This window comes from Chitinophaga sp. 180180018-3, assembly GCF_037893185.1.
Classification (GTDB): domain Bacteria; phylum Bacteroidota; class Bacteroidia; order Chitinophagales; family Chitinophagaceae; genus Chitinophaga.
On record NZ_CP140772.1, the window covers coordinates 2,421,264 to 2,478,934 of the forward strand.

General features: G+C 45.5%; 41 protein-coding genes and 1 tRNA gene (2 of these 42 cut by a window edge). 29 read left to right on the forward strand and 13 right to left on the reverse strand.

Features of this window, described 5'->3' with window-relative positions:
• The 4 genes from UNH61_RS09745 to UNH61_RS09760 all read left to right on the forward strand — a co-directional run.
• On the forward strand, nucleotides 1-1,070 hold the end of the coding sequence (locus UNH61_RS09745; RefSeq protein WP_326991904.1) for a two-component regulator propeller domain-containing protein. The gene continues 2,971 nt to the left of window position 1, outside the view; only the last 1,070 of its 4,041 coding nucleotides appear in the window; the start codon falls outside the window, past its left edge; the stop codon is at nucleotides 1,068-1,070.
• A 145-nt stretch (nucleotides 1,071-1,215) separates the two neighbouring features.
• A complete protein-coding gene (locus tag UNH61_RS09750; RefSeq protein WP_326991905.1) occupies nucleotides 1,216-4,176 on the forward strand; it encodes a TonB-dependent receptor in 2,961 nt (986 codons plus the stop codon).
• Between the two features lie 29 nt (nucleotides 4,177-4,205).
• Nucleotides 4,206-5,717: a RagB/SusD family nutrient uptake outer membrane protein gene (locus UNH61_RS09755; protein ID WP_326991906.1), complete on the forward strand. Its 1,512-nt coding sequence runs from the start codon at nucleotides 4,206-4,208 to the stop codon at nucleotides 5,715-5,717.
• A gap of 30 nt (nucleotides 5,718-5,747) precedes the next feature.
• Nucleotides 5,748-7,070 carry an RICIN domain-containing protein gene (locus UNH61_RS09760; protein WP_326991907.1) on the forward strand — a complete coding sequence of 441 codons (1,323 nt, stop codon included), beginning with the start codon at nucleotides 5,748-5,750 and terminating at the stop codon, nucleotides 7,068-7,070.
• A 64-nt stretch (nucleotides 7,071-7,134) separates the two neighbouring features.
• Here the strand turns inward: UNH61_RS09760 and UNH61_RS09765 are convergent, their stop codons facing one another.
• From UNH61_RS09765 to UNH61_RS09800, 8 genes are all read right to left on the reverse strand, one after another.
• On the reverse strand, nucleotides 7,135-7,659 hold the full coding sequence (locus UNH61_RS09765; protein ID WP_326991908.1) for a dihydrofolate reductase family protein: 525 nt from the start codon (nucleotides 7,657-7,659) through the stop codon (nucleotides 7,135-7,137).
• A gap of 64 nt (nucleotides 7,660-7,723) precedes the next feature.
• Nucleotides 7,724-8,506 carry a helix-turn-helix domain-containing protein gene (locus UNH61_RS09770; RefSeq protein WP_326991909.1) on the reverse strand — a complete coding sequence of 261 codons (783 nt, stop codon included), beginning with the start codon at nucleotides 8,504-8,506 and terminating at the stop codon, nucleotides 7,724-7,726.
• A gap of 114 nt (nucleotides 8,507-8,620) precedes the next feature.
• Entirely contained in the window at nucleotides 8,621-9,577 is a 957-nt protein-coding gene (locus UNH61_RS09775; RefSeq protein ID WP_326991910.1) for a lipase family protein, read from the reverse strand.
• 150 nt (nucleotides 9,578-9,727) lie between these two features.
• Nucleotides 9,728-10,156, reverse strand: coding sequence for an L-rhamnose mutarotase (locus tag UNH61_RS09780; RefSeq protein ID WP_326991911.1), 429 nt, complete (start codon nucleotides 10,154-10,156; stop codon nucleotides 9,728-9,730).
• A 29-nt stretch (nucleotides 10,157-10,185) separates the two neighbouring features.
• Nucleotides 10,186-11,499, reverse strand: a complete 1,314-nt coding sequence (locus tag UNH61_RS09785; RefSeq protein ID WP_326991912.1) for an alpha-L-fucosidase — start codon at nucleotides 11,497-11,499, stop codon at nucleotides 10,186-10,188.
• A gap of 41 nt (nucleotides 11,500-11,540) precedes the next feature.
• Nucleotides 11,541-13,196, reverse strand: a complete 1,656-nt coding sequence (locus tag UNH61_RS09790) for a sodium:solute symporter (protein ID WP_326991913.1) — start codon at nucleotides 13,194-13,196, stop codon at nucleotides 11,541-11,543.
• Nucleotides 13,197-13,215: 19 nt separating this feature from the next.
• Nucleotides 13,216-14,442 (reverse strand): enolase C-terminal domain-like protein, encoded by a 1,227-nt coding sequence (locus UNH61_RS09795; RefSeq protein ID WP_326991914.1) that lies wholly within the window; start codon nucleotides 14,440-14,442, stop codon nucleotides 13,216-13,218.
• A gap of 15 nt (nucleotides 14,443-14,457) precedes the next feature.
• The gene (locus UNH61_RS09800) at nucleotides 14,458-15,219 is read right to left on the reverse strand and encodes an SDR family oxidoreductase (protein ID WP_326991915.1); all 762 of its coding nucleotides are present in this window, start codon (nucleotides 15,217-15,219) and stop codon (nucleotides 14,458-14,460) included.
• Nucleotides 15,220-15,339: 120 nt separating this feature from the next.
• Between UNH61_RS09800 and UNH61_RS09805 the strand changes: the two genes are divergently transcribed.
• From UNH61_RS09805 to UNH61_RS09820, 4 genes are all read left to right on the forward strand, one after another.
• Nucleotides 15,340-16,224, forward strand: coding sequence for an AraC family transcriptional regulator (locus tag UNH61_RS09805; RefSeq protein WP_326991916.1), 885 nt, complete (start codon nucleotides 15,340-15,342; stop codon nucleotides 16,222-16,224).
• Nucleotides 16,225-16,329: 105 nt separating this feature from the next.
• Nucleotides 16,330-16,755: a hypothetical protein gene (locus UNH61_RS09810; RefSeq protein WP_326991917.1), complete on the forward strand. Its 426-nt coding sequence runs from the start codon at nucleotides 16,330-16,332 to the stop codon at nucleotides 16,753-16,755.
• A gap of 176 nt (nucleotides 16,756-16,931) precedes the next feature.
• Nucleotides 16,932-17,005: transfer RNA gene (locus UNH61_RS09815), tRNA-Pro, on the forward strand.
• 138 nt (nucleotides 17,006-17,143) lie between these two features.
• Nucleotides 17,144-17,371: a UPF0175 family protein gene (locus UNH61_RS09820; protein WP_326991918.1), complete on the forward strand. Its 228-nt coding sequence runs from the start codon at nucleotides 17,144-17,146 to the stop codon at nucleotides 17,369-17,371.
• 323 nt (nucleotides 17,372-17,694) lie between these two features.
• Here the strand turns inward: UNH61_RS09820 and UNH61_RS09825 are convergent, their stop codons facing one another.
• Both UNH61_RS09825 and UNH61_RS09830 read right to left on the reverse strand, forming a co-directional pair.
• Entirely contained in the window at nucleotides 17,695-18,273 is a 579-nt protein-coding gene (locus UNH61_RS09825) for a hypothetical protein (protein WP_326991919.1), read from the reverse strand.
• A gap of 214 nt (nucleotides 18,274-18,487) precedes the next feature.
• Entirely contained in the window at nucleotides 18,488-20,203 is a 1,716-nt protein-coding gene (locus tag UNH61_RS09830) for a DUF262 domain-containing HNH endonuclease family protein (protein ID WP_326991920.1), read from the reverse strand.
• Between the two features lie 480 nt (nucleotides 20,204-20,683).
• Here UNH61_RS09830 and UNH61_RS09835 point away from each other — a divergent pair, with 480 nt between their 5' ends.
• From UNH61_RS09835 to UNH61_RS09865, 7 genes are all read left to right on the forward strand, one after another.
• Complete coding sequence (locus UNH61_RS09835) at nucleotides 20,684-23,287, forward strand: hypothetical protein (RefSeq protein ID WP_326991921.1); 2,604 nt, start codon at nucleotides 20,684-20,686, stop codon at nucleotides 23,285-23,287.
• Nucleotides 23,288-23,542: 255 nt separating this feature from the next.
• The gene (locus tag UNH61_RS09840) at nucleotides 23,543-23,995 is read left to right on the forward strand and encodes a VOC family protein (RefSeq protein WP_326991922.1); all 453 of its coding nucleotides are present in this window, start codon (nucleotides 23,543-23,545) and stop codon (nucleotides 23,993-23,995) included.
• Between the two features lie 79 nt (nucleotides 23,996-24,074).
• Entirely contained in the window at nucleotides 24,075-25,523 is a 1,449-nt protein-coding gene (locus tag UNH61_RS09845; protein ID WP_326991923.1) for a serine hydrolase, read from the forward strand.
• 146 nt (nucleotides 25,524-25,669) lie between these two features.
• Nucleotides 25,670-26,200, forward strand: a complete 531-nt coding sequence (locus tag UNH61_RS09850; RefSeq protein ID WP_326991924.1) for a Crp/Fnr family transcriptional regulator — start codon at nucleotides 25,670-25,672, stop codon at nucleotides 26,198-26,200.
• 58 nt (nucleotides 26,201-26,258) lie between these two features.
• Nucleotides 26,259-27,065: a DUF2306 domain-containing protein gene (locus tag UNH61_RS09855; RefSeq protein ID WP_326991925.1), complete on the forward strand. Its 807-nt coding sequence runs from the start codon at nucleotides 26,259-26,261 to the stop codon at nucleotides 27,063-27,065.
• A 188-nt stretch (nucleotides 27,066-27,253) separates the two neighbouring features.
• Nucleotides 27,254-27,505, forward strand: a complete 252-nt coding sequence (locus UNH61_RS09860) for a helix-turn-helix transcriptional regulator (RefSeq protein WP_326991926.1) — start codon at nucleotides 27,254-27,256, stop codon at nucleotides 27,503-27,505.
• Nucleotides 27,506-27,784: 279 nt separating this feature from the next.
• Nucleotides 27,785-28,513 (forward strand): alpha/beta hydrolase, encoded by a 729-nt coding sequence (locus UNH61_RS09865; RefSeq protein ID WP_326991927.1) that lies wholly within the window; start codon nucleotides 27,785-27,787, stop codon nucleotides 28,511-28,513.
• Nucleotides 28,514-28,890: 377 nt separating this feature from the next.
• On the opposite strand, the gene UNH61_RS09870 is transcribed toward UNH61_RS09865, so the two are convergent.
• Both UNH61_RS09870 and UNH61_RS09875 read right to left on the reverse strand, forming a co-directional pair.
• Nucleotides 28,891-30,078: a FecR domain-containing protein gene (locus UNH61_RS09870; RefSeq protein WP_326991928.1), complete on the reverse strand. Its 1,188-nt coding sequence runs from the start codon at nucleotides 30,076-30,078 to the stop codon at nucleotides 28,891-28,893.
• 20 nt (nucleotides 30,079-30,098) lie between these two features.
• Nucleotides 30,099-30,644, reverse strand: coding sequence for a sigma-70 family RNA polymerase sigma factor (locus UNH61_RS09875; protein WP_326991929.1), 546 nt, complete (start codon nucleotides 30,642-30,644; stop codon nucleotides 30,099-30,101).
• A 338-nt stretch (nucleotides 30,645-30,982) separates the two neighbouring features.
• On the opposite strand from UNH61_RS09875, the gene UNH61_RS09880 reads away from it, so the two are divergent.
• The 12 genes from UNH61_RS09880 to UNH61_RS09935 all read left to right on the forward strand — a co-directional run bounded on the left by UNH61_RS09880 (nucleotide 30,983) and on the right by UNH61_RS09935 (nucleotide 53,988).
• On the forward strand, nucleotides 30,983-34,381 hold the full coding sequence (locus tag UNH61_RS09880) for a TonB-dependent receptor (protein WP_326991930.1): 3,399 nt from the start codon (nucleotides 30,983-30,985) through the stop codon (nucleotides 34,379-34,381).
• An 11-nt stretch (nucleotides 34,382-34,392) separates the two neighbouring features.
• Nucleotides 34,393-36,204 carry a RagB/SusD family nutrient uptake outer membrane protein gene (locus UNH61_RS09885; RefSeq protein WP_326991931.1) on the forward strand — a complete coding sequence of 604 codons (1,812 nt, stop codon included), beginning with the start codon at nucleotides 34,393-34,395 and terminating at the stop codon, nucleotides 36,202-36,204.
• Nucleotides 36,205-36,226: 22 nt separating this feature from the next.
• Nucleotides 36,227-37,501, forward strand: a complete 1,275-nt coding sequence (locus UNH61_RS09890) for a hypothetical protein (protein ID WP_326991932.1) — start codon at nucleotides 36,227-36,229, stop codon at nucleotides 37,499-37,501.
• Between the two features lie 33 nt (nucleotides 37,502-37,534).
• Nucleotides 37,535-38,830 carry a hypothetical protein gene (locus tag UNH61_RS09895; protein ID WP_326991933.1) on the forward strand — a complete coding sequence of 432 codons (1,296 nt, stop codon included), beginning with the start codon at nucleotides 37,535-37,537 and terminating at the stop codon, nucleotides 38,828-38,830.
• 76 nt (nucleotides 38,831-38,906) lie between these two features.
• Complete coding sequence (locus UNH61_RS09900; protein WP_326991934.1) at nucleotides 38,907-40,220, forward strand: hypothetical protein; 1,314 nt, start codon at nucleotides 38,907-38,909, stop codon at nucleotides 40,218-40,220.
• A gap of 7 nt (nucleotides 40,221-40,227) precedes the next feature.
• A complete protein-coding gene (locus UNH61_RS09905) occupies nucleotides 40,228-42,741 on the forward strand; it encodes a family 78 glycoside hydrolase catalytic domain (protein ID WP_326991935.1) in 2,514 nt (837 codons plus the stop codon).
• Between the two features lie 119 nt (nucleotides 42,742-42,860).
• Nucleotides 42,861-44,063 carry an alpha/beta fold hydrolase gene (locus tag UNH61_RS09910; protein ID WP_326991936.1) on the forward strand — a complete coding sequence of 401 codons (1,203 nt, stop codon included), beginning with the start codon at nucleotides 42,861-42,863 and terminating at the stop codon, nucleotides 44,061-44,063.
• Nucleotides 44,064-44,143: 80 nt separating this feature from the next.
• Entirely contained in the window at nucleotides 44,144-44,542 is a 399-nt protein-coding gene (locus UNH61_RS09915) for a hypothetical protein (RefSeq protein WP_326991937.1), read from the forward strand.
• Nucleotides 44,543-44,875: 333 nt separating this feature from the next.
• Complete coding sequence (locus UNH61_RS09920; protein WP_326991938.1) at nucleotides 44,876-46,201, forward strand: TolC family protein; 1,326 nt, start codon at nucleotides 44,876-44,878, stop codon at nucleotides 46,199-46,201.
• Between the two features lie 31 nt (nucleotides 46,202-46,232).
• Complete coding sequence (locus UNH61_RS09925; RefSeq protein WP_326991939.1) at nucleotides 46,233-47,441, forward strand: efflux RND transporter periplasmic adaptor subunit; 1,209 nt, start codon at nucleotides 46,233-46,235, stop codon at nucleotides 47,439-47,441.
• A 20-nt stretch (nucleotides 47,442-47,461) separates the two neighbouring features.
• Nucleotides 47,462-50,722, forward strand: coding sequence for an efflux RND transporter permease subunit (locus tag UNH61_RS09930; RefSeq protein WP_326991940.1), 3,261 nt, complete (start codon nucleotides 47,462-47,464; stop codon nucleotides 50,720-50,722).
• Nucleotides 50,719-53,988 (forward strand): efflux RND transporter permease subunit, encoded by a 3,270-nt coding sequence (locus tag UNH61_RS09935; RefSeq protein WP_326991941.1) that lies wholly within the window; start codon nucleotides 50,719-50,721, stop codon nucleotides 53,986-53,988. Before UNH61_RS09930 ends, UNH61_RS09935 begins: the two co-directional genes overlap by 4 nt.
• A 46-nt stretch (nucleotides 53,989-54,034) precedes the next feature.
• Here UNH61_RS09935 and UNH61_RS09940 read toward each other — a convergent pair whose 3' ends face one another.
• Nucleotides 54,035-54,964 carry an NTF2 fold immunity protein gene (locus UNH61_RS09940; RefSeq protein WP_326991943.1) on the reverse strand — a complete coding sequence of 310 codons (930 nt, stop codon included), beginning with the start codon at nucleotides 54,962-54,964 and terminating at the stop codon, nucleotides 54,035-54,037.
• 306 nt (nucleotides 54,965-55,270) lie between these two features.
• On the opposite strand from UNH61_RS09940, the gene UNH61_RS09945 reads away from it, so the two are divergent.
• On the forward strand, nucleotides 55,271-56,434 hold the full coding sequence (locus UNH61_RS09945) for a helix-turn-helix domain-containing protein (protein ID WP_326991944.1): 1,164 nt from the start codon (nucleotides 55,271-55,273) through the stop codon (nucleotides 56,432-56,434).
• A 180-nt stretch (nucleotides 56,435-56,614) separates the two neighbouring features.
• Nucleotides 56,615-57,671: the start of a TonB-dependent receptor gene (locus tag UNH61_RS09950; RefSeq protein WP_326991945.1), read on the forward strand. The gene runs 1,742 nt beyond the window's last position; 1,057 of the gene's 2,799 nt are visible here — the first part of the coding sequence; it begins with the start codon at nucleotides 56,615-56,617; the stop codon falls past the right edge of the window.

Genomic DNA, 57,671 nt, shown 5'->3' on the forward strand with positions numbered 1-57,671 from the left:
AATATACCTCCTCGCAATCCGGCTTCGGGATTGGGTTATACCTGGTGAAGCAGTTCGTAGAAGCGCATAAAGGAAAGATCTCGTATAACAGCGAAATCAATAACGGTACGCAATTCATCCTGGTGTTGAAAAAAGGAAGCGGCCATTTCGCAGGTCAATATGTCCAGGATGAGATCATTGAAAAGCCCCAGTTCCTGCATGAGTTAATGGAGGATGCCGGGCCCACTGTTCCCGTGCCTTCCAAAGCAGAGCTGGAGGAAATAATTACCGATAAGAAAGTAATCTTAGTTGTCGATGACAATGCCGAAATCCGCGGATACCTTTCACAGATATTCAAAGAGCAGTTCATTGTACACGAAGCACCAGACGGCGAAACTGCGTTGCAGCTGGCCTTGCAGCATATCCCTGATCTTGTTATCAGCGATGTGGTCATGGGCGGGATGACAGGCGTAGAGCTTTGCCGGAAGATCAAAGAGGAGCCCTCGCTGGTACATACGCCTGTTATATTATTGACAGCTTCGCTGTCGTCCGAGGTGAAATTAACCGGACTTGAATGCGGCGCCGACGATTATATCACCAAGCCATTTGAGAAGGATTTACTGATTGCCAGGGTGAATAATATTCTCAGGAACCGGAATGTGCTGCAGCAATATTTCTTCGACCGCATTACTTTGAAAAGGAATTCCACCAAAATACCGGCGATATACAAAGAGTTTTTGGAGAAATGTATTACGGTGGTAGAAAAGAATATCGATAATGAGGAATTCTCTATAAAGATCCTGGTGAAGGAAATGAACATGAGTCATTCCAGTCTTTATAAAAAAGTAAAAGCCACCTCGGGGCAGTCTATCAGCTCCTTTATCCGCCTCATCCGGTTAAGAAAAGCAGCGGTGCTGCTCCTGAGCTCCAATATCAATGTCAGCGAAGCAGCCTTTCAGGTGGGCATTTCAGATGTCAGATATTTCAGAAGGCAGTTTGTAAAATTGTTCGGTATACCGCCTTCTGAATACGTAAAGAAATACAAGGGCTCCTTCGACGCTACTTATAATTTAAGTGAATGGCGGAGTTAAAAGCGCCTGATTTGTAAGGAGGTATTTTTACCAGTTATTTTATGGTAATCAAGTACTTAGTTTACCAATTTGTCCCCCTTTTGTATGAATTACACCCCCATGTATCGGCCAGCATCATCCTAATTTGAGAGCAAAACTGATACTAATGGTCATATCAAAAAAAGTCCTCCTACTCTTTGTAGGACTTGCCCTTTTTGTGACTTCCCTGGCTCAAACAAGGAAAATAACCGGAAAAGTCACAGGGCCTGACCAGCAACCGTTGGAAGGGGCAACGGTAGTTGTAAAAGGCCTCGGGCATGGGACCTCCACGTTGAAAGATGGTTCCTTCGTTATTAATGTACCGCAAGATGGTAAAGCACTGATTTTCTCTTTTACCGGGATGGAAATCCTGGAAGTACCCCTTACCGACAAAACCGCCATACAGGTTCAGCTGAAGGGGAAAGTATCTAAGCTGGATGATGTGGTAGTTATCGGGTATGGTACGCAGAAACGGCGTGACCTTACCGGCGCTGTTTCCACGCTCTCCTCAGCCGCCTACAAGGAGCAGCCTGTATTAAATGCTTCGTCTGCCATACAGGGCAGGGTAGCCGGCGTGTCCGTTACCAACAATTCCGGTGCACCCGGAGGATCGGTGAAGCTCCGTATCCGTGGTCCTAACTCCATCAATGGCGGCAACGACCCGCTTTATGTGGTAGACGGAGTAGCTTTGGGCAGCAACGGACTGGGTGATCTGAATGTGAACGACATTGCCTCTATGGAAGTACTCAAAGATGCTTCCGCTACTGCTGTTTACGGCTCAAGGGGCGCCAATGGGGTAGTGCTCATTACTACCAAAACAGGTTCCTCAGGAGTGCCCCGGATTGAATACAATGGCTTCCTCAGCTTCAACAGGCCCATGAAAAAATACAGCCTGATGGACCCTGTTACCTATGCGAAGATCGCTAATCTTACCTCCGGGGTGAATACCTTTCCCGATCCACAATCGTTTGCCGGCAAAGGAACGGATTGGCAGAGCATGATCTTTAGCAATTCCGTTACACAAAGCCACGAGCTGTCTGTAACCGGAGGCAAAGAAGGCGTGAAATACTATGTTTCCGGATTTTATATCGATCAGCAGGGGTTATTAGTGAACAGTAACCAGAAAAGATTTGGCTTCCGATCTAACCTGGATGTGAAGCTGACCAGCAGGCTCGACTTTGGGGTCAATGTTTATATGGCCAGGATCAATTCCCATAATAACGGAGACATGGGTAGCAAGGGCAACCCGGTAACGTCGGCACTGACCTGGGCCCCAACGGAACCGGTGTATAAAACTCCCGGGCAATACAACCGCTTCGGCATATCGCCTATCTGGCCAAATCCTTATATGACAATCAATGAAAGCAATAATGACAATTTTGCCAATGCAGGTGTTTTCAATGCCAGATTAAAATATGCGATCACCGACTGGCTGACTTTCACGACCAATGCCGCTTTGGATCTCAGAACAGCCAAGTCAGCTGCTCTTAGAAACGACTGGATCAGTCCGGGTAACCCGGGATCTTCCCAGGGCTCCACGGAAAGCTATACTTTCCAGAATAGTAATATCCTGACATTCCATAAAACCTTCGATAAGCACGATTTAACTGCTACCGCCCTGATGGAGGAATCTTCCAATAAATATAGTTACTTCAATGCTTCCGGCTCCGGACTGGCTTCCTTATCAAACGGATATTACAATCTCGGTTTGAATGCTTCCCAGTCTATTAATTCAGGCTATTCCAACTGGGCATTGCTGTCGTACATGGGGCGTGTTGCCTACAGTTACAACGATAAGTACCTGTTAACCGCCACCCTCAGGCGGGATGGATCTTCCAAGTTTCAGGGAAAAAACAAATGGAGCAATTTCCCTTCCTTTAGTGTAGGATGGAAGCTTTCCAATGAAAAATTTATAGAAGACCTGGGTGTGTTCTCCAATCTTAAACTGAGGGCAGGATGGGGTGTTACCGGTAACCAGGCTATTGATCCGTATAGTACGCTCGGCCTGTTGAACAGTGTGATCTATTCTTATGGTACCCCTAACGGATATCAGGGCTATACGCTGGGTAATCCGGCTACTCCGGACGTGAAATGGGAAACATCGAAACAGACAGATATAGGACTGGATATCGGGTTGTTGAATGGCAGGATCAATATTACAGCGGATTATTATAACAAGAATACCAGCGACCTGTTGCTTTTTACCAGGATCGCCAACTATGATGGTGGCGGATCTTACCTGAAAAATATAGGAAAGGTGAATAACAAAGGCTGGGAGTTTATGATAGAGGGCACGCCTTATAAAGGCGGGGCATTCACCTGGAACACCTCACTCAACCTTTCCTTCAACAAGAATAAAGTGATTAATCTTGGCAAAGACAGTTTGCTCGAAAGGAATGTTATTGGCTCCGGGTTCATCTCTGCGCCGATACAGGTGGTGAAAGTAGGAGAGCCAATGGGCGCATTCTACCTGATTCCGTGGGAAGGGGTGTACCAGTCGGATAATGGCATTTACAAAGCCGGTGATGCGAAGTACCGGGATGTAAGTGGCAACGGATCCATCGGGTTTGAAGACAGGGTGATTGCCGGATCAGCTACCCCCACGTTTATCTGGGGCTTTAATAACAGCTTCGCCTATAAGAATTTTGAGCTGAATATTTTTATCCAGGGTTCTCATGGCAATAAGATCTTCAATGCTACTTACGCATCTACTGCTATACCTACCAGTGATGTGAAATTCATTAACCTGGCAGATGCGGCCAATTACTGGACGCCTTCCAACTCAGGCTCTACCTGGGCTAATCCGGGAAGTAAGAATAAAAGCTGGGTAGAATCCACGCAATTTTTGCAGGACGGTGGTTATGTACGGTTAAAGAATATTAGTCTTTCTTATACGCTGCCCAAAGAGCTGCTCAAAGTGGTGGCTGCAAAGGTGTATGTGAGTGCGCAGAATATTGCCACCATCACAAAATACAAGGGATTTGATCCGGAAGCTACAACAGTAGGAGGTGATGTGGATGCGGGTATTGACCTGGGTGCTTACCCTTCCCCGAAAACGATCACGGTTGGGCTGCAAGTGAAATTTTAATCATCTCACGAATGCTTAAAGCTATCGACATGAAAAAAGTAATCAACTATACGATTGGCCGGCTGCTTCAGGTAACATTGGTCATGTTTTGCCTGACGTTAGCCTCCTGCAGTAAATTCCTCGATGAAACGCCAAAGGGGAGTATTACGCCGCAGAGCTTTTATAAAACGGCGAACGACCTGCAACTGGCGGAAACAGCGCTGGCCCTGCAATTCAATCTGGCCTTTAACCAGGTGACAGCGCCTTATTATGCGGGCGATGATATCGCATCAAAAAGAGCCGGCAACAAAATAGATTTTTCCGACTTCGATGTATTCAATGCCAACTCTTCCAACAGCAGGATGACTACCTGGTGGAATGCTTTTTATGGCACCATCAAATCAGCGAATTCGCTGCTGGCAAATTATAACAGTGCCACGGAAGCCACACCGGATCAGCGGAATAACGCGGGCGGCTATGCGTATTTTATGCGCGCCATCAGCTATTTCTATCTGACCAGAACCTGGGGAGAAGTGCCGATGCCGGTCGATAATACCATCATGGATAACCGGCCTAACGCCAAGGTAGCCGACATCTATGGGCTGATCGTCGGGGATCTTCAGAAGGCAGAAACCATGTTGCCGGATCATTGGACAGGCCCGGCGAAGCAGAATGGCGTGGATGTACTGCCTACAAAAGGTGCAGCAAAAGCGCTGCTGGCGAATGTATACCTGACAATGGCCGGCTGGCCGCTCAAGCAGGCAGACAAATATGCGCTGGCTGCTGCCAAGGCCAAAGAGGTGATCGATAATAAGGCTACCTGGGGATATACCATGCTGACGAATTTCGCGGATATATGGAAGTTCTCCAACCGGTTCAATACAGAAGCAGTATACGCCTGCTATTTCAACAAAACTACTCCCAATGCAACCTGGGGTAATGGAAATATGATGGCGCCCAATCCTTATGCCCCTGATTATGAAGAAGGAGGTTGGGAAGATGGTTTCGGAGAAATTTCATTCTATAACAGATTCCCTGCCGGGCCCAGGAAGGACGCAACGTACCAGAAAGATTACTATGTAAAGAATGATCCTGCTAATGTAGTAGACTGGCAACACACGCTGCAGAAGCACCCTTATTTTTTAAAGTATAGGGAAGACGACCAATACAACTGGGCCACCCATAAGGCGGGCGATTGGTGGAGTAGTGCTACGAGCTATATTATCCGTTATTCGGAAGTGCTGTTGACTTATGCAGAAGCGCAGGCCATGTCGGCCGGTCCTGATGCCAATGCGTACCTCGCCGTTAACCAGGTGCGGCAAAGAGCAGGATTGCTTCCGCTTACTCCCGGTTTATCCCAGACCGATTTCAGAGACGCTGTGGTGGCAGAAAGGGGATGGGAGTTTGCCGGCGAATTCGGCATCCGGTGGTTCGACCTGGTGAGAACAGAAACCGTACAGAAGGCCAACTCCCTAAGAGACGCAGGAGAAGTGCCGCTTATCAATCAGCCGTCTGATGCCAGTCATACTTATTATTGGGCGCCGATACCCTTTGTGAAATAATTGAGTAACCCATCACATAAACCAAATATTATGACGCACACAAAAAAGCTATCCACGGTATGCCTGGCACTGGCAGGAACAGTGCTGTTTTCATCCTGCAGTAAACAATCGCTTAAAACCAACATCAATGGTCAGCATAGCATGCTGGCAGCCGGTGCAACAACGGCCACAGCCCAGATGCTGACCAGCACCTGGGAAACGGTGACAGATGGCAGTTCATTTACCGATTATCCGAGTTTCGAAGCACAATGGAATTATCTTTATCCCTGGGGATCAGATCACAATGGTACGGCACGTATGTACGGGAGCAGTACCGATCATAGCCAGATCTATCTGAACGGAGATGGTTCGCTGACCCTCAAGGCCACGTATCATCCCGACAGTCTTCCCAGTAATAAATCACCGTATCCGCCTATTCACTATCATTCCGGTACGATCTATTCCAAACACCAGGTACTGATCGATTCTATCTATCCTTACTGGGAGATCAGCGTAGATCTTCAGGCGCCGACTGCTTTTGGCACCTGGCCGGCTTTTTGGATTACGGCCGTGAATACCTGGCCGCCTGAAAGTGATATCGTGGAAGTGAAAGGAAATACCTCCATCTGGCAGAATACCTATGATGGTAGCTGGCAGACCAGGTTAACGACAGTAGCCAATGCAGCTACTACCTGGCATCATTATAAAGGCGTATTTAACCGGGTGAAGAATACCGACGGATCCTGGTCTAACAGCGTAGAGTGCCAGTACTTCATCGATGGCGTGCTTACAGCTGCGCATGTGGGAAATAATTTTGCCAACGCCCCATTTTGGCTCATCATTGATCTGCAGATGGAGGAAGCCGGAGGTAGCCCCGGCCCGCAAACAGATACCTATTTCAAAGTGAAGAACGTGGTGATGCGCAGAGGTAAAACCCCCTTCGATCCCAACGCTTCCTACAAACTGGTAAATGTAAACAGCGGGCAGGTACTGGCTGTTCCAAGTGCTTCCACCACGCAGGGGGTGACGCTGATTCAATGGCCCTGGCTGGGAGGTAACGAGCAGCAATGGCAGATCGGAGATCTGGGTGGTGGCTACTATTCATTAACCAATCGTAACAGCGGACAGGTGGCGGATGTTAAAGGATCCTCCACTACGCAGGGCGCCTCGGTGATACAATGGCCTTCTACCGGTGGTAATAACCAGATGTGGCAGATAGCGAGAGTAGGAAGCGGGATTTACAACTTCAAAAACCGTAACAGCGGAATGGCATTGGATATGGCCAATGCTTCCAAAGCCCAGGGAGATACGGCAATACAATGGCCTTATCAGTCGGGCAGTAATCAGCAATGGCAGATCATTAGCCAGCAGTAATATGATCAGATACCTTTATTTGAATGCCGGTCGTCCTCTTTCGAGGCGGCCGGTTTCAGGTTTATCAATGAATATTTTCGATGCTATAACGGACGGATACCAGTCCGGTCTCATATGTTTTACTTTCCAGCAGCCTGAGCTTACGCCTGCCATGCTGTTCGCGGAATAAGGGCTTACCGCTGCCAAGCAATATCGGGTGTACAGACATCCACAATTCATCCACCAGTCCCTCCTTCATCAGGGCATCATATAGGGAAGCGCCTCCAAATAACCAGATGTCTTTCCCCGGCTGATTTTTTATTTTTCGTGCCTCCGCCATACTATCTCCCGAAATCAGTACAGCACCTTCTTTTACTGATGTTAACGTGCTGGAAAATACATATTCTGTCAACACCGGCATTCCTGCTATAGCCTCTCCCTGCTGTTGCATCATTTCATAACTTTTACGGCCAATGAAAATAGCATCAATGCGCTCAAAAAATTCTTTTAATCCATAGTCCTGATCTGTAAAGCACCAGTCGTACTCGCCATTAGGTCCTTCAATAAATCCATCCAATGTTATGGCCAGGCCCAATATTAGTTTTCGCATACTGTTCATTTTTATATTGCAAAAATAGCCGGACGCCATTACGATTAATTGTATAAAACGGACATCAATATAAAATATGCGGGTCCAGTGCTACCTGACCAGGTGTGTAACCTGTATAGTCTTTGTAATCGCGGATAAAGTGTGCCTGGTCATAATAGCCGCTTTTGTGTGCAACTTTCGTAAGAGAAAATGCCGGATATTTTTTCAGATGATCAAGTGACAGTATGAACCTGGAAACACGCAGATATTCTTTAGTCGACAAACCAACATTTTGCTGAAACTTTCTTGAAAGATGGCGCTGGCTGAGGCCGACATCACCGGCGAGTTTTTCCACAGGTATCAATCCCCCTGACAATCGTACCTGCCTCAGACAATGTGCTATCTGAAAATCATCTTTACTATTGGCGAGTTCTTTCAGCAGATACTTTTGTACCAGGCTTACACGCATTTCATTATTGACGGATCCTGCTATTTTTTCTTCTATCTCTGCTGCCATATCATCCCATATATCAGCCAGGGCGGTAGTAGTATCGGATAGTGCGTGCATGGGAATTTGAATAAACCTGTGCGCCAGGCCCGGATAGCAACAAATGGCAATTACCCCGGCCCCCTTCCGCATTTGCACATCCATAGGCCGGCTCATCCGAAAAGTAACGATACTACGGTTGTGCAACTCACCACCAATGATGGCTACAGGCGTACTTGTATAATTCAAAAACAGCTCTACACAGGCGTCGGGCAACACACGAATATGACGCACGTCTATATCATCGTCGCACTCCATGGTGCAAATCAGTTTTATATATGGCTGCAAAGCAGGGATGATATCGTAAGATTGTATATGCATACCCGGCAAATATAGATAATAGTTGACCGGTAAATTGCAAAACAAAAAAGCCTTTAAATCTTTCGATTCAAGGCTTTTTTTATGGTGTTGATTTCAGGGTACAATTTTCAGGCCTCAGGCTTTACAATTGCCACCGCCAAAGTTCATGATATTCGGATTGTCTGTTCCATTAAGTCTCTCCAATACATATTGGTAAACCGGCAGCTGATGTGCGCATGCGGCGCCGGTTTTTACCAGCGGATACTTTGTTGAATCAATCTGATAGCCGTTGGCTACCTGTGTATAGATGTTAACGCCGTTTTCGAAGTACTGCGGAAGGTTGGGAACAACATCCGGCACATTATATATCCGGCTGTTTTCAGCTATATTTTTATTGTAGGTATCGGTAAAGGCGGCATTACCTGTCATCGGTGATGCATAAGTATACACGCTGAGGTCCATGCCTTTACCCAGGCCAACAGTTACAGCGGCGGCATAATAAGTTGCCAGCGCAGCTCCCAGGCTATGGCCTGCAATTACTGTTTGTACTTTTGGAGCATCCGGCATTACAAGCGCCGGATCAGCTGCAACAATTTTTAACAGGAGGGGTACAATCTGTGTGCTGGAATCGGGCGGAGATACAATCAGGCCAGATTCATACAGATCGTAAAAACCGGATGGAACCAATGCTTTGTTGTTAAACTCCTTGAATGCAGTGGGAACGAAAAAGGCGTCGGCAATAGCTTCAAGTATGGTTTCTGTACCACGAATGGCGATTACATAGTCCCGGGTGCTCTTGTGCTGTGCTATGTAGCCATAATACACCAGATCTATTTTTCCGGGAATAAGAAGGTCATTCATCTGTACATTGTACAATACATTGTATTCTTTCAGAAAGTTAGGGTCTACCAGCGCCTGGTAGGCCTTGTTGTTGCAGATATCCTTGTACGCCTGTATGGAAGGATTAAGTTGTGCAGGCTTGTCCTTGTTCTGTACAGCCTGTTTGTAGAGAAGGTCTGCCAGGTTAGTCAGTTTGGCGTACTGAACGGCGTCTGCCAGTGAAACGGATAAAGGCTTGATTGCAGTTTCCATAGAAAAGTGGTTTTGAGGGTGGAAAAATGAATTGATGCCTGAGGGTGCTAAAACAATCTGTTGAATAATGATTAGGAGTCCAATTTAAAGTAATTTTTTATTATTCCAATGTTATGATTTTAATGTTCAGCAGGCCTTCCCCTTTCACACTTAATTTGTATGAAACACTTCTTCCATGCTGCTCCAGGTTTCGCTATTCCTGGCTGCATCTGGCAATGGAAGCTGCAGGGGAGCCGTTTCTTTCCACCAGCGCTGAGTGGTGGTATCTGCAGCCATTTTTTTCATGTCCGCCGCAAAGTCGCTGCCGGTATATTCCCAGTAGCTGAACAGGTAAGGCTTACCATCTATTTCTTTCAGGTAAATAGAATAATTCCGGATATTACATTCGCTGATTTTCTTCAGTACGCCCGGCCATGCAGCTGCGTGCAGCTGTTTATAATAGGCGACCTTATCCGGCTTCAGCCCTGTTACCATTCCATACCTTACTGCTTTTTTTGCCCCGTTACCCGGAGTGGCAGAGGGCCCACAGGCCCCCAGCATCACAGCGGCGAAAAGGAAAAGAATTATTTTACTATACATAGATCAAAATGTGTTCTCTTGAACAGGAATCATTTCATCACCGGGATGGACTCAGTGTTTCCATCCATCTCTGCCTCAATAACATACTCAGGTTGTCCATTCAGCTCAGCAGGAAGCGCCAGCTGCCAGGTATCACCAGTTGCTGCTACAGGTACAGCATGGCCATTCAGGGTACGTGCCTGCAGTATTTTGATACCTTGTATAGATTTTAACGATATTTCGGAAAGATGAGTATTCAGTACATGTATGAATAGCGTATTGCCTTTCCTGGTGGTTGCATAATTGTCAGTTGGTTCGTAAGGCCCTCCTTTGGTGCCATAAATGGCTTTACCATTTATTTTCAGCCAGGCGCCAATTTCTTTCAGACGTTTTATTTGTCTGGCTTCAATCCGGCCATCCGGCATCGGGCCAATGTTCAGCAGCAGATTACCATTGCCTCCGGCTGCTTTGGAGAGAATAGCCAGGCATTTTTCCAGTGGTTTCATTTGATCATTCGGCTTCCACGACCATTGCTGGCAGAGCGTGAAGCAGCTTTCCCAGGGAGTAGTCAGGTTTAACCGGCCAACTACCTGTTCAGGAGTGTCGTAATCGCCCACCATTTTTGTTACATCAATATTCTTATTTTCCATCGCCGCAAATTCTTTCCCCAGCCTGTTATTGGTAATAATACCCGGTTTCAGCCGGGTAACATAGGCGTAAATATCTTTACCCATTTCGTTTGTCCAGGGCTTCTCCCACTGGCCGTCAAACCACAGCATATACGGATCGTATTGTTCAATCAACTCCTTCAGCTGATTCTTCATGAAAACAACATACTTACCCATATCTGCAGTAGGATCAGGCTGGCTGTTATGTGCGGAGTGAATAGGATAATCCGGGTGATGCCAATCCAATACGGAATAATAAATGCAAAATTTGATGCCCTGTTTTTTACAAGCCACCTGTAACTGCCTTAAAATATCTTTCCTGTAAGGAGTGTTGGAGATGTTATAATCGGTGTATTTCGTAGGCCATAAGCAGAACCCGTCGTGGTGGCGGGCTGTAATAGTCAGATACTTCATCCCGGCCTCTTTGGCTGTTTTTACCCAGGTATCCGCATCAAAAAGCACCGGGTTAAATTCTTTATATAAACTGTCATAATCGTTTTTAGATACCTCTTTATCGCGGCTCCAGCCAATTTCGGTGCCTCGCAGGCTAACGGGCCCCCAATGCACAAACATGCCAAAACGATTGTTCATGAACTGGCTGATGGCATTGGCTTTAGCCGGCGACTGCGCATGTGCGCATATCATGCTGATCAATAATAACAGGGAGGAGAAAATGCTTTTTGTTTTCATAATCATGTAATGAGTTTAATAGTTCTGTTGAAGTCTGTTTTCAACACTTATCTGAATATCCAATATAGTAGTGCCATGATGCCAATCAATAATCCAGCAAGGAACTTATAGTTGCCTATTCCGCGCCAACCGCTGGATTGCAGCGGTTCAGCAATAGAAGTCCAGTAAAGTTTGCTACTGCCGGATGTTTGTTGCGATGGGAACAGAAAAGAGAGCCCCACCTGCAATATAAGGCAGATGCAGAACAGGTAGAAGGCCATTACCATGAAAGGTATACTGCCAATGGCGGAAGAACTGCCTCCGAGTTTACCTGCTGCAAATACGGCCGCCCCCAGCAATGATCCCAGCCACAGCGTGTATTGTGCCGCTTTGGCCGAAGCTTTTTTCCAGAAAATACCCAACAGGAATACACAGGTGATAGGAGGGGCGATGTGTGCAATGATATCGTTGATCCCGGCGAAAAGACTCGTATACCTGTTCAGCAAAGGAAGCAGCATCAGCGAGATACCCAGTGCGATGCCCGCCGTCCACCTGCCTACCGTCACCAGTTGTCTATCTGTTACGTCAGGTTTAAACCGTTTGTAAATGTCATAGCTGGCCAATGTGCTGATGGAGTTCAGGGCGCCGGCAATCTGGCTCATCAGGCCGGAAAGCAATGCCGCTACCAGTATGCCCACCAGCCCTTTGGGTACCAGCTGGGTGATCATCACAGTATAAATGCCTTTGGTATCCGGGACCCGCAGCCCGTCTTTTTCAATTACCGGGAGGCTGCTGAGGTCCAGCACATGTGTTTTGTAAAGTACGTATGCGAAAATACCCGGCAGTACAAACAGGAAAACAGGCAGGATTTTTATGAACCCGCAAAATAAAGCTCCTACGCGGGCATGATTCTCATCCCGGGCGCCGAGCACCCGCTGAACGATGGTTTGATCGGCACACCAGTACCATATACCCAATACAGGATATCCGAGAAATACGGCTACCCAGCTCATGCCACTGCTGTCGCCTGCCGGCCTGATCATGCTCAACTTGTTCATCTCGTGCTGTGCGGAAAGAACCTCCTTCATGCCATGCCATCCGCCGGCCTTGTTCCAGGAGAAACAGGTGATAATAATGGCGCCGGTAATCAGTACTATACTCTGAATGGTTTCTGTTACCACAACAGCCCTCAGCCCTCCGATAATGGTATATAATCCTGTGAATAATGCAATAGCTACAATGCTGTAGTACATATTTATACCAAACAACGTTTCCAGAACAATTCCGCCCGCCAGGAAGGAAAACGCGATATGGATAATCATTGCAGACAGGATGGAAACAAATGCCAGCCAGTTACGGCAAGCCGGATTATATCTTTTTTCCAGGAAATCCGGCAGGGTAGATATCCCGGATTTTATATAAAATGGTACAAAAAACAGCGCCAGTAACACCAGGGTAAAGGCTGCCATCCACTCGAAGTTCCCGTTGAGCAGGCCGGTGTCGAATCCGCTTTGAGCAAGGCTTACCAGGTGCAGGCAGGAAATGTTTGTTGCAAACAGCGCCAGCCCGATCATTGGCCATCTTAATGTTTTACCCGCCAGGAAGTAATCTTTACTGGTAGTAGATGCTTGTTGGTTGCTTTTCCTTTTGCCGCTCCATAAGCCTATGGTAACAATAAAGAGGATATAGGCAACCGTAATAACTGTATCAATATTAACATTCATATGGCATTTTTTAGCAGGGCTATCCTTCGTACAAATCGCAGCTGCTGCCAGCTTCCTGTGGTGTTACATATACTCCGTTCTGTATGCAAACAGGATTTACAAAATATTGCCGCAGGTGAGGGATATGTTCCAGGAACAGCGCCTCGTGTCCCATAGCAATATGATTGAACAGTACCAGGTGCTGATGCAGTTGGCCCATATCGCCCACATGCGGCACCACAGGAACGCCAAATTTCTTACAAAGTAAGCTGATCGTTATAAACTCGCTTACGCCGCCAACCCGAACGGCGTCGACCTGTATGAAAGATGCGCAACCGGTTTGCAGGTAATTCTTAAACAGGATGCGGTTAGGAACATGCTCACCCAATGCCAGTTTCATAGGTGCAATGGCTTCTGCCAGTTTTTGATGCGCCAGCAGATCATCCGGATGGGTAGGCTCTTCTATCCAGTAAGGATTAATTTTCTTCAATTCTTTGCAGATGGAAATAGCTTGCGGCAGGTTCCACTGCTGGTTTGCATCCAGCATTACAGTGGTAGCATCGCCGGCAACTTCCCTGACAATATTGGCGCGATGTATATCCCGCTGAGCATCCGGAGAACCTACTTTTAATTTGAGTGCTGTAAAACCGGCATCTATTGCCTTCTTACAATTGTCTCTGATTTGTTCATCACCGTAGTTAAACCAACCAACAGAAGTGTCGTAGCCAGGATAACCATTTTCGATGATTTTCTCCCGCAAATGTTTGCTGCTCCTTTGTTCTTCCAGCATAGCAATAGCTTCTTCCCTGGTAAGAACATCTTCCAGGTACGACAGATCCAATGTATTTACGATGGCCTCAGGAGACAAGCCAGTCAGTAATTTCCATAGCGGGAGCCCGCGCGTCTTAGCCCACAAATCGTAACAGGCATTCGTTACACTTGCCAGGCCCAGGTGTACAACACCCTTATGCGGCCCCAGCCATCTGTATTGTTGTTCGTTGGACATGCGATTGAACCAGCTTCCGAAATCACTCATCAATTCTTCGATATCTGCTCCGGCCAATTTTTCAGCATAGAATTTTGCGGCCTGGCAAACCAGCTCATTGCCGGCGCCTACAGTAAAAGCGAGTCCGGTGGCCCTGCGTCCGGCATCATCGGCCAATTGTGTTACAGCATAAGAATATTGCGGATCTTTATGAATAGCATCGCTACCGGCGCCCGTGGAAAGTTGGAAGCGCCTGTCGCTCACGTGAACAGTTGATATCACAAGGAAGTTTTTAAGTTATAGTATAGTTCTGTATCCGAGTTCTGCTCCTCCGCTTACCGGTAATATGCACCCCGTAATAAACCGGGCAGCATTACTCAACAGAAATGTGGCCGCGTCGGCAATTACATCTGCTTCAGGTAATGCACCAAGAGGGTGGAGGTGGTCCAGGTATTGCTGAATAGCTGCGCTGTTTGGCTGCTCCTGTCCCCATTTTTTGAGCGCAGGAGTACTAACTGCGGCAGGACTGATAGCGTTCACCCGAATCGAATAGGGGGCATAATCCAGTGCCATCGCTTTGGTGAGCGCATTTACGGCGCCTTTGGTGGCAACATAGGCGGCGTGGTTGTCCTGGCCAATGGTCCCCACCATCGAGCTTGTGTTTAGTATGGCGCCCTTTGTCTTTTTCAGATGTGCTATGCCATGCCTGGTTGTAAATAGCATGCTTTTCAGGTTAACCGACATCAGCCGGTCCCATTCACTGTCGCTGGTATCATGCAGTGGTACCGACGGATGCGTAATGCCTGCATTGTTATGAATGGCGTCGATCCGGCCGTATTTTTCAATCATCAATGCGATGGCCGTCTGAACTGTCGCCTCTAGTGAAACATCGCCTGTGAAAACGCTATGGTTGCCTGGCAGTTCGGTAATCTTTGCCGGCAAATCAGGGTTCAGGTCAATTATGCAGATACTGGCGCCATTGCTTGCATAGGCCTTTGCGCATTCCCAGCCAATTCCATCGGCGCCTCCTGTTAGCAGGATGATTTTATTTTCCAACATGCCCTGATTGTTTTCCTAAAGCAAATTTAGTTTGATTACTTTCGGATTGTTGCGCTTGAAATGATTATTATTGGGCGTATATTAGCTATATTTTGCTATTTATCTTGTAATTATGTAAATATGAAGCCTGTTTATGCTAAAATTCTGGAGGGATTGGAAAATGAAGTGTACGCCACCCGTTTTATTGACCGGCCATATTTTACGACTGAATTTCATTTCCATGAAGAATGCCAGATCACTTATATCGTTGAGAGTGCCGGACATAAGGTGATAGGTGATTGTGTGGAAGATTTTGAACCCGGCGAATTAACTTTCCTGGGCGCTCATATTCCGCATGTTTGGTACAACTCACCTGCTACTACAGCTGCTTTGAAGAACAGGGAAGCCGCACGTTCTGTGGCATTGTTCTTTCATCCGGATAAACTCATTTCTTTATTGGCGCCTTTGCTGGACGTGAGCAGGCTGCAGGCATTATTTGAGGAGGCGAGGCGTGGGATGAAGTTTTACGGAAAGACAAAAGAAGCGTTACGGGATTTGTTGTTGCGCATGTCGCGGGAAAAGCAGGGGCTTTCCAAAGTGATCCTTTTACTGGAATTACTGCAGGTGCTATGCAGCACTAAGAAGTATAAGTTGCTGGCCGGGGCAGGGTATACCAACACTTATACTAACCGCGATAACCTGAAAATGGATAAAGTGTTCAGGTATGTATTTGATAATTATTCCGCTGAAATAAGGCTGGATATGGTGGCCAGCCTGGCGTGTATGAATAAACAGGCTTTTTGCCGTTATTTCAAAAGCCGTACGCAGAAAACGTTTATAGATTTTGTTAACGAAGTACGTATTACCCAGGCCTGTAAATTATTGGTGGACGATCAATATGCTATCGGCACAATTGCTTTTCAGTGCGGATTTAACAGCCTGACGAATTTTAACCGGTTTTTCAAAAAGATGAAAGGCATTGCTCCGCGGGAGTATAGAACGCAATTGCAGTTGAAGGAGTCCTGAGAAATATTTACCTGTTGATAGCAGTATACTATTTGTTGCGCTTGAAAATATTGTCTTATATTGTTCGTTTGGTTCCTTTATCTGTATTGTTGAAAAAAGCTGTATATGTACGATATAAAAATACAATCTCCGTTTACCCGGTTCCCTGTTGCTTATCCTGACTGCAATACAGAGAAAGCAATAGCCCTGTACCAGGAGATAGATTGGGCTGGGCTTTACCAACAGATTGAGGCCAGCGGAAGTAGCCCTGAAAATCCGTTTTATTTTTTTGAAATAAACCGGCAAAATAATCTCGGGGAAAAAGAAACGCTTTGTATTTCCGGATGTATGTGGGGGCATGTAGGAATCGGATATATGCGGCCGAAGATGGAACGCAGGGGATTTTTTAAGAAGAAAGATGTGCTCAATCCTAATTTTAGCACACAAATGGATGGTATGGATACTACGTTTGCATTGACCTGTCTGGATGCTTTTATAAAAGGAAATAGCGGTTTCCTGGAGCAAAACCTGTACAATAAGGAAGAGGATTGATTCGGGTATCGAGACGCGTGTAAAAGGTGATTTGATTCGGACGGAGACTTCGTACGACGACAAATGACTATAGAAGAATCAATTGGATATTCTTAAAAAAACTATATTCAGAATTTTGAATAATGAAATAATTATGTACATTTGCATCCCGTTCAACGGGAAACACCGGAATTTTTCGGGACGTAGCGCAGCCCGGTAGCGCACTTGCATGGGGTGCAAGGGGTCGCTAGTTCGAATCTAGTCGTCCCGACGAAAAAGGCCTTACGATAGCAATATTGTAAGGCCTTTTTTATTGTATTACTATTACTCTTTTTGCCTGAATTTGAAAAAAGTGTGTATTTGTTTCAAGGGGCAATAACTCGTCTGCGTTATAAAAAAGGAGGGATTTATGAGTACCATTACGTTGCAAATACCTGAAAAGGTTGATCTTGACCCAAGAGAAACCGCCAGATTTTTGGCTGCAAAACTTTATGAGATAGGCCGCCTGTCGCTGGGCCAGGCAGCGGAACTGGCAGGCCTTTCTAAAGTTGCCTTTTCCGAAGTATTAGGTGACTATGATGTATCGTTAATTAACCATCCTATCTCCGATATCCAGAAAGATGCTGCAAAAATATAATCTGGTTTGAGGCTATTACATAAAGTGTGTCAGCAAAAAGTTAAACAACTTTTTACTGACACACTTTATGTAATAGCCTCGAAGACTTGCAACTGCGTGAAGTAAAAGCCTATATGTATATCATAGTTTAATTTAGAGTTGCAAAAAATGGTTTACCTGGTTCGGTGAACTTTTCGCAAAAAACTATCTCTCTGATCCCGGAGGAAGGGTGGGACGAAGAAGCCGCTGGTTCGAATCCAGTCATCCTGACGATAACTGAAAAGAGCCTTCAAATCCAACGATTTGAAGGCTCTTTTCAGTTATGAATTTGCTCTTTAAGATAATTATTTGAGCTGGGTGGTCTTAAAAGGCTGACAATATTCTAGCAGTAAGACTCTTTGGTTTTTTATACTGTTTTCATATATGCCCATATAAGGTATAATTGTATTTTCGCTTGTCCTAAATTCAAGGCCATCAAATCTATCTTCAATTGCTGTAGTTCCATCTCCTAGTGTTATGTTTTTATAAGATTTATATTTTTTTTTTAACTCCGTTATTAATTTACCATAATGCGCGTTCATTATTTCTTCTGAAGAGCAATGATACTCCACAAATGTTCGTAATACTTTATAGCTTTTTTGTTCAACCACTGATGAGTCGGAGCAAATTAATAGGCCAATTACGATAGAATCGCATGAGTTACGAATGCTTTCAGTGGTGATAACTTTCGTTTTATAAATAGTTTTGAATTTAGTGGTTCTGGAGTTTATCTCTTGGAAAGTATTTGTATGCTTTATATAATCCAATTGTTTTTCAATATTGCTTTTATATGGTATGAACAGAAACTGCTTTGTAATCAAATCAGTTTGCGCATTACAAGAGATGTTAAGCAACAGAAAAAATATTATTAAAAAGTATTTCATGGGTTATGAATAAAAAAAATATCTTGTTAGAACGTCACTCCCGTTCGGATTTTAGCTGTTTATGGTAATTTATTTATTGAACGTCTTAATATATACGCAAACTGTTGAATTTCCAATAAATCTTTTATAAAGAGGTTAGACAATTGTCTAGCCATCCCGACAAAAAAAGGCCTTACGATAGCAATATTGTAAGGCCTTTTTTATTGTATTACTATTACAGATTTAGTTCAATCTCTTTAGGCGCAGCCAGATTTTTTTGAAAAAAATCCAACAAGATATTTTTGAAGGTTTCTTCCCGTCTTTCAATATCCTCTTTTATCCAGTCATTTTTGGGATAGTTACCCAGCTCTATAACAGCTGCAATCTTCGACTCTCGATACCGTTCTTTCTTTTTCCCAAAATAACCGTTTCCTGCCTGGATGTTCAGTTTTTTTTCAAAAACTATTTTATTCCCAAATTTGTTAAGATACTGCTGTGCTTCACTCTCTTCCCAGCCATTATAATTTGTATTTTGCCATTTTTGAGGAAAAATGTGTTCAATATCGAATCCCCAATCAATTACATCTTTTTGATTTGAATGCTGATAGGCGTGCAATAAGAGAAGGCCACGAGAAAGTTTCGCTGATGCGTGGTTTTCTATCCGGTTTTTAAACTCATGATCCAATTCGTATTCAAGTTCGAACTCATTGTCATGTTGAATCGAAATGCCCGCCTGGTATATATCATCTTTGATGGCATTCACAGTAGGTAAATCTATGAATTTCGCAAAAAGGAATGCCGTAAGTTTTTGAAGAAAGGTTGCAAAATTTTTTGAAAAAGACGCCCCCCTGTTCTTTAAATAATATACGGAAATAGCGTATTTCCAATATTCATTCGGATAATTGAATAAACAATGAATATACTTCCAGGCTTCTGTGTCAATCTCGTAATCCGGAGATTCCTTTTGCCAGCCATTATCTGAATTGATAGTGTGCCAGAAATCTGCCAGGGATATAATGTCCTCTATTAACCCGATGTCTTTTAGTCTTGCATATGAGTCTTTTGAATAAAAATTTCTAAGCCCTACTTCCTTTGTCTTATCCTTCGCTCTCGCTCTTAGTACATGTGTATAGTACCTAAATACATCATCTATAGACATGGATGATTCTTTACATGTAGCTGTTAATTCTTTCCAGGTATTTGTAAATTCTTTCCGGGCTTCAGCAGTACGGCGGTGTTTGTAAATCTGCGCTTTGAAAATGTCAGAATCGGTAAGTGGCAACCCCCGATCGTTAAGCGTGGAAAAAATAGTAAGGGCTGTTTCCTGCCTGTCGCATTCTATGGGAAGTACAATACATTTTTTAAGAATGGTTATGCATAACTGCTTCCATTGCATTGGGCTTGTTGTTGCATATTTATCACATTGGCGTTTAAAGAATCGGTAATTAGAAGAGTAATTATCATCTGCATCCTCCCTTGTATATCCAGTTTCCAAAATAGAATGAAACACATTGTTGTCATTTGCTGTAGCAACTTCAGAAATAATGTGAATTTTTGTTTTGTCTGAAACTTTTTGAGATAGTTCGTTAATATCCCATAGGCAGGGAGCTATCTGGTTCTTGAGCCCAATAACATCTTCATCGTCTATCATATCTTCTAACTTTCTATAAAAAGCACGAAGCAGTAGAAAGAAAGAAGTAATACGCTGTTGTCCATCAATAATCTCCAAATTCATGTCGTCATTTACAAAAGAAACGATAGTTCCAAGAAAATAATCAGCGCCTGTATGTGCTTCTGTTTGCAAAAAGTTTTCAATATCATTCCATAAGGTTTCGCATTTTTCAATATCCCATTTGTAGGGCCGCTGATAATCAGGAATAATGAATCTCTTCCCCTGCATGTCTCCTAATAGTTTGCTGATATTTTTTTTGCTTACGTGTAACTCTGCCATAGTATAGTAGGGTTAAATTGATTTTAGATTTTTAAGGGTGCATATTATACTGGTTTCTTTCAGTATTTGATGTATGAGTCTCGGCACCACACCCATGTACTCCTTCATGTCCTGGTTCTTTGCCTGTTAATGGCTTCCAAAGAATAAAAATAATGCCCGGTGATAAACCTATCTAGATCCAACCTCCATTGCAAGGTGGTAGGGAATACCGAAAATAGATGTTTTATGGAAAATTAAGAAATGTACCATGCTGTTTCACTAACGAACTAAAGAGTGTGTTTAATAAGCTGGAATACACTATAACCTTTAATAAAGCAGTTACCCCAATCAGCATATTTGTTTGCTCAGCCATACGCAAGCCTGAATTCTCCCCGCTTTTTCAAAAAAACACCAGAAATATCCTCAAACGGAGATATTTTTTATATCTTGATCCGCTATCCAAATAGCTAGTTATAGTATCTTAAAACACACAGTGATTAAATGATTAAATTCCCACTTACGCTGGTATGTTCTCTTACAGCACTAATCCTGGTAAAACCGTTTTCGGGGTATGCTCAGAAAGCCCCCGCTGAATTAACCATCACAAAATTTTCCGGCCCGGCCATTACCCCCAGTCCCGCTTGCCTGGCGGTAGCGCCTACCGGAGAAGTATTTGTTGGGGTAGACATGATAGGTTCGCTTGGCAAAGATCCGGGGAAAGGCCGGATACTCAAACTGGTCGACACAGATAATGACGGCAAAATGGACCGGCATACTGAATTTGCCATGGTAGATAACCCACGGGGAATCATCGTAATGGGCAACCAGGTTTTTGTATTGCACACCACTTTTTCTAATGAAACAGGGAAAGCCACAGGTATGGCCCTGGTGGTTTTTGAAGATAAAGATGGTGATGGAAAGGCCGACGGGCCTCCCAAACCACTTATTGAGCACCTCAGTAATACTAAATACATCCAGGAGCGGGGAACGGATCATGCTACCAATGGCATCCGGATGGGTATTGATGGTTGGATATATATTGCAGTGGGCGACTTTGGATTTCATGATGCTATCGACCGTTCCGGTAAAAAGCTGACAATGCTTGGCGGAGGTATCATAAGGGTACGCCCTGATGGTACCGAAATGGAAATATTTACACATGGTACACGTAACGTATATGATGTAGCTATTGATCCGTACATGAATATCTTTACGAGAGAAAATACCAATGACGGCGGAGGATGGAACGTACGGTTTTCGCACCATATCCAATCCGGAGAATACGGATATCCGGTATTGTTTCAGCATTTTACCGATGAAATATTACCTGCGCTGGCCGACCTCGGAGGAGGCTCGGGTACAGGCGCCTTGTTTATGTCGGAACCTAACTGGCCGGAGAAATATAATAACGTTCCTATGATGGCCGATTGGGGTAGAAGCATGCTTTACATTCATCGGGTAAAACCTGATGGGCCTACGTTTACACAAAAGGAAGAAGATTTTATTGCGCTGCCACAGATCACAGATCTGGATGTTGATGGGTCTGGCAGACTTTACCTCTCCGCCTGGGATGGCGCCGGGTACTCCGGTAGTGATACTATTGGTTTTGTAGTTCGGGCGGTGCCTAATGATTGGAGTTACAAGGCATTTCCGGATCTGGCCAAAGCTTCTGTAGACGAACTGGTTAACCTGCTTAAGTCGCCCAGCGCCGTCGCCAGGTTAAATGCCTCCCAGGAGCTGCTTCAGCGGGGTAACCAGGAGGGATTTACGGCTGCTTTGAAGATGGCGTCTGATGCACAGTTGCCGCTATACGCCCGTGTAGCTGGCCTCTATACATACGCACAAGCTTCCGGCAAAGCCGGTATTCCGGCTTTAGTTACGTTGACAAAGGATCCGGCCATGAAGGAACACGCATTGCGTGCCCTGGCCGATCGCAAAGGCATCCTGGACGACGTTCCTGAACAACCGTTCCTGGATGCACTGAACGACCCGTCACCGCGCGTTCACGCTGCCGCTATAGTAGGATTGGGACGCTTAGGTCGTATCGAATCAGCTACCGCTTTGCTACAAACGAAAGTGCCTGCGTCATTTGTTGCGCCTGTGAAAGATAAGGAAGGACCACATGCCACTCCTAATGCAGCTATTGTGCTACCTCATCTCGCAGTGCGGGCGCTTTTGGAGCTGAACGCAGTGGATGCCGCAATAGCAGCTGTCAACGGACCTGATGCTACCCTTGCTTTATGGACTTTGCGCTATATGCATGATGAAAAGGCAGTGAACGGATTGATAGCGGCATACAAACGTTCGAAAGACGAAAAGCTGAAAAAGCAAATCCTGACTACGTTAGCCCGCTTGTACAAAAAAGAAGAAGTCTATGATGCCTCCTGGTGGTGGGGAACCCGGCCCGATTCACATGGGCCCTACTACAAAGCCGTACTTTGGGCAGGATCGCCCATGATCGAAAAATTCCTTAAACAAGAGGCGGTGAAAGCAGGCCCCACTCATATGGAACTTTTCAGGGATCTTGATGCCCGTCATAGAATGGAGATCGCGGCATTTGCGCCACTTAAAAAAGCGGAACCGGTTGCTGTAAAAGAACCTAAAGTAGACCTGGAGAAAATAAAAAGCAAAAAAGGACAGGTCGGCAAATCATCTATTGAAGATGTACTGCTGGCGGTGAAACAATTAAAAGGAGATCCTGCTAAAGGAAAAATATTGTTCAGCAACCAGGGCTGTGTTGCCTGTCATAGTCTTAGCAGAAGCGAAAAGATGAAAGGGCCATTTATGGGGCAGATTGGCTCTATTATGAACAGGGAGCGTATCGCAGAATCCATCCTTAAACCCAATGCCTCTATTTCCCAGGGATTTGCAACGGTTACCATCACAGCCAAAGGCAATAAGTCCTACGTAGGATTTATAACCGAAGAAACGGCCGCCAGGGTGGTGATGAGAGATATTACCGGAGAGGTATATACCGTTAATACAGCAGATATCCTGACTCGCAAGGAACTAAAAACATCCATGATGCCAACAGGGCTTGCCAACGCATTATCGTTTGAAGAGTTTGCATCACTGGTTAGCTTCCTGGAGAAACAAAAAAAATAAAACAGGATATTCTTTTCTTTAAATTTTATATAGAAACGAAAGAGATCCCAACCAGTCTGCAAAGACCTTGCAATTATTGCAAGGTCTTTGTATTTGTATAAACCGGCAACATTTCACCGGTGATAGCGAGTGATGTCACAGACCGAAATCGCCATCCGGGCGCTCATAAAATAAGTCACATTCTCCCCCTTAATTTGTCATTATTGCACATATACACCTATCTGTCATTACTGTATTTTTGGATAAATCAATACTATGACAAAGAACAAATTAATAAGAATGGACAATGTCGGCATTGTTGTAGAATCGCTCGATAATGCCATCCCTTTTTTCATGGAGTTAGGCCTAAAGCTTGAAGGACGGGGCACCATTGAGGGGGAATGGGCCGGTAGCGTTACCGGACTGGGCGATCAATGTGTAGAGGTGGCCATGATGGTTACGCCTGATGGGCACAGTCGTTTGGAACTTTCGCAATTTCTCCGCCCAACTGTAGTTTCAGACAACCGCATGGCCCCCGTGAACGCACTTGGTTATTTGCGTGTCATGTTCACGGTTAAAGACATTGACGAGATGGTATCCAGGCTCAGCAAACATGGCGCTCAGCTCGTTGGCGAAGTGGTGCAGTATCAGGACACATACCGGCTGTGCTACATTCGTGGGGCAGAAGGGATTCTGATTGGTCTGGCAGAAGAACTAGGTAATAAATAAATTCAAACAAATGCCTCAAACAATCGAATAATGTGTGTTTCATTGGCGTTTTAATGTATTTTTATATTAAAACAATCATATGAATTCCCGGATCTTTTTCCTTCTTGTTTTTCTCTCCGCAGGACTCCGCCTTTCAGCACAGAAAGAGTTGCTCAATGTTGAAAATATAATTAAAAGAGAAATGGATGAAAGACGAATTCCGGGATTACAGGTTGCTGTAGTGCAAAAGGGAGCAATCGTTTTGAATAAATCATATGGAATAGCAAATATTCAGGATAATGTTGCAGTTACTAATCAATCAATTTTTGCGATCAATTCATGTACGAAAGTCTTTACTGCTGTCGCAATAATGCAATTGGTGGAAGAAGGGAAAATAGATTTATCGGCTCCCGCTTCAACGTACCTGGATAGTTTGCCCGATAACTGGAAATCCGTCACAATAACACAAATGCTGACACATACTTCAGGTTTCCCTGACCTGCTAAAAATCCTGGATCCATTTGTTGGCAGTTTAGGCAGTTTGAAAAATGAGGAGGCCATTTGGGAAAAATTAAAAACTATTCCTATGGATTTCAAACCCGGTGAAAAATTCAGCTATAATCAAACCAATGGATATTTGTTAGGAAAAATAATCGACAAATTATATGGCAAGCCATTCGCACAGATGTTTTTAGAAAAGCAGTTCCAACCGGTAGGTATGTCTAATACACTTTTCGGAGATTCCCGCGATGTCATTCCGCATTTTGCACCTACGTACAGCTACAGGCAAAATATGGACGGACGGAAGCTAAATGATTTCAAACTTGTCAATAATTATTATGAATTTCCTTATTTCCGCAGAACCGCTTCGGGCTTGAATACAACCGCAGAGGATATGGCAAATTGGATAATAGCTTTACAAAAGGGGAGATTGATAAAATCAAAAAGTCTTATCAATAAGATGTGGACGCCATCAGTTTTTAACGACGGTAATCCCACGCCCTGGGCATTGGGCTGGGGAATGAATAAATTCAGGGTAAATCATCGCGCCGTTGGTATGTCGGGCGGCGGACGGGCAGCATTTTTGATTTATCCCGAAGATGATTTAGCGGTAATAGTCTGGACGAACCTCGGAGGAGCATTCCCGGAGGATTTTTTGGAAGAACTGGCAGGCGTTTATAACGCCGGAATAATTAATGCGGATCCTCTTACCTTCCTGAGAATTAACCTTCGAAAGGTCGGCTTTGAAAAAGCAATTGAAATAACAGAGAAAGAAAAAAAAGTCAATCCACAATTTATTCCTAATGAATTTGAAATAAATGAATGGGCTTATCGAATGATGTCGAAAAACCAGCTTAAAGAAGCCCTGGAAATTTTCAAATTAAATGTACACTTGTTTCCACAAAGCTGGAATGCTTATGATAGTTACGGAGAAGCCCTATTGAAAAGCGATAGAAAAGCGGAAGCGATAGCCATGTATAAAAAGTCAGTAGCGCTAAATCCTGCAAACGACAACGGGAAAAAAGTATTAGAAACTTTACTGAAATAGATGAAGAATATACTATCAAAACAAGGCCGGATAGAATCATTTGCTAAAGTTTGTAACTTTATTAATTATCTGTTTAGTTTAATTTAAAGATTTAAATGACCCATTACTACGACACTCTTTTTGAATACGTGTCTCAAATAATTGAAATGCCCGAGCATGATAAAAATCAATGCCGGCGTACTTTCAAGCCGTTGCGGGTTCCGGCGAATACATTACTTGATGTGGCAGGGAAAATACCGCAGTATAACAATTTTATTGTTTCGGGTTATATGCGCAAATATTACGTAAATGACAAAGAAGAGGAAATAACAGTTGATCTGAACGATGGCCCCAGATTTTTCACCTCCTACTTTCATTTCGTGCAACAGACTGTTTCCAACGAATACCTTCATTGTATTACAGATTGCGAGTTGCTCCGGATTTCCAAATCAGATGCTGACTCGACCGCCGAAACAAGCTTTACGCAAAAGGACTATACGATAAAACTGTTTAATCAGGTACAGGAAGAATATAGAGAAAGAATTAACGACCTTGCAAATCTTACGGCAGAACAGCGTTATTTAAAATTTATACATAATACGCCCAACATCATTAAAAATGTTCCACTTAAATACATCGCATCCTACCTCGGTATAAAGCCGGAAAGCCTGAGCAGAATCAGAAGGGACATTTCTTAACAAATGTCAATTCCGTACGAACGAAAGGGCTGCTACCTTTGTTGCATATCCCGGTTGTATGCAGGAAAATAACATGGCACTTTCAGGAAGAACATTGCGCCTGACCACAAAATTTTGGTTTATCATCTTTTTAATGGGCCAACTAATATTTGCCTGGTACATTTTTATGCTGTACTGGAAATCCGCTGCTTTGGGCGAATTTGAAAAATGGAATTCGGCGACTCCCCATCTATATATAAAAGGCCAGGCTATCAGAAATATAGTTTTTGGGCTACATGCGGCAATAGCTGGTATCATTAGTGTTATTGGCCCTTTGCAGCTTGTTCCGCAAATACGTAAATATGCGCCTGCATATCATAGAATTAGTGGGCGGTTATATGTTATTGTTGCTTTTCTCATCAGCATTGACGGAATTTATCTTACATGGCGAAAAGGCGCTGTTGGTGATTTTCCGGCCCATGTAGTGATTAGCATTAATGCGTTTATCATAATGATTTGTGGATATTTTACCATTCGGTATGCCATCAAAAGGAACCTGAAAGCACACAATCAATGGGCAGTACATCTGCTTTTGGCGATGAGCGGAGTTTGGCTTTTCCGGGTATTCCTGATGCTTTGGCTTATCATCAACGGTGGCCCTGTTGGATTTGACCCGGACACATTCAGCGGGCCATTCTTAAATGTGCTGGCTGTTTTAGTTTATATCTTTCCTCAGGCGCTTGTTGCTTATTATTTTAAAGCCCGCAATTCGAATACCCGGCTACCGAAAGTATTTTTTTCTATTCTTATTACCTTGATTACAATTGGAATGACCGTAGGTATTATAGCTGCCACACTAGGTATGTGGTTGCCGAGATTGAACTGATAAAGGGAAAGAACTCCGGCTGACTTTTTCTTAATTCCTTAGTTTGGGCCAGCAGCCCAAACCCTGCAATTAGCGCCATTTTTTTACAAATTCAGCAATCGCTTCCCCAATTTCAGCGGGACTGTCTTCCTGTAAAAAATGCTTTCCTTTTACTGTTATCTCTGTTTGATTGGGCCAGGGTATTTCTATTGCCGGAGGGAAGGCCGCAGCCATTTGATGCCACAACACCTGGCAACTGCCTGCCGGCCAAATATAAGCTCTCTCCCAGGGAACTGGATATTATCAGACTTATCAAAGAAGGGAAATCTACCAAACAGATTGCCGTCGTATTGGAACTAAGTATTTATACGGTAGAAACCCATCATAAAAACATCAACCGGAAATTAAATGTACAAAGTACTGCCGAATTGATTTCAGTAGTGAATAATCTCCGAAGTTAAATATGAAATCTGCGGCAGTGGCGCAAAAGGAGTATGAATGGCATTATTCATGTCCGGCCCCCCTTATTTTGCCGTATTTCAAATTAAATTGTATTTTTGACCTGGTTTTTCAGTATGTTATTTGCATTTGAAATGATACATTTCGTATAAATGCAGCTTAGTATAATTAATTGAGTTTAGTCGTCCCGACAATAAAGAGAAAAGGCTTATGAAGATAAAAATTCGTAAGCCTTTTTTCTTTTTATCAGGCAAGAAGCAAGAAAATTTATGGAGCAAAGTGTGAAAGTGATTTTTTCTGTTTTATTGATGTTCAGCAGCTTTTTGGGAGTGGCGCAAACTCCAAAGAACGCAGCTAAAGAAGAACAAAAAACTATTTATTTTTTCAGCGGTATCGGTGCAGATTCAACCATATTCAGGAACCTGAAACTTCCGGGTTACCGCAAGGTCTATATCTCCTGGATCCCCGCTTTGCCAAATGAATCATTAACACAGTACGCAGGCAGGATAAAAAGTCAGATCACGGTCGAAAATCCGTACATCATCGGACTCTCTTTTGGAGGTATAGTGGCTGTAGAGGTATCTAAGCAGATATGGGTGAAAAAAATGGTGCTGATCTCTTCAGTCAGAACAAAGGATGAATTGAACAAAAGGCAGTACTTTTTTATGAGATTGGGACTATATCGAATCATTCCCGGTTCATTGCTAAGACGCACCAATTTTCTCACTTATCGCTATTTTGGCGCCCGGACTGAAACTGATAAAAAAGCATTAACTAAATTACTACAAGGCACAGATGTTACTTTTTTTCGTTGGGCCCTGAAAAGCATTGCTTATTGGGATAATAAAGTAGCGCCTGAGAGAACGATTCAAATACATGGAACGGTCGACAGGGTGATAGCCAGCAGGTTTGTACATCCGGATTACCGCATTAAGGGAGGAGGGCATATCATGGTTTTTAACAGGGCGGATACGATTAGTAAAATTATCAGGAATTATTTTCGGGAGTAGGGGGCTATCTATAATTCAAAGTTGATGAATTCTTTTCTCATTCAATATACCCGGGATGAGAAAAAATGTGCAGGAAGTGAGAATTCTTCAATTGATAAAAAAGTACCGGTTTTACACCTGCCCTGGACCGGCCGTCACCACATGGTGAAGTATACGATACCTAAGAGATACCTAAGAGATAGCACATTAAGTACACTGCAATAATTTGTAAATCATATAGTTGTAAATATCTGAAAATACGCTATATGATCCACGGCACGGCATTTTTGATAGTATTTTCACCTTATTTGCCGGAGAGTAAGATATTTAGTCCTGACATAGCTATACAATTGAAGAAAATAATCCTGATTTTGTTTCACAACATGCCCGCTGGTATCTCACCTGAAATGCAACACCTTCTTCTCATCAATATACGAATCCACACCTGCCAGCATCTTCAGATCCCCCTGGAAAACAGCAATCGGCTGGTTGCGATCCAACACCCCCACAAACTTCTTATCGCCCGTACCCGGATTGTCAATCACTACCTGCATACCAAACCAGCGTGGTATCACTGCACAGATATCGGATAGCTTCATTTCGTCGAAATAAAACAATCCTTTCTGCCAGCTCAACGTTTGCCGTTCATCAAAGCTTTGCACTACTACCGCTTTGCCGTTCGTATAAACTGCTTCCTTACCCGGTGTTAAACTGCGCTCGCCAGCCGGATTTTGCAGGTGTACACTGCCTTCCAGTAATGATACCTTTTCAGTATTGGTGCTATAGGTGTTGACGTTAAACGCTGTACCCAATACCTGTACCGTAGTTTTAGGCAGATGTACAATGAATGGCTTATCCGGATCTTTTGCAATTTTCATATAGGCTTCACCGTTAATCGTTATCTCCCGCGTATTACCGGTAAAGGTCAACGGAAACCGCAGCTCTGTTGCTGAATTCATCCAAATTTCCGAACCATCATCCAGCCGGATTTTGTAATCCAGCCCAACCGGTACGGTAAGAATATTGATACCGGCAGGAGAAGCGTTTTTAACGGTGTTATAAGTAAGGGTATTTCCGCTGTTACTCAGGGTAGCGCCTCCCTTATTGATATTCCCCTGCTGCAGGGAAAGATTAACGGTACTGCCGTCGGCCAGCTGCAATGCAATACCGGGCTTACCAACGTTACCTGCAGCCTGTTTTTTCCCCTGCTGTAATGAGTGCCAGAACAGGGTCGTACCGGCAATTGCGCATACGATAACAGCTGCTGCCGAATATCTTTTGAGTATAGTTAGTTTTCTTTGTCTGTTTGGAAGTGCAAATGTTTTCGTTTGTTCGAAAGTAAGCGCTGTCGCATCCGGCTGCCGGAAGCGGGCCGCCAGGTCGTCCCAATATCCCGGCGCATCTGCTTCACTGAATCCGGTGGCTACTTTTTCAGCCGGTAGCCGTTGTGCCATTTCTTCGTAAGCAGTGGCTACACCCGGATCACGCTGCAGCAACAACTCCAGCTCAACGGATTCTCTTTCGTCGAGCGTATTACTGAGCTTGCCCAGCAACAGATATTCATGATAAGGTGTTAAATGCGTCATATCCTGTTTAAAAGCCTTTATTAAATTCCTGTGTTCCTTAATGTAACTCTTAGTTCTTTGAGTGCCCTGTCCATATGACTACTGACGGTCGACTTGCTGATACCTAACTGCTCTGCTATCTGCAAGTGAGATAAATGTTCCAGGTAATGTAATCTGAATACTTTCCCTGCCATAGGCGGCAACAGGCTGATGGCCTGATCAATCTCCCTTTCCAGCTCTCTGTGCTCGATAACATGAGTAGCCGCAACTGCTACCGGTAACGGCATCGACTGTGCCTTCTTTAACAACGATGCCTGCGCCCTGTTGTACTTGAGTGCCTTGTTGCGTATGGCAAATATCAGGTAGCCTTCGAGCGACTGCTTAATATGCTCATAACGCCTGTTTTCCCAAAAGTCAATAAAGAAATCCTGCACAATATCTTTTGAAACTGCATCATCAGCTGTAATAGAATAGGCCAGTACAAACAGTCTTTTGCGTGATCTGCTGTATAGGATGTTGAATGCATCCAGGTCATGCTGTTGCAACCGTTGCAGTAAATTTGTATAATCAAATAACGCTGGCGTCATTACGACTCTATTATGGTGGTAATAGCAAGGAAATCGTCTCTACCTATGTCAAACATACGTAAAACCTGTTCACTAAGATAATTTATGAAATTTAAAAAAAAAATAACCTGGTGACTAGTGATACGATTTTGTTTTTGGGTCTTATATCTGAAACCTGTTAATTGCCCACGTGGCCGTCGATGTATGTAAACCAAAGCAGGTTGTACTTAAAACCAGGATTGTTATGTATTATAGTAACGCGCCCTAATAAGGGCGTAGCCAAAATCTTGTCCCTGATACAATTAAAAAGGGGATTATTCTCAGGTAATTAGTATTGATATTCCAAACGAGTGCCAATTATGCAAAGAAAGGGTATTGTAAATGCCATTATGAAATTGACGACAGTTAGTATTTCGATTCTTTTGTGCTCTGTTCAATTACTGCTGGCCACTTCCGCTTATTCACAACAGTATGAAGACCGGAAAATTTCGCTGGATTTCTCCAAAGCTTCTCTTAAAACAATTTTGAATGCTATCGAGAAGAAAGCTGATGTAGTTATCATGTTTGAAGCTACTGATGCCATTAAAAAAGAAAAAGCCAGTATCGCGGTCACTGGCGCTACCGTGTCGGCTGTGCTGAACCAACTGCTGCATCCGCGGGGCTTACAATGGGACATACGTGGTAATATCATACGGTTGTACAGCGCAAAGAAAGCAGATCAGCGTGCTACAGAACCATCGCCTGCGCAGAGCAGCAGTAATAGTTCGGTGAGCACAGACCGGATCTCGGGCCGGGTTACGGATAGTACCGGCCTGCCTTTGGTAGGTGTGAACGTCCGTATAAAGGGAATGAGTAAAGGAACAATCACTGATGGTCAGGGCAACTTCCGGCTGGAAGTGCCCGGAGATGCAACACTGGTGTTCTCCTATGTAGGATATCATGAACAGGAAGTAACCATCAATGGAAAGCAAACCATCAATATAACCCTGGTGCCGTCTACCGGTGGATTGAACGAGGTGGTAGTAGTAGGTTATGGTACCCAGAAGAAGGCAGATGTAACCGGATCTGTGGCTACGATAAACGCCGATAACCTGGCCAAAGTGCCGGTGTCGTCGGTGACCAATGCGCTGGTCGGCAAGCTGCCCGGACTCGTGGCTATACAGTCGAGCGGCCAACCCGGCATGGATGCTTCCAGCCTGAATGTACGCGGATTCGGCAATGCCCTGATCATTGTAGACGGCGTGGAATCCAACTTCAGAAACATAGATGCAAGCGAGATAGAAAGTGTATCTATCCTGAAAGACGGCGCTGCTTCTATCTATGGAGCCAGAGCCGGTAACGGGGTTATTCTTGTTACCACTAAAAGAGGCGTGGAAGGAAAGCCTACCGTTTCATTCAACGGAACGGCTACTTTACAACGGCCTACTTACTTCCAGAAAATGCTCTCTTCCGGCGAATATACCACGCTGGCATCTGAAACCTATCTGCAGTCGGGCCAGCCGGCTAACGCGGTCCCCTACACGCAGGAGCAGATAAAAAAATATTACGAAGCTAAGGAGCCAGGTTATTATAATACCGACTGGTCTAAACAAATACTGAGGAGCTGGGCGCCTATGCAGAATTACAATCTCTCTGTACGCGGCGGGAATAAAAATATCAGGTACTATACCTTCCTGGGCACCATGCAACAGGGCTCCTTCTGGAAAAAGAACGGTGGCGATTATAAACGCTACAACTTTCAGACAAATGTAGACGCTAACATTCTCGATAACCTCACCGTTGGCGTTACAGTGTCTAATATCATCGACAATATCAATTCAACCAACCGGCCGCAAAATGGCGGAGGATATCTTTTCGCAGACTTATACAACAACAAGCCGATGTACCCGGCCAGCCTGCCGGATCCCACCAAGATCCCTTTCTCAGGCTCTGCTACAGGTGGCGCGCTGGTACAATCCAACAGGGAACTGGGTGGCTATTCCGATGACCACTTCCAGACATTCACGCAAAGTGTAAACATCAACTACAACTTCAAAAAATTAAAAGGACTTTCTTTAAAAGCATTCGGGAACTATACCAGGATAAATGATAATCAAAAATCATACGCCAGGCCGGTAGATCTGTGGACATATAATGTCGATACAAAACAATATTCGCTGGCTGCACAATATAATTCCAATACACAGCTTAATCAGCAGAAATCAGAGACTACTACGCTAACAGGACAGTTTTCTATCAATTATAACAATACTTTCAATAGTGTGCACACTATCAGCGCTATGGCGTTGTATGAAGCCTATTCATATTCCTATGATTATATTTCTGCCGGGAGAGCGAATTTTACTTTCCCTTCTCTGGATCAGATGTTTGCGGGAGATGTTAATACGGAAAGCAACAACGGAGGCGCCAGTCAAACCGGAAGATCCAGTTATGTTGGCCGTATAAATTATGGCTACGCCAACAAATACCTGGCTCAGTTTATTCTACGTGCCGATGCTTCTGCCAAATTCCCGCCGGGCTCCAGGTGGGGCTATTTCCCCAGTGCCTCTCTGGGCTGGCGCATGGGACAGGAAAACTTCCTGAAGCACGTGTATAACCTGGATGAGCTGAAACTCCGCGCCAGCTACGGTGCTTCCGGATATGATGGCGTGGGCGACTTCCAGTACCTTTCCGGATATGGACCTACACTGATGCCGGCTCTTTTCGGCGGTGTACCGGTAATGGGTATTGCATCACTGGGCATGCCCAATCCTAACCTGTCGTGGGAAAGAATATCTATCTACAATGCGGGCATTGAATACTCTTTTTTCAAACGCAAACTGTATGGCGAGCTCGATGTATTCTATCGCAAGCGAAATGGTATTCCGGCAAGAAGAACTACCAGCCTTCCATCTACTTTCGGCGCCGATCTGCCATTGGAAAACCTCAATAGTATGAGCAACCGGGGTTTTGAACTGAGTGTGGGAACGTCGGGTAAAAGTGGCGACTGGAAATGGGATGTAAGCGGTAATATCTCCTGGCAACGCGCTAAATGGGGCCATGTGGAAGAAGTGGACTATACCGATCCCGATTCCAAAAGAATCAATCAGCTCTCAGGCCAGTGGGTCGACCGTACTTTTGGATATAAGTCAGCCGGATTGTTCACCAGCCAGGATCAGATCGATCACCTGGGTATACAATATCCCGGCAACCCTGTACTGCATCCCGGAGATGTAAAGTATGTAGACGTGAATAAAGATGGCATACTGGATTGGAAAGACCAGGTAGAAATTGGTAAAGGACAGATCCCGGAGTATATGGCAGGCCTCAATATCAATGTAACGTATAAGGATTTCGACTTATCCGCACTTATCCAGGGGGCATTTGGTTATTACAAGAATGTAAATCTTGGCGCCTACACAAAAACCTATTTCGATAACCGGTGGACGGAAGCAAATAATAATCCCAATGCACTGATCCCGCGACTGGGCGGCGCCGGCACCAATGGTTTGCTTTCTGACCGGAACTTTATCAAAGCAGACTATGCAAGACTGAAAAGTATTGCCCTCGGCTATAATTTGCCAAAGTCAGTAATACAAACGATAGGTTTCCAGCATGCAAGGGTATACGTGGGTGCTACCAACATTTTTACCTTGTCGAAACTGAACAAATATGATGTTGACCCGGAATCGCCGTTCTCGGTGCAGGATGGCCAGCCAACTACGTCTTATTATCCGCAGCAGAAGACAATCATGCTGGGTGTAAATATCTCATTATAAAATCGAATTGGATGAACCGGATTATTCTATTTTTTATCTCGGCATTAGCTATACTTTCTTCCTGCCAGAAATCATTACTGGACAAGCAGCCTTTAGACAGGATAGCCGACAATACCGTATGGAATGATGTTAAAAGTATAGATGCAAATCTTGCCGGGTGTTACAGCATGATGAGCGTTTTTGAGAATGAAACCCCGGATAAATATGTAAGTATCAGGCCTGGCGTTGGCTGGACAACAGAAGCACAGGTGGGTGCTACACTCATCAACAACATCACCGATGAAGCTACCTGGGGAATGTATCCCAACTGGTTCAATTTCAGATCCAGTGGCGTAACCATCAATGGCGGCCTGTTGGAATGGTGGGACAATGCCTATATTATCCTTCGTCAGCTGAACGATTTTATAGAACGGGTACCTAAATCTCCTATCGATGCTGATAGCAAAAAACGGATGGTAGCAGAAGCCCGTTTCCTGCGGGCATTCAATTACTTCTCGATGGTAAAGCGTTACGGCGGTGTGCCGATTATTACGAAGGTACAATCGCTCACTGATCCTAAGGATGAACTGTATCCGAAACGCAATTCAGAAAAAGAAGTATACGATTTTGTGATCAATGAAATGAACGAGGCTTATAAAGATCTTCCCGCCACGCCTGTTTCGGGCCGTGCCTCAAAGTATGCCGCATTGGCATTGCTGTCGCGCGCTGCCTTGTATGCCGGAAGTATCGCAGAATATGGTACCATACAGCTGAATGGGTTGCTGGGTATTCCTGCCTCCGAAGCCCAGGGATATTATCAGAAATGTTATGATGCATCGAAGATCATTATGAGCGATGGGGTTTGCGGATTGTATACTGCCGATGCTGATAAAGTGAAAAATTTCAGGAATATTTTCCTGGTGAAAAACAACCCGGAAGCCATATTCATTGTGGCACACAATGGTAAAGACATGATCTTTTCCGGTGGTAATGGCTGGTACTACGATTTTATGCAGGGGCCTATGCCCAATGCCTGGTATAACGGTAACCAGAATATGCCTTATTTGTCGTTTATCGCTTCTACTTTTGAGAAGACCGATGGCACAGCGCCAGATTTGTCCACCGCCACATTAACCGGTAAGCTTTGGGGCGATGATGAGTTATGGGCTGGTATGGAGCCACGTTTTTTTGCCACGATCTACACCAATGGTACGCCCTGGAAGGGATCTCCGATCGACTGGCATGCCGCTTTAAAAGTGAATGGGCAATATTATACCGATCCCCATGGTGCTTATCAGGGCACGCCGTATCTCGGTTTGCAGGCGCAAAAGCTGGGTGGTTATACCAGTTTCGGGGTATTGAAATACCTGGATGAGAATCACAACAACATGGTATATGATTTCGCTTCCAGCCAGGACTGGATTGTATTCCGGTTCGGAGAAGTATTGCTGAACTATGCTGAAGCAGCCTTTAAACTGAATAAGCCTGCCGACGCGCTGGATGCAGTTAACCGCATACGCGCAAGGGCAGGAGTGGCTCCCCGGGGAGCTATTACCTTTGAGCTGATTCAGAAAGAACGCAAAGTGGAGCTGGCCTATGAAGGAGAACGGTATTGGGATCTCCGCCGCTGGCGCATCGCCACTTCCGTACTCACCAAACGTGAAACAGGGTTGAGATATATCCGCGACTATGCTTCCGGCAAGCTGGAGCTGCAGGTACTGCCATTTGCTGATGGTGGAGCCAATGTGAAACCGGTGTTTGAACCGTACAACTATTATCTGCCCATCACCAAGGCAAGAACACAGCAGAACCCTAACCTGGTAGAGAATCCCGGCTATAATTAATCTTTATCCATAAGTTATACAAATGAAGAAAGTTTATATACTGACCCTGGCGCTGTGGTCCGGAATGATGCTACCGGCGCTGGGGCAGCATGTGTCTGCAGGATACGATGGCACGCCGGAGAAAATAACTTCAAAAGGCGATATTCCAAGGCTGGCATGGTATAGCGTGCCAGCCGGCGAAACAACCTTACAGCGATACCGGGAACTTAAAGATGCCGGCATTACCGTCAACTTCTCCTTTTTTTCTACTATGAAGGATGCAGAAAAGTCGCTGGACGTAGCACAACAGGCGGGCATTAAAGTAGTGCTTTCCTGCCCTGAGCTGAAAACCAATCCGGAAGCTACAGTGAAGAAGTTCATGAATCATCCGGCCCTTGCCGGCTATTTCTTAAAGGATGAGCCTTCACGCGTTGAGTTTGCAGAACTGGCCAAATGGGCCGCCAGCATACAGGCGGTAGATAACCGGCACTACTGCTACCTGAATACACTTCCCATTTATGCAGAGAACTGGCAGTTCGAAACAGGTAAGGAAGAAGATGCAGCGGTGAAAACCACCTATAGGCAATATCTTACTTCTTTCATCAAAGAAGTGCCCATGCCCTTCATTAGCTATGATGCCTATTGCATTATCGGCGATAGTTTGCGTGCGAACTACTACGAAAACCTCGAGATTGTAGCAGAGGAAACCCGGAATGCTCACAAAAATTTCTGGGCATTCGGCCTCACGACTGCATCTTCTGTTCCCGTGAATTATCCGCCGCCAACCCTGGCAGAACTGCGTTTTCAGATCTATAGCATATTGGCTTATGGCGCGCAGGGAGTGCAATATTTCACATACTGGACGCCCAGCCCCGATGAAAATAACCCCTGGGATTTCCACAAAGGTCCCATCGGCCTGGATGGCAAACGTACCGTGATATACGACCGGCTCAGGCAAATGAACGAAGAGGTGAAGAATTTATCAGGCGTGTTTTATGGCGGTAAAGTACTTGCTGTCAGACATGTTGGCGAATCAGTTCCTAAGGGTACAAAACGGTTGCAGAAGCTGCCGCCCGGATTCAGGGTACTGGATACGCATGGAGCAGGCGCGCTGGTGTCTGCAATCGAAAACGGCGACCATATTTTTGTGGTGATCGTGAACCGGAGCTTTAAGAAAAGTATGGAGCTGACTGTATTTGGAGACGATAACCTGAAAAAAGTACTGAAAGACGGAACCGTGGTTCCTGCCAATGTATACACGCCTACTATGGAAGTTGATCCCGGTGATGCGGCTATTTATAGGATGCCGGCACGATGACACACAAATATTATTAATAAACTAACGCAGAATATGAAATCATTTTTAGTGATCATTGCTTTTTTCATGGTTATGATGGCCTGTAAAAAAAGTGATCAGTCTCCTTTGGATACCGCGCCCAAGCCTCCTGAGTGGGCAACGTCGGGTTCAGATACCGCTAATATCCTGATTGGAGTTTTTTTTCCTCCGCTATGGGCCTACGTAAATGATCAGCAATTCCAGCGGCTTGGAGGATCCGGGGTAGATATGCTGCAATATGTGATTACCTATACAGAAAGTCAGAATCTTACTATACTCGACAAATGTGCGGCTAATCATATGAAGGCAATCATTTTTGATGGAAGGGTGTATGGATCTGATAACGATATTGCCGCAATGGTTAAAACATATAGTAGTCACCCTGGCCTGGGAGGATATTACATTAAAGACGAGCCAGCCCCCGATACCCTGAATTGGGCGGCCAGGATATACAGGAAAATTCTTTCCTACGATACTGTCCATATTCCCCACGTAAATCTTTCGCCCAGTATTGCGAGCTATTTTGCAGGGATGAACTATGAAACAGATTATATGACCCGTTGGATCAATAGTGTGGGGAGCCGGGGCCTGAAATACCTGTCCACGGATTTTTATCCGTTTCTCGCAAGCGGAACTATTGATAACAGATATTATTCCGAATTAGACAGGCTAAGGCGGGTGGCGCTGGCTAATTCCAATATAAAAACTTCTGCTTACCTGCAGTCGGTCGGAATTGCCGGGGTTTACCGCAGGCCTAATGCCAATGAGCTTACTTATAATGTGTATTCTATGCTGGCATATGGAATCAAACATCCGGTATGGTTCACCTATTTCACGCCCACTCATGCGGAAGATCCTACTGCAACATTTACAAACGCGATTATAACGCCTGCGGGAGATACCACCGACCTGTTTAATCCATTCGTAAAACTAAACAGCGAGATGAAGAACCTGGGAAACAGGCTGGCAAAATTAGCCGTGTACGATGTTTATCATACAGGGCCCAGTACCCCCGACGGTGTGGAAACGCTGCCAGGCAACTATTTCCTGCAACCTGTTAACGGGAATAACGATCTGATTCTTACCCGCTGTAAAAACTGGTATGAAGGAAAAGGGAGGAATTATACCATGATCGTAAATAAATCACTCAGGCAAAGCAAAAGCATCACTTTTAACGTGGCAGGAGAAGTTACCTATGTAGGAGAAATTTCCAAAACGAATGGCGCAGAGAACAAGGTAACCATTACAAACAGGCAGGTCACCCTGGACTTTGCTCCCGGAGAAGGCCGCCTGCTCTGCTTCAATCTGTAGTTAAAACATGCTCAGGACGCTACTTCCACTATTTAGGTACATATATCAATGATCACCCACTAAATAATCCTGAAATATGAGACAGTCTTTAACAATTCTTGCCATTTGCATTATTACCATGGCCTGCCAAAAAAACAACCTGTCGCCGCTGGAGAAAAAAACAGCAGCAACAGTAGCAGGCACCAATGCATCACAGTTGTCAATGTTGAGTTTGGATACCTCTAATATTTTGATCGGCGTTTATTGGCCGCCTACCTGGGACTATGTGAATGATTTGCAGTTCCAGCGGCTCGGCCGGACAGGGGTAGACATGCTGCAATATGTGATTACCTATACGGAAAGTCAGAATCTTACCATATTAGGTAAATGTTCTTCCAATAACCTGAGGGCGATTATTTTTGATGGAAGGGTGTATGGGTCTGATACTGATATCGCCGGAATGGTGAATGCCTATAGCGCCAACCCCGGGCTGGGTGGCTATTATATCAAAGACGAGCCTGCACCGGATACGCTGAACTGGGCTGCAAGAATTTACAATAAAATCTTGTCTTATGACGCCGTTCATATCCCGCACGTGAATCTGCTACCAAGTATCTCTAGCTATTTTACCAGCATCAATTACGAAACGGATTATATGCAAAAGTGGATCAATCTGGTGGGTAGCACCAACCTGAAGTACCTGTCTACCGACATTTATCCCTTTATGGCTAATGGTACTTTTGATAACAGGTATTATACAGAACTGGACCGGCTAAGACGTGTGGCACTGGCAAACTCCAATATAAAAACTTCTGCCTACCTGCAATCGGTAGGGATTGCCGGAGTTTACAGGCGTCCTAATGCCAACGAGCTTACCTATAATGTGTACTCCATGCTGGCGTATGGCATTAAATACCCGGCCTGGTTTACTTATTTCACTCCACCGAATGATCCTAACGAAACATTTACCAACGCAATTATAACGCCCACAGGAGATACCACCGATCTGTTCAACCCGTTTGTAAAATTAAACAAAGAGATGAAAGCGCTGGGAAACAGATTGGCAAAATTAGCCGTGTATGATGTATATCACACCGGGCCTAATACACCAACTGGCGTAGAAACGCTTCCATCCAATTATTTTATTCAACCTTCAAATAGTACCAACGATCTGATACTTGCACAATGCAAAAACTGGTATGAAGGAACCGGAAGGAATTATACGATGATCGTGAATAAATCATTAACGCAAAGCAAGACTATTACCTTTAATATTGCCGGATGGATTACCTATATGGGTGAGATTTCCAAAACGAATGGAACAGAAAGCCAGGTACCGACTCCAAATTATCAGGTTACACTAACTTTCGCTCCCGGAGAAGGCCGCCTGTTCTGCTTTAACCCGTATTAAACTTTATATGAATAATTGGAAGAAATATAGCCTGGTCTTGATATTTAGCTCAGGTGTGAGTATCGGTAGCGGGCAAGGGCAGCGTGCCATGAATGCTGTTAGTGGCGACGTGGTGGTACCATGGACAGCCTCATGGATTGGAGACGCCCTGGAGCAGCCCGCTACCGATTCTTTAATGTATGCCGACGATCCGGCGCCTGTATTCCGGAAAGAGTTCACTATAAAAGGTCCGTTGAAATCTGCTACACTGTGTATCACAGCGGCAGGCTATTACAGCGCAGCCATCAACGGAAAACTGCTGGATAAGAATTACCTCGATCCGGCGTGGACGGATTACCGGAAAAGAATTTACTATACGGATTATGATATCAGCAACCTGGTGTTAAAGGGAGATAATTACATCAACGTTACATTGGGGAATGGATTCTATAACCCGCTGCCACTGGCGTTCTGGGGCCATCTTAATATCAGGGATGCACTTCCGGTTGGCCGGCCTGTGTTTACGGCAAAGATAAAACTGGTGTATAAAAACGGGCAAACAAGTGAGATCATCACCGACCGCTCCTGGAAATATGCTTACGGCCCTGTCAGGCGCAATAACGTTTATCTTGGGGAAGTGTATGATGCCCGCCGAGAGTTGAAGAACACTACTATGGCCGATTTTACAATGCCGGCTGTAATAAAGCAAGGGCCGGGTGGCCGGCTGCAGCCGGCTTTTTTTCCGCCCGTACAGGCTCTTGATATAAAGCATCCACTGCACATTACAGAACCGGTAAAAGGCCGGTATGTAGTGGATATGGGAGAGAACTTTGCAGGAACCTTCCGCATCAGGTTGCATGGCCGAACAGGCGATACCGTAAGGTTTTGCTTCGGTGAACGGATATACGAAAACGGGCGGGTGAACCCAATGACAGCGGTAGCAGGACAGATAAAGAAGAAAGGGATTGGTGGCCCGGGCGCACCGGCACTGGCGGCACAGGAAGGAATGTATATTTTTGGAAAGGATACCATAGCTGAATATACTCCCTCGTTTTCGTTTGCCGTTTACCGTTATATGGAGATAACAGGGCTGCGGGAGGCGCCTGATAAGCATAACATACAGGGGATTGCCCTAAGTACCAATGTACTCAACGGCAACAATTTTGCTACCTCTGGCGATTTGATTAATTCCATTCAGCAGATGATCCGGCGCACATTCCTGAGTAATCTGATGAGTGTACAATCCGATTGCCCCGGTCGTGAAAAATTCCCTTATGGTGGCGATCTGCAGGCTACTGATGAAGCATTTATCTGCAACTTCAATATGCAGGCATTCTACCGTAAGGTGCTCTACGATTGGGTAGACGCTACATCCGATTCAGTATTTATTGATTCCGCGCCTTATGTGGGGCTCAAATATTGCGGCCTGAATTTCGAAGCGGCTATATTTGATCTGCAGCAGAACCTTTACCAGTACTATGGAGATACCGCTATCATTCGTAAGCTGTATAACTTCGACCTGCAATGGATGGAGAAGGCAAACCGCCTGCATCCTTCCGGCATCGTTGATAAAGGACTGGCCGATCATGAGGCACTGGTGAATGTGCCGGTGCAGCTGCTGGGTACCTGTGCTTATCTGAAAGTAGCAGGGATCATGAAAGGCTTTTCGGCAATGATGCACGACCCGGCAAATGAACAGCGGTTTGCTGCCCTGGAAGAGAAGATAAGAAAGGGTTTGGGAGACATGTACTGGAACGGAAATGCAGGCAGGCAAACCATAGAGGAGCAGTCGCGGGAAGCATCTATGACCTATATCAGGAGCCTGCCGGAGGAAGAACGAAAAAAGGCCACGGAAGAATTGCTGAAAGCGGGAAATGTATTTAATAAGCAGACGTTTTATGCGCTGTTACTGTCGGCAGGAGTGATCCCCGAAAAGGAGCAGCCCGCCGCAATAGATTCGCTGCTCAGGGCCCTGGAGGATGCGCCATCCGGCCATTTTACCACAGGCATCTTCGGAACAAAATGTATCCTGGAGGTATTATCGCAACACGGTTATGCCGATCGGGTATTCGATATTGTGAATAGTACCGCATTTCCCGGCTGGGGCTTTATGATCAGCAGGGGAGCTACCACTCAATGGGAAACCTGGAAAGAAAGCGATAATATTTACTCCAACTGTCATCCTATGTTTGGCTCCGTTTCGGCCTGGTTTTATCGCTGGCTGGCGGGGATACGGCCACTGTCGCCAGGGTTCCGGAAATTCATCATCAACCCGGCATTACCGGAGCATCTTTCTTCTATGAAATGTAGTTATCAGTCGCCTTATGGAATAATAAATGTGAGCTGGCACAAACAGCATGAAGGATTTGTTTTCAACGTAACAATACCAAAGGAATGTGTGGCTACATTGCGCCTGCCCGTAAAAGGACGCAGGATCAGAGTGGCAAGGGGCAACAGCAATGCTTTCTATACACCCGCTGTAAACAACAATGACAATTCATTTGATCTTACTACCGGACAATATTTAATCGTGGCAGAGTAAATACGCTGCTATCGGAATAAAAAGAACATAAAGCTATGTATTGTTATTGTTTGCTGCTATCTTGTATACAAAGGATATTTCCTGTTATCAGCCAATCAGTACTATAACCCTGAACAGATATGCACCAATATAATATTAAAAACATCGGACTGCTTATATTGTTATTGATCTCTACTATCAATACCGGCGCGCAGCTACGGCTGAACGGAACGATATGGGATGCAAAGGAACTGTATGATGTACCGCGGTACACGGCAACGGCCATTGACTCAGCAAAGGAAATTGTTTTTGAGAGTGCTATGTACAAAGGGCAGAAAAAGAAAGTATTCGCCTACTATGCTACACCGGGTATCCTGCACGGTAATCCGGCAGAGGATAAAAACCTGCCAGCGGTGGTATTGGTACATGGCGGTGGTGGCAAAGCTTTCAGGGAGTGGGCCGTTAAATGGGCAGAGAAGGGCTATGCCGCTATTGCTATGGATCTGCGCGGCAATGGAGCTGATCGTAAACAGCTCCCCGGTGGGTTTGAAGAAATTAACGGTGTAACACCCGTGTACGATATGAGCCCGCCGCTAACGGAACAGTATTTATACCAGGCGGTGGCGGATGTCATCCTCTCACATAACCTGCTGCTGAGCTTTCCGGAGGTCGATAAGAACCGCACTGCCCTTACAGGAATCAGTTGGGGAGGCGTTATCTCCTGCATTGCTGCCGGGCTGGATAATCGTTATAAAGCCGTTGTACCCGTGTATGGGTGCGGTTTTTTGGAATGGAGCGGGTTTATTGGTGTCGGCATACGACAACTACCACAAGAGGGAAAACAACGATGGATAAACCAGTATGATCCGCTGAACTATATTGCCGGCGCAAACATGCCAATGTTGTTTATCAATGGTACTAACGATCGTGCATTCTACCTTTCCAGCTATATAAAAACTTATCAGCTTGTCAGAAAAGGAAACATCAGTGTAAAAGTAAGAATGGAACATAGTCATAAAGATGGATGGAATAATGATGAGATATATGCTTTTGTTGATAGTTATCTGAAGGGCGCGCGCCCCTTTCCATTTATTTCGCATGTCAGCAAAGGAAAAAAGGCTGTTAACGCACGTATTGGCAATAATTACAACATCGATAAGGGGTACCTTCATTATACCACAGATACAACGGTTGTAGAGGATAAAAGGCAATGGCTGTCTATGCCTGCCCGCATCAATGGGAATCGCATACAAGCTCCGCTGCCTCCCGCGAATGCTGTATTATGGTATATCCAGGTAGAAAATAAAGAAGGTGTACTGGCTTCCTCCTGTCCGCGGCAGTAACCCTGATCAGGCCCGCGTATTTGATTAAGCGCCCGGTTAATCTTATCTTTGCGCCTTGCAAATCCGTTAACCTGATATTGATGAAGCAGCAATTTGAATTTTCAAAACTGAAGCAAGAAACCATATCATCTAAAGTTCACCCGGATCGCCTGTTTTTTGCGATGCTGGATCTTTGCGACGACAGGTACCTGAGATCCGTGATGCGTTATCCCGATGAATTCTTTTGGGCAATTCCCGACGGTATTTATTGTATAGCTCAGCAGAAGCTGGCTGTTAAAGGTGGCAGAAGAACTTTTGCCGGAGAAATGGTATATGCTACAAAAGAGAATCTGGCCGATTTTGTAAAAGAAGCGCTGGAGGATGACGAACTCAGTGATTTATTAATAGCGCTCAGATTTGATACGGCACCTCCGTTTGTAGGGTATATTAGCGGGGGAGGTTATTGCCATTTGTATGTGAATGTTGACCTGCCCCGGTAGTTATATTCTGCCAATCGTCCCCACGCTACAACCAATCCACCAAATCTCCCGACCGATGGTCCGATTTTGTCGTTAAACGGTCGTTATGGTTGTCTTCAACCAGCCTTAACCGTTGAGAACGCGGGAGGCCTTGCCCATGGCTGATTTTAGTTTCTTCATTTTCCCATTTTCTTCCCCAATGACCGTCTGACAGAAACCCCACCATCGCTTTAATAATCTTCTTATATTTATATCTTTAGGATTCAAACTGTCGTCAAAAGAGTAGTTGAGATGGTAAATTATGCGAATCATTTAACGAAGACAAAAAGAAGACGAGTAACCCATAAATTCCATATGTTGGGCGCCCTTCTTTTCATTTTCTTTTCCATCGCTACTCAAACAGTCTGCGGCCAGCGCGCAGGAGATAGCTCCGCTTCCTTGTCGCTCCGGCAATGTATCGACTACGCCCTGCAACATCAGCCTGCCTTACAGCAATCGTTGATAAGAACAAACATCGTTAAAGCTTCCAATGCTATCAGCCTGTCGGGATGGTACCCGCAGGTAGGCGTTACCGCTAACCTAAATCACTATCTGCAACGCCCGACTACGCTCTCCAACATAAACGGCGTGGAAACGCCCATTAAAACAAGTGTTATCAATACTTCCACTCCGGGTGTAGGAGTAACCCAGGCTATTTTTACGCCCAGCCTGGTGTATGCAGCCAAAGCAGCGCCGCTCAACCTGAAAGCGGCCGAGCAGGGGATCGATAGCACGAAGATTGAACTGGTAGCCAATATCAGTAAATCGTTTTATAGCCTGCTGCTTACCCTGCAGCAGATCGATGTGCTGAAAGAAGATACGGCGCGGCTGGGAGAAAGTATGCGCACCGCCTATCACCAGTATGTAGGTGGTATTGTGGATGAGACTGATTACGAGCAGGCCACTATTACGCTCAATACCTCCATGGTACAGCTGAAGCAGGCCAGCGAAAGCATCTGGCCTCAATACGCTGTGTTGAAGCAACTGATGGGCTATCCGTCGGCACAACAATTCAATGTCAGCTACGATAGTACGGAGATGGTGAAGAATATTGAAATTGATACAACCGAACAACTGCAATACGAAAAACGGATAGAGCTGAAGCAACTCACGGTACAAAAGGATCTGCAGCATAGGCTCACAGATTATTATAAGAAGTATTCCTTTCTTCCTACATTATCCGCCTTCTATAATTATAACGGCGCTTTTCAGAACAACGATTTCGCTAAGCTGTATAACACCGCCTATCCGAATTCAATGATCGGGCTAACTTTAAGTTTGCCGGTCTTTACAGGCCTGGCCCGCATTCATAACCTGCGCCGTTCCTCACTCCAGGAACAAATGCTCAGCTGGAGTGAAGTAAGTCTGAAATCGGTTATCTATTCAGAATACGCTACTGCTTTGTCGAACTACAGAAGTAATATATACAACATGCGCCAGATGAAAGACAACGTGGACCTGGCTAAACGCGTATATTTTGTAGTAGACCTGCAATACAAACAGGGAATTGTTCCGTACCTGAATGTTATTACAGCGGAGACAAATCTCAGAACATCAGCGCTCACTTATCTGAATGCCCTGTTCCAGGTACTTTCCAGCAAGATCGACTGGCAAAAGGCCATGGGAGAGATTCCGTATTAAAACTATTTCAGCAAAAAGTAAAACCTGCTCTATGGGTAGAGTAATATCAAGTATCGCTTTTTTCAGCTGCATGGCGCTGTTCTCGTGCCAGCAAAAACCGCCTGCTGCACTGCCTCCCACGCCGGTGAATTTATATACCGTAGAAAGCAGGCAGGTACAGTATTACGATAAATATCCCTCTACTACACAGGCGTTAAACCAGGTGAATATCGTACCCACCAACGTTCAGGGCTATGTTACAGGAATCTTTGCTGCCGATGGAAGCCAGGTGCATAAAGGACAATTGCTGTATGAAATCGATAAAAGAATTTATCAGTCGGCCTACGATCAGGCACAGGCCAATCTGAAAGTGGCGGAAGCCAATGAAGTACAACAGCAGCAGGATGCAGACCGCTATGTATATCTCAATAAATACAATGCCGTTGCCAAACAGGCATACGATCATGCGGTCATTGCGCTGGAAACCGCTAAAAGCCAGACGAAAGCCGCGCAACAGGCACTGAAAACAGCACAAACGAATCTGAACTTTGCCAGTATCTATGCACCGTTCGATGGTACTATTGGTATCAGCGCGGTAAGGCTGGGGAACGTAGTGGTAGGAGGACAAACGATCTTAAACACCATCTCTACCAACGACCCGATGGCAGTTGATTTCCTGGTCAATGAAAAACAGCTGCTTGTTTTTGAGCGGTTTAAGAACGATGGTAAGTCCATGCCCGATTCTTTATTTACCATGCAATTGCCGGATAACTCACTCTATCCTTACCCCGGAAAGATCTCCGTGATCGATCGTGCAGTAGACCCGCAAACCGGTACGATCCGGGTAAGGCTCATTTTTCCCAACAAACAGAACCTGTTGAAAGTAGGTATGAGCTGCGTGGTGCGGGTACGCAACCAGGAAACCACCCCGCAGATAGTGGTGCCGGGCAAAGCCGTGGTGGAGCAGATGGGCGAGTATTTCGTGTATGTGGCGAAAGATACCGTGCTACAGCAAAAGGAAAATACAGAGAAAAGTAGTCCTGATAAGGATGCGGACAATAAAACGCCCCGGCTGCACGCCATCCAGAAGAAAGTAAAACTGGGCCAGACCATCGGCGCCAACGTGATTGTATTGTCCGGTGTGAGTGATGGAGAACACATCATCGTCGATGGTATACAATCTATTCATGATGGTTCGCTTATTTCATTGGGAAGTAAAAAAACTAAAGCAGGGAACGATAGTACTCAACAAGGTAAATAGCTTAAAGACGCAGGCAGCTCATGATTGCAAATACATTTATCAAAAGACCGGTAACAGCCATTGTCGTATCAATTGTATTGGTACTGACAGGAAGCGTTTGCATTCTCAATCTGCCTGTTGATCAGTATCCCGACATCACGCCTCCTGTAGTGCAAATTAACGGACAGTTTATTGGCGCCGATGCACAAACGGTGGAGCAAACAGTAGCCACGCCAATAGAAAGCCAGGTGAATGGTACACCCGGCATGGAATACATGCAAAGCAACAGTACCAATAACGGTGGGATGCAGGCCACTGTAACTTATGGCGTTGGAACTGATATCGATATTGCCACGCTGGATGTACAGAACCGTGTAAGCATTGCTACACCACTGGTGCCGGGCGCTGCTACCAGGTTAGGACTAACCGTAAGAGCAGTGAATCCGAGCATGCTGATGATGGTGGCCATCTACTCACCTAAAGGCACACACGATATTACGTTCCTCGACAACTACACCAATATCTTCATTCAGGATGCCCTCCTGCGTGTACCCGGTGTAGGTACCATCAATAGCTTTGCAGATAACTTCAGTATGCGGGTATGGATGAATCCTGAAAAAATGGCTTCCTACAGTATTACTCCGCAGGATATCATCAGTGCTTTGAATGCCCAGAACGTTCAGGTAGCCGCAGGTTCTGCAGGGGTGCCGCCGCAATCCAAAGCGCAAACTTTTGAACTGGGTATACTCGTAAATGGAAGACTGAGCAAAGTATCTGAATTCGAAAATATCATCATAAAAACCATTCCGTCAACAGGGGCGCTGGTATACCTGAAAGATGTGGCAAGGGTTGAGTTGGGGAAATTCAGCTTTTCCAGCAATTCCTTTGTCGACGGGCATCGCGCTTCCTACCTGCGCATTTATCAGGCCCCCGGTAGCAATGCCCTGAAAACGGCAGATGGTATTTATAAGGAGCTGGAGCAATTGAAACAATTTTTCCCCTCTGATGTGGAGTATAAGGTACCTTTTGAGTCCGTTACGGTGGTAAAGGTTTCGATGAGCGATGTGGTGGTGACTTTGTTAATGACCCTCGCACTGGTAGCGGTGGTGGTATTTGTATTTCTGCAAAATTTCCGTTCTACACTTATTCCCGTATTGGCCATCCCGGTGTCTATTTTCGGCACGTTCTGCTTTTTTATACCATTAGGCTTTACGATCAACACGCTCACGATGTTCGGTTTTGTATTGGCCATTGGTATTGTGGTAGATGATGCGATCATTGTGGTAGAAGCCGTACAGCATTATATGGACGAGAAGGGGATGTCGCCCAAAGAAGCCACTTATTATGCCATGAGAGACATTTCCGCACCGGTAGTGGCCATCGCGCTCATACTGGCGGCTGTGTTTGTACCGGTAGGGTTCATTCCCGGCATTGTAGGGCGATTGTATCAGCAATTTGCGATCACGATTGCCATTTCAGTGATTATCTCTGCATTTGTAGCGTTGTCGCTCACGCCTGCTCTTTGTACCCTGTTGTTGAAACCTACGGATCCTGATAAGAAAGAAAAAGGACTGAGTAAATTGTTTGCCAGGTTCAATGCCTGGTTCGATCGGGTTACGCAAAGTTATGTAAGAGGAGTGGATAAGAGTATCAAAGGCAGAACGCTTATTGTTATACTATTGGTACTGATATGTGTTACAGCGGGATATTTATTTATGAAGAAGCCATCCGGCTTTATTCCATCGGAAGATGATGGTAACCTGTACGTGACTTTCCAGCTGCCGCCGGCTTCTTCCACTGCACGTTCGGTACAGGTGATGAACAAGCTGATGAAGGTAGTCACTGAAACGCCCGGGGTAGGGCATTATGCTGCTTTGTCGGGCCTGAACGTGATCAACAACGCATCCAATTCCAACTGCGGCACTATTTATCTGCAGCTGAATCCCTGGGACGCACGTACGAAGAAAAGTGAGCAGGTGCCCGGCATCATAACGGAGCTGCGTAAACGAATTGCTGATGCAGGCATCAATGATGCGAATGTGGAAGTCGTACAGCCGTCGCCGTTACCCGGCGTTGGCGCCACGGTTGGGTTTAGTTTTCAGATCGAACAACGCAGCACTAACGACGACCTGCATGCTTTTGAAAATGTAGTGAAGAAATTTGTGGCAGAAGCCAACAAGAACCCGGCGATAACAGGCGCATACAGCTTTTTCAATGCACATACACCAGGCTTCAGTTTGAACGTGGATCGTGAAAAATGTGAGAAACTGGGCGTTGACGTAGGAGATGTATTTACCACTATACAAGCCTTCATGGGTAGTATGTACATCAACGACTTTACTACCTATAACCGTACTTTCCACGTGGTAGTACAGGCGGATACCGCTTTCCGCAACCTGATATCTGATGTCAATAAATATTATGTCCGTAACTCAGCCGGGCAGATGTTACCACTTGGAACGCTGGTGAGTTATCAGCCGATGGAAACATCGCCGCTTATTTCTCATTTCAATATTTTCCGCTCGGCGGAAATCGACGGTACTTCCGCCGTAGGATACAGCACCACGCAAACGATAGAAGCATTGAAAGACGTAGCCGCCAAAGTGCTGCCACAAGGCTATGCATATGAGTTTTCCGGGCTTAGTCATGAAGAAATCAAGGCTGGCTCTACTACTATTTACATTTTCATTTTTTCCATCACTTTCGTATTCCTCTTCCTGTCGGCGTTATACGAAAGCTGGTCCGTACCTTTTTCAGTGTTGTTCGCTGTGCCAGTGGGTGTTTTCGGCGCTATACTTACGTTGTTCTTTGTGCCGAGCCTTACCAACAACGTTTATGCCCAGATCGGGATGATTACGCTGATAGGGCTGGCTGCGAAGAACGCTATTTTAATCGTGGAATTTGCCAAAGTGCGTGTCGACAGGGGAGAAGACCTGATCCAGTCCACGCTGGAGGCGGTAGGGCTGCGTCTCCGTCCGATTATCATGACTTCCATGGCTTTCATCCTGGGGGTATTGCCATTGGTGCTGGCAACGGGCGCTGGTGCGGTATCGCGGCGTACCATTGGATTTACGGTGCTGGGTGGTATGATTGCCGCTTCTACGATTGCTATTTTTATTGTGCCGGTATTGTTTGTGGTCATCACCCGGTTGTCGTATGGCAAAAAGAAACTGGCATGGCTGAAAGAGCATCACGACAGCCTGATGGAGAAAGCGAAGAAGATAGAACAAACGAATATAGATCCGGAGCTGGAGTTCGAAATACACCGATCCCGCGATTTTAATAAACCAGAAAACGGATGATTGCCAATACATTTATAAAGAGGCCGGTTAGCGCAATTGTAGTATCTATTGTACTTACAATTTCGGGCCTTATTTGTATGGTGAATCTGCCGCTGGATCAATTCCCTAAGATCACCCCGCCAGGGGTGGGTATTTCCGCCAATTATACCGGTGCGGATGCACAAACCGTGGAGCAAACGGTAACCATTCCCATAGAAGAGCAGGTGAACGGGGTACCGGGAATGATGTATATGCAAAGCACCAACACGCAAACCGGTTCGGCGAATATCAGCGTGTTGTTCGATGTGGGCACCAATGTAAATGTAGCTACGCTGAATGTGCAGAACAGGGTGGGGCTGGCTGCGCCTATCCTGCCATCTGTAGTGGGGCAGCTGGGGGTGACGGTGCGCGCCCGTAACCCGGATCAGCTGATGAATATTGCCATCTTCTCTCCGAAAGGCACACACGACATTACTTTCTTAGACAACTATACCAACACCTTTATCGTGGATGCATTGCTGCGTGTGCCAGGAGTAGGCGATGTACAGTCGCGCGGTAACCCCTTCAGCATGCGTATCTGGATGGATCCCGCGAAAATGGCGTCTTACAGCTTAATGCCGGCAGACGTAATAACAGCACTCCAACGGCAAAACATGTACATAGCCGGTGGGGCAGTAGGCTCGCCTCCTCAGCCCTCCACGCAAACCAACGAATATACCATCGTGGTGAACAGCCTGTTGAGCAAGCCGGAACAGTATGAGAACGTAATTGTGAAAACCATTCCGGGCACCGGTAAGATGATTTACCTGAAAGATATTGCCAGGGTGGAACTGGGGAAATTCAACTATGGCAACAAAGGCTTTGCAGATGGGAAACAGGCCACTACCGTGATGGTGTATCAGTCGCCCACCAGCAATGCGCTGCAGACCGCAGAAAATGTATACGCCGCACTGGCAGAGCTGAAGAAATCTTTCCCTCCCGACGTGGATTACGTGGTGCCATTTGAAAACGTGACCATTATCCGGGTTTCTATCAATGAAGTGGTCAAGACCCTGTTCGAAGCGCTGGGCCTGGTGGTGATAGTAGTATTTCTTTTTCTGCAGAACTGGCGTTCTGCCCTTATCCCCATTATTGCCATACCGGTATCCATCATCAGTACATTTATACTCTTCATCCCCCTGGGTTTTACCATCAACACATTAACACTGTTTGGGTTTGTACTGGCAATAGGTATCGTGGTGGATGATGCCATCATTGTAGTGGAAGCAGTGCAGCACTTTATTGACCACGATCATATGTCGCCAAAGGAGGCTACCTATCACGCCATGAAAGAGATATCGGCGCCGGTGGTGGCGATCGCGCTCATTCTGGCATCGGTATTTGTGCCGGTGGGCTTTATTCCCGGTATCACCGGAAAACTGTATCAGCAGTTTGCGATCACCATTGCGATATCGGTAATCCTGTCGGCTTTTGTGGCACTGTCGCTCACACCGGCTTTATGTACCTTACTGCTGCGACCTTCACATATCAACAAGAAATCAAAGCGCTTAAACCTGTTGTTCTTTCGTTTCAACAACTGGTTCGATAAAATCACAGGGCGGTATTCCAAAGGCGTAAGGTATTGTATTAAACAGTCGAAGCTGGTGGTGGTAATGCTTGTTTGCATATGCTTCGGCGCTATATTTCTTTTTAAACAAAAGCCCACTGGCTTTATTCCTTCGGAAGACGGTGGGCGGGTCATGATCGGTATCCAGCTGACGGAGGGCACTGCCACCACGCAAACAGAAGAGTTGTTGCAGCAGATCATGAAGATAGTGGCGGAAACCCCCGGAGTATTACATTACAATGCGATTTCGGGAATGAATGTACTGAGTGGCGGTGCTACTTCCAATGGAGCAAGTATATTCTGTATGCTGAAGCCCTGGGATGAGCGTACCACTCCTGAAACACAGATTCCGGGTATCATGGCGGAGATCAAAAAAAGGATAGCAGCAGCGGGCATCAGGAATGCGAGCATTACGGTAAACGCATCGCCTGCTATCAGAGGCCTGGGAACAGCCGCAGGCTTCAGTATGCAGGTAGAGCAGGGAAATACCAGCGACGATATCCATCAGTTTGAGGCAGTGATGAATAAATTTGTGGCGGCGTTGAAGAAAGATCCGGCCACTGCTACTGCTTATTGCAATTATGCAGCACATACGCCGGCGTTTGAGCTGTCGCTCGACAGGGAAAAGTGTCAGAAATTAGGCGTGAGTGTGGCCGATGTATTCAGCACCTTACAGGGCTATATGAGCAGCCGGCTGGTGGGGAATTTTACCCTGTACAACCGTACTTACCGCGCAGTAGTGCAATCGGATACTACTACCCGCGCCTTAATCAGCGACCTGGAGAAATACTACGTACGTAATTCCGCCGGAGAAATGCTGCCGATGAGTACATTGGTCAACTACCGGCCTATTTCCACCGCTCCGTTGATTACGCATTTCAATATCTTCCGTTCGGCTGAGGTAGATGGCTCTACACCGCCCGGATACAGTACCGGGCAAAGTATTGAAGCGCTGAAACGTGTGGCGGCAAAGGTGTTGCCAAGAGGATATACGTATGAATTCTCCGGGCTCACTTACCAGGAAATAAAGGCCGGAACCATGACGGTGTATATTTTCCTTTTCTCTATCATTTTCGTGTTTCTCTTTCTTGCAGCATTATACGAAAGCTGGTCAGTGCCCTTCTCTGTAATGCTGGCGGTGCCTATCAGTGCCTTCGGTGCCATATTTGCGCTGACTACCATGCCCGCATTATCCAATAACGTATATGCACAGATTGGTTTAATCACACTGATTGGATTGTCGGCCAAGAATGCGATTCTGATAGTAGAATTTGCCAAGGTGCGTGTAGACAGAGGCGAGGATCTGATCAAATCCACTATTGAGGCGGTGGGCCTGCGTCTGCGGCCTATTATTATGACCTCGCTGGCTTTTATACTGGGCGTGATGCCGATGGTGCTTGCATCCGGCGCCGGGGCACAGTCGCGCAAGACCATCGGCGTTACCGTGCAGGGTGGTATGGTGGCTTCCTCATGTATAGCCATATTTATTGTACCCGTGTTATTTGTATTGTTTACAAGATGGAGTTACGGGAAGAAGAAACTGGCCTGGCTTCGCGCTAACCACGAGCTGTTGATGGAGAAGGAAAGAAAGGTGGAGGCACAGAATATTGATCCGGAGCTGGAGTATGATATCGCGCAGGCACGTGAAGAAAATAAACAGGATAGGGAGATGAATAGCTAACGAGGGCGCTTCTTTTGCTGCTGTCTTTTCCCAGGTTGTATGGCATTTACAATCCCCGCTTTTTCCAGCCTCCCGACTGCCACTGTCCTTCATCAATTTTCCACTCACCGTCTTTCCTGACCAGTATATACCGGTACAGAAAATCAATATGATCCTTTGTATAAAAAGTAATCTTGTTCGCCGATACCTGCTCCACGTCTATGATATGTTGCTGCCCGTAAGTGTAATCCGGAGCTCCCGAGTAATGTAAGCTGTGAGGCCGGTGTCCCTGCCGGGGTTTGTTGGTACAGTAAGTTTGAAAGATGGCTTCGCATTGCCTGGCTACATTATCCGAAAAGCCCTCAGCGTTGGCTAATTTTTCCCATTCGGTGACAGCATCAAAAAAGGCGAGCAGCCTTGTTTTTGCAAGCTCCGCCTGCACTTCATCAACGGTTGTTTTTTTCTTAGCCAGCTTCAGCTGCGTCAGTTCAAAATGCTCCATCTGTTCTTTGGTAAACAGGTTGTTTGCTACCACATTTATTTTTGGATGACCGGCAATGGCCAGCAATCCGTCGAAGGTTACTTTCGTATCATCCACCCGGAGCGTTGCCAGCTTTGGAATGCCGGCGATGATCTTTAAGCCGCTGTCGTCTACCACCGTGCTGCAAACCCACAGGCATTCAAGTTTTTTATGTTCCTGGAAATGCGTGAAACCTTCCCCGTTGATATGAGCCTTTGTAATGAACAGATAGGTTAGCTGAGGTAGCCGGGTCAGATATTCAAGCGCCTTGTCGGTGATACCGGTATTTTCGAACATCAGGTTAACCAGCTTGGGAAGGGTGCTGATTGGTAAAACATCTTCATCGGTAATAGCGCAGTTGATGAACGATAACCCCCGCAGCCAGCTGGCTTGTGCTATCTGATTCAATTCTTCCCTGGTGAATGTGCTGTTCTCGAATCGGGCTGTGGTATCTGACTTCGGTATATTTACTTTCATAAGGGCACAATGGTAAGATAAATAAACTGATAAGATAGTGAATATTTTGGCTTTCCGCCATCACTTAAAAAAATAGCATTTAAGCAAATGTTTTTCTTTCGGCTATCCGGCAAAAAAATAATAGAAGAATGGGAAGTGCTTGACATGGCGGGCATAAAAGGAATATTGTCAAAGTAATGTATACGTCCGGTGGCCGCATTCCTGGCAGATAAGATATAGTATTTTCTTACCATGCGGAGAGCCCTCAAATAATAATTTCTTAATAGTGGTTATGTAGCTTTACACCTGTTACATAAACATAAGTTCATGAAGTATCTTATTCTTTTGGGGGCTTTCCAGGCATTGGTCGTATTTAGTATATTTATCATAAATAAGAAGTGGAAATCATCCGACAGGATATTGAGCTGGTTCCTGGTATGGGTATTTATTCACCTGGGCAGCGGTTTCCTGTTACATACGATTTTCCCTCATGCGGAAATCCATAAAGGATTTTATACTTTCATCTCCCTTATCTACGCACCATTGCTATGGCTGTATGCAGCGCAGCTCTCCGGCAGGCATCAGCGCCTGGGAAGAAAAGCGGCCTGGCTCTTCCTCCCGGCATTATTGGCCGCCATGGTATATTTCACAATAGCTGGTTATGTGATTGTTCACAGGGGAGTAACTCCTCCGCTGATCTCGCTCTATAATAAGACCATAGGCTATGCCGGCATGATATCATTTCCCGTATTTGGAATTTTATCATTGATGGAAGTTCGTCATATACCTGCTTTCTGGCAGCCGGAAAGACAACTTGTTCGCTTTATGACAGTGATAATGCTGATATTATCCGGGCTCATGGTAGGTATTATGATTAATGACCAGCTGCCACCCGCAGCCCGCCTGATCCAGGACACGCACCTGTGGGGCAGAATATTTACCTATAGCTTTCTGTTAAGCATTTGCCTGGCCATAGGGCGGGTAAGAATATTGGCGCTCACGCATGCCGCCAGTGATTTACCTCTGATGAACCACGGGCAGGAGCTACTTTCACCTGGACCTGTGTTATTGACGGAATCGGCCACACCAACGGAAGTACCGCGTAAATCTGTGCTCACTATTGCCCAACAGGCCCGCGTGGCTGAGGATATAAAACGGGTAATGGAAACGCAGGGATTATATACCGATCCGGAATTGACCCTGGATAAACTGGCAGCTACGATGGAAATATCCAGGCATCATATTTCAGAAACGCTGAACCAACACCTGGGAATGTCTTTCTACCAGTTCATTAATGAATACCGGATCAGGGAAGTCATAAAACTGATCGATGCCAACAAGGCAAGTAGAGATTCGCCCAACCTGCTTTCCCTGGCTTTTGAAGCCGGCTTTCATTCCAAATCTTCCTTTAATCAATACTTCAAAAAGGTAACAGGCCTCACACCTTCCGCTTATTTGAAAAGCAAAAATACCGTCAACGGTTACACTTAAAAGATCGTCGACGAGATATAAATCTGCTGTCTTAACAATAAGGTAATATCTAATAACTTATTGATTATAAGTAGATAGGGAATTAAAAGGTCCTCGTCGATCTACAAGGTCGTGTTGATTTATCTACAAGGACGACTTCCTCCGGCGGCCGGCTCAATTTCGCGGAAAAATTTTTCACGCATGAGTAGCCGGTTTTTACTGATTATTTTATTGCTGCCTGTTTTCTGTGCTGCGCAGCAGATCAGGGGTACCATTTTATCCAAAGAAGGCCCGCTGCCTTCTGCCACTATCGTCATCGACGGAACTGGTGCACAAACAGATCTTTCCGGGGTTTTTGATATTGCCGTTAAAAGAACCGGGAAGGTGACTATGAAGATTAACTACATCGGATTTGCCGTCAAAACGATCGATGTAGTAGTTCATTCCGGCATTAACCAGCTGGGTACTATCATGATGGAACCCGCCAACGATGTGTTGGGAGAGGTGGTGGTGAAAGGGGCTTCTGCCGGTTCACAGATAAGGGCAATCAGCATTAAGAAGAATGCACCGGGCATTATGGAAGTGCTGGCGGCAGACGCCATCGGTAAGCTGCCCGATCGTAATGCGGCCGAGGCAGTGCAACGTATCCAGGGCGTTTCCATCGAAAGAGACCAGGGCGAAGGACGGTACGTATCTGTGAGAGGTACGCCCATCCAGTGGAGCGCTACGCTGCTCAACGGCAACCGCCTGCCCACTGCCAGCCTCGATTACACCGATCGCCGTATACAAATGGACATTTTCCCCTCTGAGCTGATAGAGTACGTGCAGCTCTCAAAAGCCATTACCCCGGATATGGAAGGGGATGCCATCGGCGGCTCCATTAACTTCATTACCAAAGCCGCTCCGCAGTCGAAGATGCTTCGCATCAACGCCGCAGGCGGATATGGCGATCAGGCCCGGAAAGGCTCCTACAATGCCTCTGTCGTTTACGGCGATCGCCTGATGAAAGGCAAACTCGGTTATGTGCTCTCTGCCGTGATCTGGGATCGCACTTCCGCCCAGGATCGTTATAACATGAACTACGATTTCTCTAACCCCAACGCAAGGCAGTCGTTTTCCATCACCGACCTGCAGCTGAGGGATTATATCGCCCACCGGCGAACCACCGGACTGAATGCAGGACTGGAGTACCGCTTCAACGACCGGCACAAAATACAGTTCAAGGGCCTCTACAGTGAGTTCCTGGATGGGCAAATGG

Bases quoted from the DNA above. Each gene is read 5' to 3' on its own strand.
- UNH61_RS09750 (WP_326991905.1), top strand. From the start codon at position 1,216: ATGGTCATATCAAAAAAAGTCCTCCTACTCTTTGTAGGACTTGCCCTT.
- UNH61_RS09755 (WP_326991906.1), top strand. From the start codon at position 4,206: ATGAAAAAAGTAATCAACTATACGATTGGCCGGCTGCTTCAGGTAACA.
- UNH61_RS09760 (WP_326991907.1), top strand. From the start codon at position 5,748: ATGACGCACACAAAAAAGCTATCCACGGTATGCCTGGCACTGGCAGGA.
- UNH61_RS09765 (WP_326991908.1), bottom strand. From the start codon at position 7,659: ATGCGAAAACTAATATTGGGCCTGGCCATAACATTGGATGGATTTATT.
- UNH61_RS09770 (WP_326991909.1), bottom strand. From the start codon at position 8,506: ATGCATATACAATCTTACGATATCATCCCTGCTTTGCAGCCATATATA.
- UNH61_RS09775 (WP_326991910.1), bottom strand. From the start codon at position 9,577: ATGGAAACTGCAATCAAGCCTTTATCCGTTTCACTGGCAGACGCCGTT.
- UNH61_RS09780 (WP_326991911.1), bottom strand. From the start codon at position 10,156: ATGTATAGTAAAATAATTCTTTTCCTTTTCGCCGCTGTGATGCTGGGG.
- UNH61_RS09785 (WP_326991912.1), bottom strand. From the start codon at position 11,499: ATGATTATGAAAACAAAAAGCATTTTCTCCTCCCTGTTATTATTGATC.
- UNH61_RS09790 (WP_326991913.1), bottom strand. From the start codon at position 13,196: ATGAATGTTAATATTGATACAGTTATTACGGTTGCCTATATCCTCTTT.
- UNH61_RS09800 (WP_326991915.1), bottom strand. From the start codon at position 15,219: ATGTTGGAAAATAAAATCATCCTGCTAACAGGAGGCGCCGATGGAATT.
- UNH61_RS09805 (WP_326991916.1), top strand. From the start codon at position 15,340: ATGAAGCCTGTTTATGCTAAAATTCTGGAGGGATTGGAAAATGAAGTG.
- UNH61_RS09810 (WP_326991917.1), top strand. From the start codon at position 16,330: ATGTACGATATAAAAATACAATCTCCGTTTACCCGGTTCCCTGTTGCT.
- UNH61_RS09820 (WP_326991918.1), top strand. From the start codon at position 17,144: ATGAGTACCATTACGTTGCAAATACCTGAAAAGGTTGATCTTGACCCA.
- UNH61_RS09825 (WP_326991919.1), bottom strand. From the start codon at position 18,273: ATGAAATACTTTTTAATAATATTTTTTCTGTTGCTTAACATCTCTTGT.
- UNH61_RS09830 (WP_326991920.1), bottom strand. From the start codon at position 20,203: ATGGCAGAGTTACACGTAAGCAAAAAAAATATCAGCAAACTATTAGGA.
- UNH61_RS09835 (WP_326991921.1), top strand. From the start codon at position 20,684: ATGATTAAATTCCCACTTACGCTGGTATGTTCTCTTACAGCACTAATC.
- UNH61_RS09840 (WP_326991922.1), top strand. From the start codon at position 23,543: ATGACAAAGAACAAATTAATAAGAATGGACAATGTCGGCATTGTTGTA.
- UNH61_RS09845 (WP_326991923.1), top strand. From the start codon at position 24,075: ATGAATTCCCGGATCTTTTTCCTTCTTGTTTTTCTCTCCGCAGGACTC.
- UNH61_RS09850 (WP_326991924.1), top strand. From the start codon at position 25,670: ATGCCCGAGCATGATAAAAATCAATGCCGGCGTACTTTCAAGCCGTTG.
- UNH61_RS09855 (WP_326991925.1), top strand. From the start codon at position 26,259: ATGCAGGAAAATAACATGGCACTTTCAGGAAGAACATTGCGCCTGACC.
- UNH61_RS09870 (WP_326991928.1), bottom strand. From the start codon at position 30,078: ATGACGCATTTAACACCTTATCATGAATATCTGTTGCTGGGCAAGCTC.
- UNH61_RS09875 (WP_326991929.1), bottom strand. From the start codon at position 30,644: ATGACGCCAGCGTTATTTGATTATACAAATTTACTGCAACGGTTGCAA.
- UNH61_RS09880 (WP_326991930.1), top strand. From the start codon at position 30,983: ATGCAAAGAAAGGGTATTGTAAATGCCATTATGAAATTGACGACAGTT.
- UNH61_RS09885 (WP_326991931.1), top strand. From the start codon at position 34,393: ATGAACCGGATTATTCTATTTTTTATCTCGGCATTAGCTATACTTTCT.
- UNH61_RS09890 (WP_326991932.1), top strand. From the start codon at position 36,227: ATGAAGAAAGTTTATATACTGACCCTGGCGCTGTGGTCCGGAATGATG.
- UNH61_RS09895 (WP_326991933.1), top strand. From the start codon at position 37,535: ATGAAATCATTTTTAGTGATCATTGCTTTTTTCATGGTTATGATGGCC.
- UNH61_RS09900 (WP_326991934.1), top strand. From the start codon at position 38,907: ATGAGACAGTCTTTAACAATTCTTGCCATTTGCATTATTACCATGGCC.
- UNH61_RS09905 (WP_326991935.1), top strand. From the start codon at position 40,228: ATGAATAATTGGAAGAAATATAGCCTGGTCTTGATATTTAGCTCAGGT.
- UNH61_RS09910 (WP_326991936.1), top strand. From the start codon at position 42,861: ATGCACCAATATAATATTAAAAACATCGGACTGCTTATATTGTTATTG.
- UNH61_RS09915 (WP_326991937.1), top strand. From the start codon at position 44,144: ATGAAGCAGCAATTTGAATTTTCAAAACTGAAGCAAGAAACCATATCA.
- UNH61_RS09920 (WP_326991938.1), top strand. From the start codon at position 44,876: ATGTTGGGCGCCCTTCTTTTCATTTTCTTTTCCATCGCTACTCAAACA.
- UNH61_RS09925 (WP_326991939.1), top strand. From the start codon at position 46,233: ATGGGTAGAGTAATATCAAGTATCGCTTTTTTCAGCTGCATGGCGCTG.
- UNH61_RS09930 (WP_326991940.1), top strand. From the start codon at position 47,462: ATGATTGCAAATACATTTATCAAAAGACCGGTAACAGCCATTGTCGTA.
- UNH61_RS09935 (WP_326991941.1), top strand. From the start codon at position 50,719: ATGATTGCCAATACATTTATAAAGAGGCCGGTTAGCGCAATTGTAGTA.
- UNH61_RS09940 (WP_326991943.1), bottom strand. From the start codon at position 54,964: ATGAAAGTAAATATACCGAAGTCAGATACCACAGCCCGATTCGAGAAC.
- UNH61_RS09945 (WP_326991944.1), top strand. From the start codon at position 55,271: ATGAAGTATCTTATTCTTTTGGGGGCTTTCCAGGCATTGGTCGTATTT.